The sequence below is a fragment of the Embleya sp. NBC_00896 genome (assembly GCF_045207785.1).
GTDB lineage: Bacteria > Actinomycetota > Actinomycetes > Streptomycetales > Streptomycetaceae > Embleya.
The window spans coordinates 688,499-746,040 of the sequence record NZ_CP108777.1 but is presented as its reverse complement, the minus strand read 5'-3'; the positions used below and the strand labels follow the sequence as shown (position 1 = coordinate 746,040).

Genomic DNA, 57,542 nt, shown 5'->3' with positions numbered 1-57,542 from the left:
CCCAGATCTGCGCCGCCTTCCTGGCCCCCGACACGCACCCGCTGACCAGCCGGGATCACGACCCCTGGCTGGAAAACGGAACCGGTGGGGCGTACTCCACCAGCGAGGAACAGGGCGTCCGCTGGTTCGAGGAGTTCCTCAAGGCACTCGCCGGCGCACTGCCGGTCGTCTACGCCGAGTTGCCCGCCGGGGATCCGGTCCGCGCCGGGCTGCCCGCCGTGGTGGCCGCGCTCCGGGCTCGACTCGACCACCCGGGACTGCTGTTGAACGCCGGTTACACTCCGCGCTTGCACGACCGCGTCGACCGCCTGCGCGCCCTGTTCGGCGAGCGGCCCTACGTCGGTCCGATCCCGCTCGCGGCGGCGAGCTTCGACGACGGCCTGACCATCGCCACCATCGGCGAGCCCACCGAGCGCGACCCGCGGCCGACCACGCGCCTGTACTTCCGCCCGGCCCACTACGGCGACGACGAGCGTTCGGCGCTGCTGCGCGAGGTCGCCTCCGGCTCCTCGGACGTCCGCGACGTCGTGGACATGCTGCGCGGCGACTGGTGTGCGCGGGTGGTGGACCGGGTCACCGGCGACGGGCTGCCGGCGGGCGGGTACGAGACCGACCCGACCCTGAGCGCGCCCGAGACCGTCGCGCGGGTGGAGAAGGCGCTCGGGGTGGATGCCGACGCCGCCGCGCTGTACCTGCAACTGCTCGCGCTGGAACGGCCGACCGACCGTCGGATCCGCCTCTGGAACGGCTGGAACGCCGCCCGCCACCGGCAGGCCGCGGCCGCGCTGGTGACGGCCGGTGCGGTGGTCGCGGACAAGCGGCCGCGCGCCGGTCGCGGGGTCTTCCTGCCGGGCGACTGGGCCAAGGCCCGCAAGCAGCTGTGGCCGATGGAGGTGTGGAAGGCGAACCTGCTCGGCGTGCGGTTGATCGGCCACGAGGTCTGGTCCACCCCGACCCGGCGGTCGACCCTGCCCGAACTGTTCGCCCACGCCTGGGACTTGGTCGAGCGGGGCGACGGACCGGGCTGATCGGAAGAAGGGTGGACCCGGCGCCCGGGCCGCTCGCGAACCGCCGAGCGGCCCGGGCGGGACCGTCACCGGTGCCGGTCACTGCGCCGACGGATGTCGAGGGTAGCGCAGTGGAACGAACCGCCCAGGCTCTGCACGTGCCGGAAGGGACAGCGGAGCGGCTGGTAGCCCAAGCGTTCGAGCAGCGCGCACATGTCCTCGTCGGCGGCTTCCACCAGCACGTGTTCCGGCCCGAGCACGAGCAGGTTCATGCTGATCCAGGGGCTGGTCATGTACAGCGGCGGCCGGGAGCGGCGCTTCGGCGCCGGGGCGGGCAGCAACTGCCAGTCGCGCAGGGGAGTGTGCCGCAGCGCCCGCGGGGTGAGACGGTCCGGGTTGTACAGGGCCAGACCTTCCCTGAGCGGGCACAGACTGGCGTCGATGTGCATCGCGTGCGGGTCGTCCGGTTCCAACAGCTGGACTCGATACCCGGGTCCGAGGCGCTCCCGCAGGTGCTCCACCCCGGAGCGGTTGGTCACGTGGCTGAGCTGGCCGACGACGATTCCCCCGCCCAGGCGCAGGAAGTCGGCGGCGTCCCACGCGGGCCGGGAGTCGTTGATCGCCCAGCCGTCGTGGGGGCCCGCCGCACCGTCCAACAGGCAGGCGCTGTCGCGGGAGACGCCCGAGGGCACCCAGGTCGCCCCGTCCTGCTCGTATGCGCGGATCAGTGGCAGATAGGCCGACAGCTCGTTGCGTCGGCTGCGCCAGGCCATGGGGGCTTCGACGATCCGATCGCCCACCACCAGGAATCCGTCCCGGGGCATCGCCGCGGTGTAGCCGCCGAGCCGCGACCAGTCCACGGCGTGCGGACGGTGGACGCATACGCCGCGACTCTCCAGCAGGGCGGCCAGCCCGTCGAGTTCCCGCTGGGCGTTGTCGACGATGTCGGCCGGGAACGGGTTCCCGGCGACGAACCGGTGCCAGTGCTCGCGGGGCATGGTGGCACGGATCATGCGTGCGTCCTCGGCCGGGAACATCGATCGGTGGGCGGTCCCGACCACGCATTCCTCCAGCGGATCCCACTCGTTGTCCGAGCCCACCCGGGTGGAGCGTCGAGTGGTCGGTTCGGCGGGCCGCGGGTCGTGACGCATTTCCTCATCGTGCCCGCGACCCCCGCTGCCGGCATCTCGTGCAGGGCCACGCGGATGGGCCGGTGCCGCGGACCGGATCCGGCGTGGCCGTGTGGGCGCGGCCGGGGTCAGTGCTTCTCGTCCCACGCACGCAGGCCCCATCGGAGGGAGTGCTCGGCACCGGGTTCGAGTTCCACCAGGCCGGTACGGCTCCGGAACGCGTCCGCCGGGCATGACATCGGCTCTACCGCGATGCCCTTGCGTCGAGCCGGTTCAGGGAGCGTGTCTCCCGTGTACGCCTGTACGAACTCCACTCCTTCGCCGAGCCACAGGTCGGTGCCGTGCGACCCCGAGGGGTGCGCGAGCCGCACCACGGCAAGGCCGGAGGAGTCCCGCTCCAGCTCGGCGAAGGCCGTGTCCAGGCGCTGTGTGCCGACGGCCCTCGGCGTGCGGAAGTCGAAAGGTGTGCCGGCCACCGGTTCGGCCGCGGCGGGCATGCCCAGGTCGTCGGCCGGAAGCCATTTCCGGGCCGGGAGGGCGAGCACCGCGTCGTCCACCAGGTCGGTGCCCACGGTGAGGTAGGGGTGCTGGCCGACACCGTAGGGCGCCGCGCCGGCCCCGAGGTTCCGGGCAACCACGGCCACCGCCAGCCCTGCTGCCCCGAGCGCGTACTCCACCCGGACGTGGAGGTGGAACGGGTAGCCCGGCTGCGGCCAGAGCGTGACCCCGAGAAGTACGCGATCCTCCCGCTGTTCCACGACCTGCCAGGACGTCCAGCGCAGCAGCCCATGGATGGCGTTGCCCTGTTCCGGCTCGGTCAGGGGGAGTCGGAGCTCTTCGCCGTTCCAGCGGTATCGTCCTCCGCCGATCCGGTTCGGCCACGGTACGAGGAGCTGGCCACGGCCTCCCACGATTGGCTCGTCGGCGGAGAAGCCGTCCAGCACCGGCCGTCCGCCGACCGAGTAGCCGCGCAGCGCACCGCCGAGCTCCACGACGACGGCGGTCTGCTCGCCCTTGCGCAGCACGATCTGCCGCCCTGTCGGACTCTCGGACACAATCGGCCTCCACATCGGGTTCCGGGTCCGGTGTACACGGCGCGAACGGCCCCGCACACCGGAACGGGCGCGGTACCGGCTAGGACCGGCCGGTCTGCCCGTCGGCGGGCGAGGCGGTGGGCGGGCCGGCGGGCGCCGGGGTGAGTCTGAGCGAGACGACGTAGGAGACCACGACCGCGACGATCACGAGCGGCATGACGGTAAGCCCCTCCGACCCCAGCAGCAGAGTGGCCAGCAGCACCGAGGTCATCGGGAGTTTCAGCATCGCCACGCACATGGCGCCGATACCCATCGCGAATCCGGACGTCACGTCCAGCCCGGGGAGATGGGACAGGGCGATCCCGCCCGCCGCGCCCACGAACATCGAGGGAAAGACGGCACCTCCGCGGAAGCCGCTCAGTGACACGCAGTACGCCACCGACTTGCAGAAGACGAGCAGCACAAGCGCGCCCACCGAGTATCCGGCGCTCTCGGCGAGCAGTGGGTCCAGCGCGTGCTGCCCCGAGTACAGCACCCCCGACGCGTCGTATCCCGACCCTTCGGCATACACGAGCGCGGACACTCCGACGATTACCCCCATGGCCACCGTGACCGGCACCCTCCGCCGCTCGACCCGCGCCTGCAGGTAGACGGCGCCCCGATGGATGCCCGTGCCGAGCAAGGCCGCCGCCGGCCCGATGACGAGGGCCCAGCCGAATGCCGCGAAATCCGGCACATCGGCCTGGGGTACGTCGCCAAGGGCCAGGGAGTACGTGCCCAGGCCGGTCCACGAGCCCAGACCGATGAAGACGAGCGAACCGATGCCGGCCGCCAGCAGGCCCGGCACCAGCACCATCCCGAGCATCGGCCCGCCGAGGCCCGACGCCTCCATCAGCAGGAACGCCCCCAGGAGCGGCGATCCCAGCAGCGCGCTGATGGCGGCGAAGCTCCCGGCGGCGCCCACGATGGCGCTCGCCTTCGGCTCGATGTCCCGCTTCACCAGCCGTGCGCCGAACACGGCGAGGCCGCCGCCGAGGGCGATGAGCGGCGCCTCGGGCCCGAGGACCACGCCGAGCCCGAGGGAAATCACCGCCGCGAGCGCGATACCGGGCAGTTCCATCGCGGACGGGGCGCCTGTCGCGGCGAGGCCCTCGGCCGGCTTGTGCCCGCCTTCCCCCGGCAAATGGCGAATGATCAGCGCGACCAGCAGACCCGCCGCGGCGAGCAGCGGCACCGGCCACCACGAGGGCGTGCCGTCGAAGCCCAGGGCCTTGGGCAGGTCGGTGTACGTCAGCGACTCGAGTCGGGAGACGAGGGCGAGGAATCCGAACGCCGCCGCCGAGATCGGGACCCCGAGAGCCGCCGTCAGCACCAAAAGCCCCACGTAGCCGCGGGCACGGACCGGCGCGAAGGGATCCGGTGGCACGGTTTCGGGCACTCCGGCAGGCGTGGCCGACACTCTCATCGTCTCCTCATCGGAACCCACCGCGAAGGCGTCGGTTCACAAGCCTTTGGGACGTGGTACCACGCGGCAGCGGCGGGCCGGGGCGCATCGCCCGCGGCGCTCCGGTGATTCCCGCACCGTCATCCACACGGCCCAATCCGACCGCGGCCGAGCCGCCACCGGGGGCTCCGGCCCGCGGGCGGCCCCGCGCGTCGTGGCTACGGCCGCCGGCCGGGTCGCCCGCGGCGCAGACCGACCCTCCGCCAGATCCTCCGCTGGCAGCGGAGCGTGGCGGTGCCCACCACGATCAGCACCACGATGTTGACCAGCAGCTGGACGAACGATCCCCGTGCCTCGCTCCAACTGGCGAACGCGACGGAGACACCGACGTCGGCGGCTGCCGGGATCGTGGTGACCGAGATGAACACGCCGAGCAGGGCGCTCGTCCTCGCCTCGGTGAGCGAGACGATGCCGACGATCCCGGCCAGTGTCGCGACGGCGACCGAGAAGAAATCGGGTGTGTCGATGAGGTTGGAAACCGGCCGCAGTCCCAGCCTGAACGCCCTCGACTCGAGGCTGAATCCGCGGATGAGGAGGCTGAAGAGCAGCGTGGCGACGATCGCCAGAACGAAGCCCACGGACAGCGCGCGCAGGCCCCGCCGGATTCTGGTCCGATCGTGTTGGTCGATACCCAGCGCGACGCTGACGATCGCCCCGTACTCGGGGCCGACGACCATGGCCGCGACGATCAGGATCTGCGAGTTGGTGACGATCCCGACCGAGCCGATCAGCCCCGCGACGACCAGATAGAGAAAGAAGCTCGGCGCGTACGTCCCCTCGGCGCGGATCCGTGCCTCGACCTGCTCCCAGACGGGCGTATGGGCCAGCGGCCCGAGATTCCGCGGTCCGGCGTCGACGGCCCGGCCCGAGAAGGCCATGTCCACCGGTTCGATGACGATGGAACCCCGGCGGTCGAGCCGCATCGCGCGAAGGCCGCGCAGGACGTCGTTCGCCGCCCCGGTGAGCACGTCGCACGCGATGGCGTCTCCGTCCGGGTTGCGCGCGGCGCCGGGCTGGACGATCAGGTTGAGGACGCACGGATCGCCGGCGAGCAGGGCGACGACCTCGCCGGTGAGGTCGGGCGGGCTCACGGCACGGACATGGATCATGTCCATCCTGAACCTCCGGGATTCCGGACGCCCGTCACCCTCTGTCCGGTCGCGGGCCGGACGCGCCGGAAACGGGTTCGTCGCGTGGTTCTCTCCAGCTAACGCAGAGGGCGTGCTGTTCGGCAATCGGGACCCTCGTGCCGCGCCCGGGCGGCTCCGAAAGGCAGGACCCCGGCGCCTGCCGGATAGTGAGTCGGGTAGGGACCTGTCTGAGATTGGAGGCTCATGGACCGCTACCCTCCCATCGCGGAACACGGCCTGATCGGCGATCTGCAGACCGCCGCGCTGGTTTCCTCACAGGGGGTCGTCGACTGGTTCGCGGCGCCCAGGTTCGACTCCCCCAGCATTTTCGCGGCCTTGCTCGACCACGATCGGGGCGGTTTCTTCCGACTGGGCCCGGACGCCTCGGCAGGCACCTGCAAGCAGCTGTACTACCCCGACACCGCGCTTTTGGTGACCAGGTTCATGTCCCCGGACGGCGTCGGCGAGGTGATCGACTGGATGCCGCCGAACAACAGCCGTACGCCCAGCGACCGGCACACCCTGATCCGCACCGCGCGCACGGTGCGCGGCACCGTGCGGTTCGACCTGGAATGCCGGCCGCGCTTCGACTACGGCCGGGCCGCCCACCGACTCGACCTGGCAGCCGACGGTGCCGTGTTCCGGGCCCCGGGCATCACCGCCTACCTCCAGAGCAGTTTTCCGCTGGAGCGGGACGGCGACGATCTGAGGGGTTCGATCACCTTGAGCGTCGGCCAGGAGGCGGCGGCCGTCTTCACCGTCTGCGACGCCGACGGCGAGGCTCCGCCGCCGCCCACGGTCACCGGGGTCACCGAGCAACTGTGGGACGCCGCCGACTTCTGGCAGCAATGGGTACACGGCTCCAACTACCGCGGCCGCTGGTCCGAAATGGTCAATCGCTCCGCCATCACCCTCAAGCTGCTCACCTACGCCCCCACCGGCGCACCGGTGGCCGCGGCCACGATGGGCCTGCCCGAACAGGTCGGCGGCGAGCGCAACTGGGACTACCGCTACACCTGGGTGCGTGACGGGTCGCTCTCCGTCCGGGCCCTGCTCGACCTCGGCTTCGTCGAGGAGGCGACGGACTTCACGCACTGGCTCGGTGCCCGGCTCCGGGAGGCGGCCGGGCGGGACGGGGAGCCGCTCCAGATCATGTACCGGGTCGATGGTGAGCCGCTGGTGACGGAAGAGATCCTCGACCACCTCGAGGGCTACCGCGGGTCCGCGCCGGTGCGGCTCGGCAACGCGGCTTCCGACCAGTTGCAGCTGGACATCTACGGCGAGGCCCTCTACGCCCTGTCGGAGGGACGCGAGATCGCCACCCAGGCCGGCTACCGCGGCTGGAAGGTCATGACTCGCACCCTCGACTGGCTGGCCGATTCCTGGGACCGGCCCGACGAGGGCATCTGGGAAACCCGCGGCGGACGCAAGGACTTCACCTACAGCCGGGTCATGTGCTGGGCGGCCTTCGACCGCGGCCTGCGCATGGCGACCCAGTTCAGCCGACCCGCCGACACCGTCCGCTGGACCGAGGCCCGCGACGCCATCCTCGAACAGGTCATGGCACGCGGCTGGAGCGAGTCCGCTCGGGCCTACGTCCAACACTACGGCGGGGACGCCATCCTGGACGCGTCGCTGCTGCTGATGCCCCGGGTCGGCTTCGTCGCGCCCAAGGATCCGTCCTGGCTCTCCACCCTGGACGCCATGGACCGCACGCTGGTCTCCGACAGCCTGGTCTACCGGTACGACCCGGCCGCCTCTCCGGACGGCCTGCGCGGCTCCGAGGGCACGTTCAGCCTGTGCACCTTCCTCTACGTGGACGCGCTCGCGCGGGCCGGACGCCTGCGCCCTGCCCGGTACACGTTCCAGAAGATGCTCACCTACGCCAACCACGTCGGCCTCTTCGCCGAGGAGGTGGGCCCCAGCGGCGAGCAACTGGGGAACTTCCCACAGGCGTTCACCCACCTGTCGCTGATCACCGCCGCCTGCACCCTGGACGAGGCCCTCGACCGCGCGCGCGGTCGAGGCGGCGCGAGGAACGATGCCCATGGGCACGCCGACCCGGCCTGACGGTCGACCGCACCGGAACCGGCATCCGATGCAGAGCCGGATCGAGTTCAGGGCCCTTTACGAACGCCTGCGCGCGCAGGCCGTCGACCCGAGCGGCGGGCGGGGCGCCCTGGCCGCCATCACCCCGGAGACGGTCCGCGCCGCCGCGACGGAGGTCCGCTCGGGTCGTACCGTCACGCTCGCCGCACCGGTGGAGACGCGGCCCGGACCCGACAATCCGCACCCGGCCGGCCACCGGTTGACCAGCCGGCCCGAGCCGGCCGCCGACGGCACCGGACTCCACTTCGCCACCGACCACTTCGGCATGCACGTGCACGGCGACGCCGACAGCCATCTCGACGCGCTCTGCCACGTCGTCTACGACGGCACCCTGCACGGCGGAGTCCCCGCGGCCACCCTCACCATCGACGGCGCCACGGCGCTCTCCGTCGACCTGGCCGGGAACGGGATCGTCGGCCGTGGCGTCCTGCTCGACATCCCGCGGCTGCGCGAGGTGCCCTGGCTCGAACCGGGCGACCACGTGAGCGCCGACGACCTCGTCGCCGCCGAGCACGCCCAACAGGTGCACGTGGGCCCGGGCGACCTGCTGTTCGTCCGGGTCGGCCACCGCCGCCGACGCACCGAGACCGGGCCGTGGGACGCCGCGCACAGCCGAGCCGGACTGCATCCGAACGCGATGGAGTTCCTGGCCGCGCGCCGGGTGGCGGCCCTGGGCGGCGACGGCAACAACGACACCGCCCCGAGCGTCACGGACGGCGTCGACTTCCCCGTGCACGTACTGGCCGTCCACGCCCTCGGGCTCCACCTCCTCGACTACCTGCAGTTCGAGGACCTGGTGCCCCTCTGCGAGCGGGAGCGCCGCTGGTCCTTCCTCTGCGTGGTCGCGCCACTTCGGCTTCCCGCGGCGACCGGCTCACCCGTCAATCCCATCGCGATCCTGTGACCGGCGGCCCGCCGGCGGACGCGTTCGCCCGACGACCCACGACCCACGACCCACGACCCAGAGGTGGCGACATGGCCGACAACGAGCACTACGACGTCATCATCATCGGCACCGGTGCCGGCGGCGGCACACTCGCCCACCGGCTCGCCTCCACCGGCAAACGCGTCCTGATCCTGGAACGCGGCGGCTACCTCCCCCGGGAACGGGACAACTGGGAATCGACCGCGGTCTTCGTCAAGGGGAAGTACCGCGCCCCGGAGTTCTGGTTCGACAAACACGGCGACCGATTCCCGCCCGAGGTCAACTACTACGTCGGCGGGAACACCAAGTTCTACGGCGCGGCGCTGTTCCGCCTGCGCCCCGAGGACTTCGGCGAACTGCGCCACCACGGCGGCCTCTCCCCCGCGTGGCCGATCCGCTACGAGGACATGGAGCCCTACTACACGCGGGCCGAGCACCTCTACCTCGTGCACGGCCGCCACGGGGAGGACCCCAGTGAGGGTCCGGCCAGTGCGCAGTACGCCTATCCACCGGTACAACACGAACCGCGGATCCAGCAGCTCAGCGACGACATGGAGAAACGCGGACTGCACCCGTTCCACCTGCCCATCGGCGTGAACCTCACACAGGACGAGCACGGGCGGGCCACCCACGAGAGTGTGTGCATCCGCTGCAACCGGGTGGACGGCTTTCCCTGCCTGGTGCGCGGCAAGGCGGACGCGCAGGTGATCTGCGTCGACCCCGCGCTGGAGTACCCCAACGTGCGGATGGAAACCGGCACCAACGTGCGGCGGCTGGAGACCGATCCGAGCGGGCGAAGCGTCACCACGGTGGTGGCCGAGTTGGAGGACGGGACGACCGCCCGGTTCCGTTCCGACATCGTCGTGGTCGCCTGTGGAGCGGTGAACTCCGCGGCGCTGCTGCTGCGTTCGGCGAACGAGCGGCATCCGGGCGGGTTGGCGAACAGCTCGGACGTGGTCGGTCGCCACTACATGCGGCACAACAACCTCGCGCTGATGGCGGTTTCGAAGGAACCGAACGACACCCTGTTCCAGAAGACCCTCGCCATGAACGACTGGTACCTGGGCGCGGACGACTGGGACTATCCGCTCGGCGGCATCCAGATGCTGGGCAAGTCGGACTCCGACCAGATCCGCGGCGAGGCACCGCGCTGGGCCGGGATGGCCTCGCCGAACATGCCCTTCGAGGTATTGGCCCACCACGCCGTGGACTTCTGGCTCTGCGGGGAGGACCTCCCGCAGCCCGAGAACCGCGTCACCCTGGACGACCAGGGCGGGATCCACCTCGCCCTGGACGAGAAGAACAACATCAAGGGACTGGAGCGCCTGCAGCACAAGCTCCAGGGCAACCTCGGACACCTGGGGATGCACCCGCACCACCTGCTCCCGCACAGCCTCTACCTGCACAAGGGGATGCCGATCGGCGCCACCGCGCACCAGGCGGGCACCGTCCGATTCGGCACCGATCCGCGGAGTTCGGCGCTCGACGTGAACTGCAAGGCCCACGACCTCGACAACCTGTACGTCGTGGACACGAGCTTCTTCCCGAGCATCGGCGCGGTCAATCCCTCGCTGACCGCCATCGCGAACGCCCTGCGGGTCGGCGACCACCTGGCGGAACGCCTGGGTTGAGCGCCCCGATCGAGGAACGCGAGACCGATCAGGATCAGGTCGAGAACCATCGTGGCCGGCGGCCGGCGGCCGTCGGCATCGGGCATACCGCGGGCCGCCCGGTTCGGTGCGGCGGAGCCGTCACTCCCCGACGTCCTCGTCGGTCAGCGGTTCCAGCACTCCGTGTGTGTCGAGGCGATACAGCACGACCAGCGCCGGACCGATCAGCACGGCGGCGATGAGCGCGACGAAGAGCATCCACCGCAGTGACGCGGTCGCTCCCGCTGCCTCTTGCACGGTCAGCGAGGTCGGCAGCAGATAGGGACGCTGAGCGAATCCCCAGGCGGCGACCACCAATGCCACCGAGGCCACCGAGGTGTACCGCGCCCATCCGGCGTTTCGGCGGGAGACCAGCCAGGCCGTGGCGACCACGGCAACCGCGGCGACGAGCACCAGCAGGAGCCCGATCCCGTGGGTGAGGCCGTGATGAACGTACGAGGCTTGCTCGTCGGTCACGGCCAGGCCGATCGCACCGATGACCACGAGGGCTCCGATGCTGATCCAGGCGCGCACCCGGAAGTAGCCGATCAGGTCGTGGGCGTCGAAGCGGCGCGCGTCCGCGGTGAGGAACACCGCGCCGAGAAACGCGGTGGCCGCGACGGTGAGCAGTCCGGCGACGATCGAGGTCGTACTGGCCCAGGCGTCGGCCGAAGCGGTGGTGCCCGGCTTGACCCGGCCGGAGGCGACGCCGCCCGCGGCGGCACCCAGAAAGAACGGGGTGAGCAGGGAGGAGACGGCGAACACGGCACCGTAGATCCGGCGTTCGGCCAGTCGCCGGGTGGGCTTGCGCAGCGCGAACCCGGCGCCGCGCAGGACCATGCCGACGGCGGCCAGCGCCAGCGGGAGCCACAGCGCGGTGAACACCGTCTGGAAGAACACCGGGAAGCCGGTCCACATGAGGATCAGGACGAAGATCAGCCAGACGTTGTTGACCTCCCACACCGGTGCCATCGCGTGGTCGATCAGCCGGCGCGGGGCCTTTCCGCGCTCCGCACCGCCGGCCAGCAGGTCCCAGAACCCCGCGCCGTAGTCGACACCACCGCCACAGACGTACGCGGCGACCACCAGCAGCAGGATCCAGGCGACGATGTCGGCGGTCACGACACGCTCCCGGGGTCTCGGCCGCTGCCCGGTTCGGCGAGCGGCGGCGGGGACTTCGGGCCGGTGGTGACGAGTTCCGCGCGTGGACCGTACGGGGTGTCGCTCTCGGGCCCGTCGGCCAACGCGCGTGCGGCCCCCGAGTCGGCGAGCCGCCAACGGCTGCGCATCTTGAGCAGTACGCCGAGGAACGCGCCGAAGACGAGGACGTAGACCACCGCGACGACGGCGAACACGGTCCACAGCGTGGCGGCCCGGGTCGGCGTCACCGCTTCGGAGACCCGCATGTTCTGGTAGACGATCCAGGGCTGTCGACCCACCTCGGTGGTGATCCAACCGCACTCCACGGTCAGCACACTGGCCGCACCCGCGACGGCGGCGCATCGGAAGAACCACCGTGACCGCGGCAGGTCACGGTGGCGCAACCAGCACCAGCCGTACCACAGCGCCAGCAGGATCAGCAGGCTGCCGATGGTCGCCATGATGTCGAAGGCCCAGTGCACGATCGTCGCCTGGGTCGGGGTGGGGCGGTCGGAGGCCGGCACGGCGGTCAGCCCGGTCACCTTGGTGTCGGGGCTGAAGCCGGCCAGGATGGAGTCGAGTTGGGGGATCTTGAGGCCCCCCTTGACACTTCCGTCCGATTGCAGACGGCCGAACAAGTACTCGGGTACGTGGGTGTCGGTGTCCCAGACGAGTTCCGCGGCGGCGAACTTGATGGGCTGCTTGTGGAAGATCGAACGGGTGATGGAGTCGCCGAGCATGAACTGTACGGGGGTGAGGACGGCGGCGATCGTGAACGGCACCCGGAACCCGAGCCGGTGGTAGCGGTCGCGGCGACCGCGCAGCCAGCCGACCGCGTAGACGCCGGCCACGACGTAGCCGGCGGTCAGGAACATCGCGACCACGAAATGCCAGTACTGGGGTCCGAGCATCGGCGTGAAGATCGCCGATCGGACATCGACGTTCACGGGCTTGCCGGCCGAGTCGAGGGTGAAGCCCGCCGGGGTGTTCATCCAGGCGTTGGCGGCGATGATCCCGAACGCGCCGAGCAGCGCCGTCAGCGGCAGCGGGACGCCGAGCCAGAAGTGCGTCCACGGCTTCAGCCGCCGCCAGCCGTACAGGTAGATCGCGATCAGGATCGCCTCGAGGAAGAAGGCCCATGCCTCCACACCGAATCCGATGCCGAAAACGTCGCCCCACCGGCCCATCATGCCCGGCCACAGCAGCCCGAACTCGAATGACAGGACCGTGCCGGTGACGATGCCGACCGCGAACTGGACGGCCATGACGGCGGACCAGCGCCGGGCCAGCAGCATGGCCACCGGGTCGTTCTTGCGCAGGCCCCGATGGTGCATCACCAGCGTGATCAAAGGCAGTGCCACACCCAACGGCACCAGGGTGATGTGGGTGCCCAGGGTGAAGGCCATCAACTCCCTTGCGGGAAGCATCTGTTCCGGTGCTTCGGCCAGCATCTGTGTCGCGAGGTTCATGCGGGCCTCGATGGCTCGTGCCGGGGCACCCCGGGGTCCCCCGACGGACCGGAGGGCTGGACGGGCGGCGGGTCGGGCGCGATGAACGCGCGTTCGCGGCGGGATCCGGTGGTGAAGACCACCGCCCAACTGAGCAGTGCCCCGATCCGGCTGCGGAAGCCGGTGAGGAACACGATGTGGATGAACAGCCAGATCAGCCAGCCGATCAGCCCGGACGCGTGGAACCGGCCCATCTTGACGACCGCTTTGCCGCGGCAGATGTACGCGGCGCTGCCGAGGTCCAGGTATCGGAACGGACGCGCCTTGCCGGTCCGTCCCTCGACGGCGTGGCGGATCCGGCGGCCGGCGTACGCGCCGCTCTGCATCGCGACCTCGGCCAGACCGGGCAGCTTCTCCAGGCTCATCAGGTCGCCGACCACCCGGATCTCCGGATGACCCGCGATCGTGAGGTCGGGCTCGACCCGGATGCGTCCCGCCCGGTCCTGCTCCGCTCCGGTCGCCCTGGCCAGCGCCGTCGCCAGCGGCGGTGCCTCGACCCCGGCCGTCCACAGCACCGTGCGAGCGTCCACCCGCTCCAGGCCGCCGTCCTTGCGGCGGACGATCAGGCCCCGGTCGTCCACGTGGGTGACGATCGACCCCAGGCGCACCTCCACGCCCAGATCGTCCAGGGTGCGCGCGGCCCGACGGGACAGGACGGGGCCGAAGGCGGCGAGTACCGCGTCCGACGCGTCGAAGAGCAGCACCCGGGCTCGACTCGGGTCGATGGTGGAGAACTCCCGATTGAGCGTGTGACCGGCGATCTCACGAATCTGGCCGGCCAGCTCGACCCCGGTCGGGCCGGCCCCCACCAGGGCGAAGGTGAGCCATTGCGCGCGCTCGTGTTCGTCGTCGCTTGCCTCCGCCGTCTCGAACGCGCGGTAGAGCTTGCTCCGCACGTTCAACGCGTCTTCCAGCGTCTTCATGCCCGGGGCGTGGGCCGCGAACTCGTCGTGCCCGAAGTACGACTGGCGCACGCCGATCCCCACGATCAGGTCGTCGTAGGGGAGGGCGAGGGCGCCGCCGTCCGGCCGCTCGGCGTGCACGACCCGCCGGGTGACGTCCACGTCGGTCGCCGTGGCTTCCACGCAACGTACCTGGTCGTGCCGGCGCAGGACGGCACGCAGCGGCTGCGCGATCTGGCCCTCGGACAGGATGCCCGAGGCGCACTGGTACAGCAGCGGCTGGAACAGGTGGTGCGCGCAGCGGTCGACCAGGGTCACCGCGACCGGGGCGCTGCGCAGGGCCCGTACGGCGAACAGTCCGGCGAAGCCGCCGCCGAGGATCACCACCCGGCGTGGGGTCACGTGGTCGTCCACGACGCCGTCACCCCCCGGTGGCGAAGCCGGGGAAGAGCGTCATGCCGCCGTCGACGTAGATCGTGGCGCCGACGACGTAGTCCATCAGGTCGGAAACCAGGGCGGTCACCGCGTCGGCGATGTCCGCCGGATCGCCGACCCGGCGGTAGGGGATCAGCTTGAGGAGATCGGCCTCCGCCTCGGCGGTGTCCCACGCGCTGCGGTTGATCGGGGTGCGGATCGCGCCCGGGGCGATCGCGTTGACCCGGATCCCGTGCGGGGCGAGTTCCTGCGCGAGGGTCTGCATCAGCATCAGGACGCCGCCCTTCGAGGCGGCGTAGTTCACATGGCCCGACCACGGGATGATCTGGTGCACCGAGCTCATGCAGACGATCTTTCCCGCCGAGCGGGAGATCTCCGGGACGACGCCGCGGCGCAGGAACTCCTTGGCCGCCTCCCGGGCGCACAGGAACTGGCCGGTGAGGTTGACGTCCAGGACCTTCCGCCACTGGGCGAGCGACATCTCGGTGAAGGCGGCGTCCCGCTGGAGCCCGGCGTTGGCCACCATGATGTCGATCGTGCCGAACTCCTCGACCATGCGCGCGACCATCGCGACGACCTGGTCCTCCTGCGAGACGTCCGCCTCGTGCGCGTACGCCCGCACGCCGAAGGACTCGATCTCGCGGACCACCTCCTCGGCATCCTCCCGGCCGACGACGTAGTTCACGACCACGTCGGCGCCCGCCTGCCCCAGTCCGATCGCGGTCGCCTTGCCGATGCCGGAGTTCGCCCCCGTCACCAGCGCTTTCTGCCCTCTGAGAATGGGCGGCAACACCGGCCGCCCGGGCCCGTCCACACCTGTGGTCATCGCGTTCTCCCATCGTCGCGGGCAAGGCGCTACCGAAGCATCACCCTCTCCGGCGGCGCCCTGTCCGGCGCCGAGCGACGCGCATCGCCCACCCGATCGGAACAGCCGTGTCCCTCCGACGGCGCAAGACCCCGGCCTCGCGCGGCGCAAGGACCGACGCGGGCAGGTCCGGCCCGCGTGCCGCTTCCTCGGCTCGTTCCGCCGTTCACGGTGACGGCTTTTGGACGAAGTCGCCGGCCCTCGATGGCTCGAACCGCTGTCGCCGTCGGGGCCGTTCGTCGAAGCGGGACGAACTCCTTGGCCGGAAAGGGAGTTCCTCCCCGGGCAGGCAGTCCGTAGAGTGCGGGACGTCCTCACACCGGGGACGCCGAATACCTGCGGTGGCCCTTTCCGGACGCCGCGACTCGTTCCGGTCACCGGTGTGGTGGCCCGCAACATCTCCGACGGCAGGGGAAGTCCGGTGTGATTCCGGCGCTGACCCGCAACGGTGGTCCGTCCCTCCCGACGGCGAGCCCGAATGCCTGTCGTCGGAGCGTCTCGTCTCCATTCCCCGTCGTGGTCTGCGGGGCGGAGCCCTCGCGCCCCCGCGCCGGGACCGTGCCGCCCTCGGGCCGCGACCCCTCGGACGGCGGATCCGCCGGGCCTGCCGCGCCGTGGGCCCGGAAAGGCACCACCGTGACGCTCACCCGACCCGGACGCCGGATAGCCGCGCTGTTCGGCGGACTGGCCCTGGCCGCCGCGACCGCCCTGATCCCGGCCGCCGCCGTGGCCGCCCCCACCACGACCGGTTCGACGCCGGCGACGAACGCATCCGTTCTCGCCGGCCAACGCACCCAGGCGGCGGCCGGTTGGCTGGCCCGGCAACTCGTCGACGGCGAACGCTTCGAGGTCACCTTCGACGGTGTGACCTACCCCGACCACGGCCTGACCATCGACGCGATCCTGGCCTTCGCCGCAGCGGGCGTGGCCGACCACAACGGAGCCAAGGCCACCGCGTGGCTCGCGCGGCCCGAGATCCTGTCCGGCTACATCGGCGACGGCACCACCAACGCCTACGCCGGGGCCACCGCGAAGACCCTCCTCGCCGCCGAGGTACGCCGGGTGGACCCCAACACCTTCGGTGGCGTGGATCTCCCGGCCCGGCTGCGCTCCCTGCAACAGCCCTCCGGCCGGTTCACCGACACGTCCCCCTGGGGCGACTACAGCAACGCCTTCAGCCAGTCCCTCGCGCTCTTGGCGCTGGACCGCACCCCCGCCGGCGCACCCGCCGCCGCGGTGAGCTTCCTCGCCGGCGCCCACTGCGCCGACGGCGGGTTCCCGCTCGACTTCGGCCTGCCCACCTGCACCAGCGACGCGGACTCGACGGCCATGAGCGTCCAGGCGCTCGCGGCCACCGGCCGACCCCAGGAGGCGGCGGCCGGCGTGCAATGGCTGGTCGCCCACCAGCTCGCGGACGGCGGATTCGGCACACCGGGCGCGACCACGTCGAACGCGAACAGCACCGGCCTGGCCGGCCAGGCCCTGCTCTCCTCGTGGCGTCTGCTCCCCGGTCTGACCGCACGGCACTTCCTGACCGAGCGCCAGGTCGGCTGCTCGGCCACGTCGGCCACCCGAGGCGCGATCGCCTACGACGCCGGCGGGTTCGACCCGTCCACCGCCACTCGGGCCACGGCCCAGGCAGTCCTGGGCCTGGCCGGCACCGGCTTCGCCGACCTGACCGCCCAGGGCGCCCGCCCCGACGCCCCGACGCCGCACTGCCCCGATTCCGCGACCTGACGCGACAGGGCGGGCACCGGCCGTCGGTCCGATGACCGGGACGCCGACGCGTCATGCGTGCGCTTCGGAGTGCCCGGCCCCTCGGCCGGGCACTTCGGACCGATCGCGTAAGGCCGGCGCGCCCGCAGCCGGGACCGGGAGGCGAGTGGTCCCCAGGCTCAGCGTCTGTTCGGTGAACCCGACTACCTCCTGCGCGTCGCCACCGCCGACCTGGCCGCCTTCCAGCAGCTCTACGACCAGCGGCCGGCCACCCTGCCGGGCGTCCAGCGCCTGACCTCCACCATGGTCATGAAGCACGTCGTCGACGATCGCCCACTACCCGAGTAGCGAGTCTCCGGTGTGCCGGTGGCGTGCCCGCTCGCGTGTCCGGGTCACATGTGACGGGTGTCCGGGGCGGCGGCTTCGAGTTCGGTGATGCTGCCCGACATGATCGTCCGCACGTTGTCGGTGATGTGCTCCGCGGGCCAGTCCCACCAGGCCACCGCCAGCAGTCGGGCGACGTCCCGGTCGTTGTAGCGGGTGCGGATGGGACGGGCGGGGTTGCCGCCGACGACCCCGTAGTCGGGCACGTCTGTGGTGACCACGGCGCCGGAGCCGATGATCGCGCCGTGTCCGATCCGTACGCCGGGCATCACCTTGGTGTCGTAGCCGAACCAGACGTCGTTGCCGACGACGGTGTCACCACGACTCGGCAGGCCGGTGAGCAGGTCGAAATGCTCGGCCCACGAGCCGCCCATGGTCGGAAAAGGGAAGGTCGAGGGGCCGTCCATGCGGTGGTTGGCGCCGTTCATGATGAACCGTACGCCCGTGCCCAGTGCGCAGAATTTGCCGATGACCAGCTTCTCCGGCCCGTAGTGGTAGAGCACGTTGCGCGTCTCGAACGCGGTCGGGTCGTCCGGATCGTCGTAGTAGGAGTACTCCCCGACCTCGATCAACGGGGACTTCACCAGCGGCCTGAGCAGCACCACCCGCGGCTGACCGGGCATCGGATGGACCACCGTCGGGTCGGCGGGCACAGGCATGGCGAGCTGCTCCTTGGGTTGAACACGCGAGCTCACCAGTATCGCTCGCCTGCGGTGAGGTCGCGCAGTTGGCCGGTGGTGGGCAGTTCGCCGTGCGAGTTCGAGGCGTCGACGACGCCGCCGGCCGGTCCCTTGCGGATGTCGGTGGCGGGGACAAGCCGCCCCGGGTTCCGCCCCCTTCGGTCCGGGGCGGTCGGGGCGGCTCTACCGGGCTCTACCGGCTCACGGGTGTTATGGGCGCGTGGGTGCCACGCGTGGCGGCGGGTTGGTGGTCGAGGTCTTGTCCTTGGAGAACGACCAGCCCTCGAAGCTGCCCAGCGGGGGCTTGCGGTTGGTGGCACCCCACGAGCTGTATGTCCAGGTGCCGTTGTTCGGCGCGTGCCAGTAGGACCAATACGCGGAAGCCGGCGGGGTGTTGACGCACGGCTCGGTGTCCGTGCCGGGCTTGCCCTCGATCCGGCAGATGAACGCCTCGCCCCACCGGCTCGTGCCCTGGATCTGGAACCCGGCGTTCTTGAGGGCGGCGAGACCGGTGGCCTGATCGCCCGGTGCGCAGCGCACGAGCGTCGTGCCGCCGAGTTCCTGGAAGTCGACGACCACGGTCACGCCGTTGGCGTTCGGGCATACGCCGGCGGAGCCCTTGGTGGTGTCCACCGCGTACGCGGCCGGTGCCGACACCGCGATCTGCGCCGTGGCGGGCAGCAGCAGGAGGGCAAGTGCCCCGACAAGCCGACCTGTTCGAGCCTTGTTCCCACGAAACCTCACGTGGCTTCCCTTCGTGCGACGGATGCCGACGCGGGCGGCGAAACAAACCGGTGCCGACCGGGTCGGGCGAGGGGTTCCTCCCGGGACCACCGAGTCCCGGCATCCCGCCGACGAGGGATCGCCGGACGTGAAAATCCGGGCTTCAGCGTGCAGTCCACGACAGCTGGAGCCTTCAAGTCGTACGAGCCCAGGCATTCCGACTCGCGGCGGCCTGTCGGCCACCGCCTACGGTTGCGGGTCAGCGCCGGATTTCGACCGGCTTCCCCTGGGCTCCGAACTATGCGGTTGTCGCCTACTCCGAGAGGGAGTGGCCTGCGGAGCGTACGAGATGCCCCACCCGTCGTACAACGGCTCGCACGAGCGATCCGCGGTGCCCTTCGTCACGCCATGAGAACTCGAAGCGCCGTGGTCCTCGCGCGGTGTGTCGAAGGGCTATCGCTTGGCGTAGTCGCCGAAGCCGGCCCAGTCGAGGACCACGCACGGTTCGTCGCCGACGACCCACGCGTCGTGTCCGGCCGGGCAGACCATGAGGTCTCCGGGGCCGAACTCCATTTCCTCACCGTCGTCCATGACGATGTGCATGCGTCCCGAGAGCGTCAAGCCGACGTGGGACGCCTGACAACTGTCGGTCCCGGCGATCGGCTTCACGTGCTTCGACCAGCGCCAGCCCGGGTTGAACGTGCCCCGACCCACGGGAATGGCATCGAGGGCGACGAGATCGACCTTGCCCATGTCCGCTTCGAACGGGCGGGTCTCCTCGGGGGACGCGAAATTCTTACGGACGAGACCGGACATGGTCTCCTCCTTCGGTCGGGAGACGTCGATCGCGGCCGGGTGTCGGACGATCGGCCGCCGACATCTCGAAAATGAGGTACCGAATCCCCGCTGTCTTCACGCTACGTCCCTCCGGTGGACCAGGCGACCTCGCCGAAACCCGACCGGCCCGAGACAGCCCCCGGCCCGTGCCGGAGTTTGGTGCGTGGGGACTTCACCGCCGGCGTCGGCTGCCCGACCCTGGACGGCCTGGGCGCGGTCGGCGGCGGCGCGCACGCCGACCACATGCACCGCCGTAGACAAGTGCGCACCGAGGCAGCGCCGTAGCCGCCTCGGTAGCGGCCGCCGGTCGGCTGCGCGCACGTGCGGGACGACGCTCAGCCCGGGTTGGGGTTCGAGGTGTCCGCGGAGCCGGCGGGTGTCATCGGTGCGGCGGTCGCGCGGTGGGTGTGTCGGTTCTTCACGTGGTGCGGATGGGACGGCATCGGTTGCCGCGCGTAGGTCGGGGTCTCCCCGGTCCAGGTGGTCTTGCGGTCGGTGGCCGGTCGGGTCTCCGGGGGAGTGGTCGCGTGTTCGAGGAAGCGCAGGAGTTCCACCGGGAAGGGCAGCACGACGGTCGAGTTCTTCTCGGCCGCGACCTCGACGATGGTCTGGAGCAGCCGCAGTTGCAGCGCGGCGGGGCTGGTCGCCATCACGTTCGCCGCGGACGCGAGCTTGCGTGACGCCTGGAACTCGCCGTCGGCCGTGATGATCCGCGACCGCCGCTCGCGCTCGGCCTCGGCCTGCCGCGACATCGAACGCTTCATGGACTCCGGCAACGCCACGTCCTTGATCTCCACGCGGTCGATCTCCACGCCCCAACCCACCGCGGGGGAGTCGATCATGATGGCCAGACCCTGATTGAGCGCCTCACGGTTGGACAGCAGGTCGTCCAGTTCGCTCTTGCCGATGATCGACCGCAGCGAGGTCTGGGCGACCTGTGCCACCGCGAAGTTGTAGTCCTGCACCACGACCGTCGCCTTGACCGGGTCGTGCACCCGGAAGTACACGACGGCGTCGACGCGCACGGTGACGTTGTCGCGGGTGATGCCGTCCTGGGCGGGAATCGGCATCGTCACGATCTGGGTGTTGACCTTCCGCAGGCGGTCCACGATCGGCACGATCCGGGTCAGGCCGGCCTCGCGGATCGGCTCCTGCACGCGGCCGAGGCGAAAAACCACGCCACGCTCGTACTGACGGATCACGCGCAGGCCGCTCGCGGCGAGCAGCGCGGCAAGGGCGGCGATACCGCCGAGGACGATGATGATGATCACGAGCGCCACGGTCATGGCCCACTCCGGTGCTGAAGCGACTGCCCCGAGCACGCGGGCGCCCCCGAGCGCCCTGGTGATTCCACTGTAACTCCGGCCGGCACGCCTTCGGCGAAGGTCTGCGACCGGCCACCCGCGGCGCCGGATCGGCGCAGGTCACGACCCGTTTGGGGGGCCGCCGGCCGCCTCCTGGGCGGGTGGTGGGCCGGTGGCCCCCGCGTCCCGTCGCCACAGTGCGCTCGGCCACCACATGCGATGTAGGAGATCGAGGATGAGGGCGGTGACGACGACCGAACGGACCACCAGGGTGTCGAGCAGGACACCCAGCGCCACCGCGAAGCCGATCTCGGCGAAGCCGACGATCGGCAGGGTGGCCAGGGCCGCGAAGGTGCCGGCGAGGACCAGACCCGCCGAGGTGATCACGCCGCCGGTCGCGGCGAGGCCGGTCAGGGCACCGGTCCGGGTGTCGCTGCGGATGGTCTCCTCGCGTACCCGGGTGGTCAGGAAGATGTTGTAGTCGATGCCCAGGGCGACCAGGAAGACGAACACGAGCAGCGGGAACGAGGTGTCCTCGGCTGGGAAGTCGAACACGTGGCGGAACACCAGCGCGCTGATGCCGAGTGCCGCGGTGAAGGACAGCACCACCGTGGCGATCAGGATCACCGGTGCGACCAGGGCCCGCAGGAGCAGTGCCAGCACGATCAGCACGACCACGAGGATGACTGGGATCAGCAGTTTCTGGTCTCGGACCGACGCGCGGTTGGTGTCGAGTTGGGCCGCCGTGCCGCCGCCCACGAGAGCGTCGGCCTCCGGCACCGCGTGGACCGCGGCGCGGGTGGCGTCGACCGTGTCCTGGGCGGCGGTGCTGTCGGCGGCGTCGGTCAGGGTCGCCTCCAGATACGACCGCCCGTCGATTTCCGCGGCTGCCCCCGGCGGCACGCCGATGCTGGCGGGCACCACTCCGGGCACGGCCGCCAACGACGTGCGGACCGCGTCCAGCGACGCAGTGTCGGCGATCACCTGGAGCGGTTGTCCGGTACCCGCCGGGAAGTAGCGGGCCTGGACCTCCTGGCCGACCACCGAGTCGGGCTTGTCGGTGAAGCTCTCGGCGGTGGTCAGGCCCTCGGCGTTCAGCGCGATCAGACCGAAGGAGAAGGCGGCCAGGATCGCGGCGGTGGTGATCCACACGGCACGAGGCCGGCGGGCGATGCGCTGCCCCATGCGGGCCCACAAGCCGTTCTCGGTCGGCTCGGGCGAGCCCAGATGCGGGATGGCGGGCCAGAAGATCCACCGTCCGGTGATGAGCAGCATCGCCGGGAAGAGCGTCAGCATCGCGAGCAGGGCCACCGCCACGCCGATCGCGGCGACCGGCCCGAGGCCGCTGGTGGAGTTCATCTCGGCGGCGAGCAGGCAGAGCATGCTGATGATCACGGTCGAGGCACTGGCGATCACCGCGGGTCCGGCTCGGTGCAGGGCGAGCGCCATCGCCTCGTGCCGGTCCTCGTGGCGGCGCAGTTCCTCCCGGTAGCGGGCGACGAGCAGGAGCGCGTAGTCGGTACCGGCACCGAACACCAGGACGGTCAGGATGCCCGCACTCTGCGCGTTGACCACCAGGGACGCGTGTCGAGCAAGCAGGTAGATCACCGCCTGGGCGGCGAAGAGAGCGCCGACCACGCAGATGACCGGGACCAGGAGCAGCGTCGGACTGCGGTAGGTGAACAGCAGGATCACCACGACCACGGCGAGGGCGGCGAACAGCAGGGTTCCGTCGATGCCCTCGAACGCGTCGCTGCTGTCGGCGGCGACCCCGCCGGGTCCGGTGATGTGTGATGCCAGGCCGGTGTCGGGGTTGCTGTCCAGGATCGCGCGGATCTCGTCCACGGCCTTGCTGATGGTGTTCCAGCCGTTGTCGCCGTAGGTGATCGGCACCATGATCAGGGCGGCGCGCGGGTCGACCGGCCGGTCGGGGATGGGGCCCTGTACCTGGGCGCCGACGATCCCGTGCGAGGTCAGCGCGCGCATTTGCGCGGCGTCGGCGGCGATCGTCTCGTTGTCGGCCGGGGTCAGACCCGACTCGCGCGCGAACACCACGACGGCCGTGACGTTTTGCGGCAGGAACTCCTCCGACTCGTCGACGACCTTGGTCGACTCGGCGTCGCCCGGCAACCAGGCGGAGGCGTCGTTCTTCTGCGCGTCCGCCAGCTTGCTCGCCGCGGGCGCCGCCGCGACCAGTACCACGATCCACAGCACGAGAATGATCCACTTGGCGCGCCGGCCGCAGACCAGTCGTGCGGCTCGCCCCGCTCCGCCCATCGCCGGACACCTCCACCGCTCGCAACGTGACGTGGTGCCCCCGAGGCATTCCCCTCAGGATGGCATCGGGGACCGGATCGCGCGTCCGCTGAGACGGGCCCGGGCGTCCGTTCGAGGATCGGGCCCGATCCGGCGGCCTTGAGGGAGGGTTGGCAAGGGCGGGGGCCGTCCCCGGCGTGGTGGACCGGGCGCCGGGCGGGTGGCCGATCGATCCCGGGTGCGCGACCGTGGGAGTCATGAGCGACAAGGCGCACGGCCGCTTCGACCTCGTGGTCGAGGCGTATCGCCCGGGTGAGTCGTACCGGCTGGTGATGCTCGTCGACGGCACCTACCGACAATTGCACAGCCGCCGCGAACTGGACGCCCTCGCGGCCCACCTCGGCCTCGACCTCACCGACCGCGACCAGGTGGCCTGGGAGGGCGGCGACGAATGGCCCGCGGCCGAGGATGGGTGACCCGGGCGTCCGCGCTGCTCCGGGCGGCGCGAGGTAAACGACCCGGGCCCGGTTCGAACCCGAGGTCGAGTCTCGGTGTCCGGGCGTCCGCCTCGGGCCCGTTCGCCACCATCGCCTGGTGACGTCCCGATGCCGTTCCGATGCCGTCCTGATGCCGTGCTGCAAACGATCCGGGACCTGCCCGACAGGTGCTGACCGAGACGTGCCGAAGGCACGCGTCGGCGGCGTGCGAGATCACCCGCCCGCTTGTCGTCGCGGACGAACGGGTGGCGTGGATGTTGTCGAGTACGACCGATACTTCGTCGCCGCTTCGGACCACGATGAGACTTCGCGGTGGGTCGCCGGGGCCCGGACGGGAGTGGGGTCGCCAGGGGTTGACCTGATCCCCGCCGGAATCCGTCTGCTCAAGCAGGGCCTGCCGCACCGGCTCTCGACCGCATTCCGACGCCGATCAGGGAGAAGACCATGCCCAGCACGCTGATCATCCGAGGCGGGACCGTCTACGACGGTACCGGCGCCCCCGGCATTCGGGCCGACGTGGCGGTCGACGGCGATCGGATCCTGGGCATCGGGTCGATTCCGGACAACGAGAACGCGCTGGTCCTGGACGCGACCGGATGCGCGGTCGCGCCCGGATTCGTGAACATCCTGAGTCACGCCTACATCTCGCTGCAACAGGACCCGCGCGGACTGTCCGACCTCTACCAGGGCGTCACCACCGAGATCTTCGGCGAGGGCTTCTCGATGGGGCCGGTTGCCGGCCGCGGGCTCGAGACCGTGTCCTTGGACGTGCAGCCGGACGGGACGCGACACGGTTTCCCGCGGCTCGGGCAATTCCTGGACCACCTGTCCGGCACCGGCGTCGGACAGAACGTCGCCAGCTTCGTCGGCTCGCACAACATGCGCATGCTCGGCGCCGGGTACGACAACCGGCCGCTGACCGCGGCCGAACTGGACGCGGCCCGCGCGCTGCTCGACGAGGAGCTCGCCGACGGAGCGCTCGGCCTGGGTTCGGCGCTCATCTATCCCCCGGAGAGCTACTCCTCGACCGAGGAACTGATCGCGCTCTCCCGTGTGGTGGCCCGGCACGACGCGCTGTACATCGCGCACATCCGCAGCGAGGGGGATCGTCTCCTCGAAGGCATCGAGGAGATCCTGCGGATCGGGCGGGAGGCGTCCGCCCGGGTGGAGGTCTACCACCTCAAGGCCGTCGGCCGGGGCAACCGGCCCAAGCTACAGGCGGCCATCGACCTCATCGACCAAGCCCGGGACACCGGGCTGCCGGCGACCGCGAACATCTATCCGTACGAGGCGGGTTCGACCTTCCTCGCGGCCGCCATCCCGCCGCCGTTCCACGTCGGCGGCAACGATCGCCTCGTCGAGCGGCTGCGCGACAAGGCCGCGCGCGAGGAGATCAAGGCGGCCATCCGCGCGCCACAGGACGAGTGGGAGAACCTGCTCGTCATCGCGGGCGGCCCGGACCAGGTCCTCCTCCTGGACAACGCCCTGCCGGGTTCGGCCACCGCCGGGCTCACCCTCTCCCGAGCAGCCGCCGACCACGGCACCGAGGACCCGCTCGACCTGCTCATGGACCTGGTCGCGGCCAAACCCGACCTCATGGCCGCGTACTTCATCAGCCACGAGGACAACGTCCGCAAGGCATTGCGTCGCCCGTGGGTGTCGATCGGCTCGGACTCCGAATCCGTCCCCGCCGAACCGCCGTTCACCGACATCCCGGTCCACCCGCGCTCGTACGGCACCTTCGCCCGCATCCTGGGCCGCTACGTCCGCGAGGAGGGCATCCTCACCCTCGAGGACGCCGTACGCCGCATGACCTCCCTGCCGGCCGGCACCCTCCGGCTGACCGATCGCGGCCGGCTGGCGCCCGGTGCGTACGCCGACATCGCCGTCTTCGACCCGGCCACCATCATCGACCACGCCACCTACGAGCAGCCGCACCAGTACGCGACCGGCATGCGCCACGTCGTCGTCAACGGCACCCCGGCCCTGCGCGACCATGTTCCCACCGGCGCGCTCGCCGGACGCGCCCTGCGCCGCGGCTGACGACGATCGGCTACGGGACGGCCGCCGGTACGGCAGGGGCGTCAGCCGGGAACGCGGACGAGAGGTAGGACCACCTCGTCGACGACCTGTTCGACGAACACGTCGTCCAGGCCGTCCCGGGCCGTGAGGTTCTGGTAGATGAGGACGGCGATGCCGACGCGGGCGATCAACGGAGTCGCGGCCCCCGGTCGGACCTCGCCGCGGGCTTCCCCGGCCTGGAGGACTTCGAGCATCATGCGTCGGGCCGGAACGGAAATGCGTTCGCGGATCAGCTCGTGGGCGTGGTCGCTCTCCTGCTTGGCCAGTTGGAGTGCGGTGTCGGCGGTCACCGCGCAGGCGCTGAACATGAAACGCAGGACCGAGAGCAGGTCGCTGCGCAGGTCGCCGACGATCTCGACGTCGTCGGCGGCGGGCAGCCGGTCCCGGAGGGCGTCGAGGAGAAGGGCCTGCTTGTCGGGCCAGCGGCGGTAGACCGGCGCAGCCCGCGCCGCGCCCCGGGCTCGTGCTGGCCGTCATCACCGGATGCATGCTGCTGATCGGCATCGACGTCACGGTGGTCAACCTCGCGCTGCCCCGGATGGGCGACGCGCTCGACATGTCGCGTACGTCCGCGTCGTGGGTGCTCAACGCGTACACGCTGACCTTCGGCGGCTTCCTGCTCCTCGCCGGACGGCTCGGCGACGTGTTCGGACGCAAACGCACGTTCGTCGCCGGCGCGGCGCTGTTCACGCTCGCCTCCCTGCTCGCCGGGTGTGCGCCCTGGGCGTGGTGGCTGATCGCGGCGCGCGTCCTGCAGGGCCTGGGCGGCGCGCTCGCCGGACCGAGCACGATGGCGCTGATCGTCAGTACGTTCGAGGGTCAGGCTCGCGCGCGGGCCATCTCCTGGTACTCCGCCGTCCTCGGTGGCGGCGCGTCCGTCGGGCTGGTGCTCGGTGGCGTCCTCACCGATCTCACCTCGTGGCGCTGGGTGTTCCTGGTCAACGTGCCCCTCGGCGCGCTGCTGATCGTGCTCGCGTCGCGGCTGATCACCGAGCCCGCGCGCGTCCAGGCGGACCGGCCGCAACGGTTCGACGTGGCGGGCGCGCTGACCGCGACGGCCGGTATGGGTTCGTTGGTGTACGCGTTCATCCGCGCGGCCTCGGACGGATGGCGTGACGCGTAGACCGTCGGCTCGCTGGCCGCCGCCGCCCTGCTGTCGGCCGCGTTCGTCCTCATCGAGAATCGCACCGCCGAACCTCTCACCCCGCTGCGCCTGGCCACGCGCGGCACCCTCGCCCGGGTGCTGCCCGCGGTTACGCTGGTGGCCGCCGCGATGTTCAGCGTGCTCTTCCTGTTGGCGCAGTACTTTCAGGAAGTGCGCGGCTTCAGCCCGGTCGAGGCGGGGCTCGCCTTCCTTCCCTTGATGGCCACGCAGTTCACCGTCGCGCGCCTGTCCCCGTCGCTGGTACGCCGGTTCGGCTCCGCGTGGCCCTCGGCGGTCGGCGTGGCGCTGGTGGCCGTGGGCTTGGCGTGGCTCGGTCGGCTCGGTCGACACGACGCGTACGCCGCCGGCGTGCTCGGGCCGCTCCTGCTGATCGGGGCCGGCATCGGTGTGTCGATGCCGACGATGAACACCTATGGCATGTCGGGCATCGACCCCCGAGAGTCCGGCGCCGCCTCCGGCCTCGTGCAGACCATGCAGTGGATCGGCGGCACGCTCGGACTCGCGGTCTGGGTCACGGTGTTCGGCGCCGCGACCCGCGACCCGTCGCCGGGTGAATCCCCCGAGCACCTGTTGACCCACGGCATCGCAACGGCGTTCGCTGCGGCGGCGGCATGCGCGGCGGTCGCGTTCGTCGCCTCCCTGGCAGTGTTCCGGCGGCGGCCCTGATGCTCGGCGCGGAGCGCATCACGGCACCGCGACGGGCAGATCCGCGAGGAGATCGGCTTCGCCCTGGGGCTGAGGCTCGGGGTCGCTCGTGGGTGCGGGCTCCTGCGGGGACTTCGGGTCCACCGGTGTCTCCATGGATGCCTCGGATTGCCGGGTCGGCTCCGGGCGTGGGGTCTCCTTCGGCTCGCTCATTCGGACGGGTCCACGGGATCGGTCTCGGCGAGCAGTCGGGCGAACGCGCCTTCGGGGTCCAATTCCTGCCGGATGCGTTCACTGTGCGCCTGGACGGGTCGCACGATCGCGTCCGTCCGCACGGTCACCTCCGAGCGGGCCTGCTCGTACGCCCGCATGAGCGTCGCGGCCAGTTCGGCGGGCGCCATGTCCCGATAGCGCGCGATCGGGAAGCGCAGCTCGACGATCGCGCCCCGGGCGTCCAGGGTGATCGCCACACCGCGGTCCCTCGTGGTCGTGGTGTGCCGCAGGGCTCGCAACTGGGCCTGGATTCGGGCCGCTTGGAGCCGCATCTCGGCCAACTCCGTCGCGGCCTCGCGCAACCGGTCGTCCACCGAAGTCAACAGCGTTCGCGCCGTGGGTCGAGGAGTCATGTTCTGGTTCACCCTTCTACTTCCGTCCGACGACCGGTGGTGGCGCGTCCGGGTCGGTACCCCAGACGTCCGAATCCGTCCATCCCGTCCCCGACCACGCCGTTGAGGTGCGCGGTGCGGGCGAGTCCCGGGGTCGTGCCATGCGCTCGAACCTACGTCCCGCCGGCGGGCCGGCGAATGGCCTTCACGGCGCTCTGACGCGCGAGCCGCCTTTGCCTACACGCCTCTGACGCCGGATGCGGTCGAGGCGGTCGTGGCCGGCCGTCGAGCGGCCGAACACCGGGTTGGCGTCAAGGGCGCGTACGGGTTGGGGGTCAACGCGTATGCGAGGCGTAGGGGCGCCCGTCGCCGGTCGTCGGCATACCTAGCGTCGAGGGCATGCGGGGGAACAGCGTTGCGAACAGCGGTGGTTCGGGTCCGAGATCGAGCATGTGGCGGTCGGTGGTCGGTCGGCGATCGAGGTCCGATGCGCCGGGCGGGACGGTGCGTCCGTCTCGGCGCGGGGCTCGCCTGTCCACGCCGCAGTCGCTTCGGCTGCTCGTGGCGGGCGTGGTCGTGCTGCTCGTCGCCTACGTCGGCGTGTTGCTCTCGGCGATCTCCGCCGCGGACGACGGGCTGCGCGTGGTGGGGCGTACGGCAGGGCCTCAGGTGGTGTCCGCGAACGCGTTGCACGGGGCGCTTGCCGGGATGGACGCCGAGTTGGCGAACACGGTGCTGGTGGGTGACGAGCCGGGGCTGGGCTTCAGCCGGGAGCAGGCACTGGCGAGCTTCGCGGCGAATCGCAAGGCACTCGGCCAAGCCATCGAGGAGACCGGAGCCGGCATCGACGGCGACGACGCGCGGCGCGCCCTCGCCGACCTCATCGAGCAGGTCGGCCGGTACGACAACCTGGCGGGCCAGGTGACCCTGTTGGATCACCAGTCGGACGGGCGCGCCCTCACCGACGTCTCGCCCGCGCTCGCGCTGCTGCGCCAGGCGAGCGACCTCATGCGGGGCACGCTGTTGCCCGAGGCCGATCGGCTGTCGGCGGGCAACGCCCAGGCCGTCGAGGTGACTTACACGGACACCTACGGCGACGCGCGGGGCCTGGGTCTGTGGTCCCTCCTGCCCGGGGTGGCGCTGGTGGTCGTCCTGGTGGGCGGGCAGATGTTCGTGGCCCGCCGGACCCGCAGGGTGTTCAACCCCTGGATGCTGACGGCGACGGCCGTTGTGGCGGTGCTGGTGTGCGCGGGGACCGGTACGACGCTGTCGGCGGCGGAGAACTTGCGCGTGGCGAAGAAGGACGCGTTCGACTCGGTCCTCGCGCTCACCCGCGCGACGGCGATCGCGAAGGACGCCAACGGCGACGAGAGCCGCTTCCTGGCCGACCGGGCGCGCGCGGCCGACGCGGAACGGGCCTTCGCGGCGAAGTCGCAGCAACTGGCCACCTTCGACGGCGTGGACCTCGATCGATACGCCGAGGCGCTGCGTGTGAGCGTCACCGGTCTTCCGGGCTTCGCGAAGGGCGCGGAGCCGCCCTTCGGTGGGCAGTTCGGCCGGGAGTTCCGCAACATCACCTTTGCCGGCGAGCGGGCCGCGGCCGAGGAGGCACTGCGCTGGTACGCCCGATACCAGCTCTACGACCGGCAGATGCGGGCGATGGTCGCGCGCGGTGACATCCGAGGCGCCATCGACTTCACCACCGGCTATGGAGAGAACGACTCCAACTGGTCGTTCCACCATTTCATCGAGGCGCTGGACGCGGTGACGCTGATCAACCGCACGCACATGGACTCCGCGACGGACGCGGGCCTCGACGGCCTGGCCGGCCGGGGCCCGGCAGCCGGGGTCCTGGCCCTGGTCGTGGCCGTGTTGGTGTGGGCGGGTGTCCGGCCCCGGTTGGCGGAGTACCGCACGGGCGAGCAGTCCACACGTCGGCTGTTCCGCCGAGACGGCCGATCCGCCGACTCCGGTCCTGCCGGTGGGGCGGGTGCGCCGAAAACCCCGCGTCACGGCGCGATCGTCGCGCGGCCTCCGCGACCCGCACTCCCTCCGCCCGGACCACCTGCGGCGGTCGGAAGCGGTGCGATTCCCGCGCCGCACTGACCCGGGCCGGGCAGGAACGCGGCGGGCTCAGCGCGTGGCTTGCTCGAAGGCCGTGCCGACCTGGTCGGCGAGGGTCACCGCGACCAGTCGGGCCTGGAGCGAGGCGATGGCGCCGGGTACGGATCATCCGGCGCGGATCCAGTTTGCGCAGCGCGTCGGGCAGCGCGCCGATCAGTTGTGCCGCATCGAACGCCCCGGCTGCCACCCGCCGATCGTCGTCCCCCGGCGCATCCGGGCGTACGGAGCGTACGGGCTCGGGTGCGTGGGTGGTGGTGGACATGGGTGGCAGCCTTTCGAGGGGGTTGGGAGGATTCTGACGGTGCCCTGATCCGCGCGGCTTCTCGATGGGCCGTGACCCGGCTGCCTACACGCCGCCGGTCGCGAGGGGTTTGGCGATGCGGGCGTACACCCGGTGGGTGTAGCCGAACACGAAGACCAGGCACGGGATGACCAGCGCGATCAGCCAGGCGCCCTCGGTGAACTTGGCGGCCGTGACCACGATGGCGGCCATCGCGGTGAGCAGCGCACCGAAGGCGTTGAGGGCGAGCTTGCCGCGCCAGCCGCCCGGTCGTAGCAGCCACCAGTGCTTGACCATGCCGACCTGGGAGAGCGTGAAGCCGACGAAGACGCCGATGGCGAACAACGGCACCAGGACGTTCATGTCGCCGCCGGAGGCGATCAGCAGGATCGCCGAGGTCACGCCGAGCAGCGCGACACTGGCCCGGTACACGTGGCGGCGGTTGTGGACGCCGAAGACGTGCGGGAGGAAGTCGTCCTTGGCGAGGAGGTCGGCCAGGACCGGCATCCCGCCGAAGGAGGTGTTCGCCGCGAGCGCGAGCAGGAGCACGGTCGCGAACTGGACGACGTAGAAGGCGACGCCGTGGCCGAGCGAGGCGTTGGTGACCTGGGCCAGGACGGTGACGCCGTCGGCCGGTTTCACCGAGTACTTCTGGATGAGCCCGGCGATGCCGATGAGCATGACGCCGAGCAGCACGCCCAGGGCGATCTCGGCGCGTTGGGCGCGGCGGGCGCGAGGAGCCTTGAAGGACGGGACGGCGTTGGCGATGGCCTCGACGCCGGTCAGCGCCGCACAGCCGTTCGCGAAGGCCTTGAGCAGCAGCAGGATGCCCACCGTGTGCAGCGCGCCGCTGTCGACGGGCGGCGCGAGCGGTGCGGCGGCGGGGCCGGTGCGCACGAGTCCGACCACCACGACGGTGAGGATGGCCAGTACGTACACGACAGTGGGGACGATGAACATCTTCGCGCTGTAGGCGATGCCGCCGAGGTTCACCGCGGTGATCAGCGCGAGGACGCCCAGGCACAGCCAGATCGTGTACGGGTGCAGCTCCGGCACGGCCGAGGTCAGTGCGGCCACGCCGGCCGCGACCGAGACCGCGACGTTGAGGACGTAGTCGACGACCAGGGAGGCGGCGGCGACCAGGGACGCACGGCGGCCGAGGTGCTTTTTGGAGACGCCATAGGCGCCGCCGCCCTCGGGGAACGCGGCTATCACGTGGCGGTAGGACATCGTCAGGACCAGCAGCAGGCCCGCGATGACCAGGGTGACGGGAAGCGTGAAGCCGAGCCCGGCGCCGCCCGCGAGGGCCAGGACCAGGACGATCGCCTCGGGGCCGTACGCGACCGACGCCATCGCGTCGAGCGAGAGTGCTGCCAGCCCCCCGACGACCGTGAGCCGATGCCGGTCGCCGTCCCCGGGCTCGGAGCCGACCTCGCGATTCTCGCGGGATCGGCGGGACATCAGGGACACGTTCACGGGTACCTCCGGCTGACTGGGTCGAACGAGTCCAGCGTCCGCCCGCAGCGACCCTCGGGATCCGCCCCTGACGTGATCTTGGCGCCGCCGGGACCCGCGTGTACGCGTTCCTGCCGGGCTACACGGCTGGTGCCGTGACGGGCACTAGACCTCCAGAACGCCTGCCGACCGGTTTCCGTCGATGCCGAACGAGGCCAGGAGCACGCGCGTGCCCGACTCGGGGGCGCGCTCCAGGACGTCCTTGAGGCCGATCACCAGTCCGGCGGAGCCGAGGTGGTGGGATGCGGCGCCCAGGTCGGTGATCTGATCGCGGCGCAGGTGGAAGTGTCGGCGAAACCGCCGGTTCATGTCATGGTCCGACGTGTGCAGTACGACGTGGTCGATCGTTTCCCACGGCGTGCGCGCCGCCCGCAACGCCTTGCAGACGAGTGCGCACACGCTCGCCGGGGGTCGGTCCTCGGTGTCGCGATGGTGCCCGGGATGCGACATCAGCCAGGAGGGCCGTTCCATGAGCGCGGTCGCGAAGAACTGCGGGGGCGGGGCTTCGGGGGCCGGTCGTCGAGGCTTTGGGATGCGGGCGCGGGCAGGCGTGAAGGGGCCTGGAGCGTGGGTCACGATCGACTTCAGCCGGTTGTGCGGCCAGTCGCGTTCGGCCAGCACCGCGGCGGCGGTACCCGCGAGGCGCGGGCGGCCTCGGTCCGCCATGGGCGGGTACCAGGGTTCGGGCACGAGCAGAAGCCCGTGGTGGGCCGTGCGATCCTCGCGGAGTGCGCGGGCCAGGGCGCCCAGGAGGGGAAGGGCGTCGGCTGCGCCCGGAGCGGGGGCGTGGGCGTGGGCGCGGTCCACGCCGACGTGGTTCAAGGCTCGGCGTCCGAACAACGCGGCGGGTTCGCCCTCGGAGTCGGACCACGCGGCACCGACGAACAGGTGTGATCCCGTGAGGTCGACGGCGGTCATGGCCGCTCGGTCCAGGGCGTCGCGCATGGCGGCCTCGGACGAGGCCAGGGTGGTCCCGACGGGGGCGGAAAGGGTGGGTCGCGGCTGCGATCCTCGGCGCGGGGTCGAGCTGCCCACGGCTCGGATGCCGATGCCGGAGATCCTCATGGTCGTTCCCTTCGATCCGCGAATGCCTCTGGTGAGGAAGCTAGATCGGGGTGGAGCGCCCGGGAGGGGTCTTCACGGCGTCTTGATGGTGCACTGACGCAGCGTTGGCGCCGCGCGGTGTGGCGGGCCGGCGAACCGCCCGCCACACCGCGGTGGAGGTTCAACCGCCGGGACGGCCAACCGGGTTGGCGTCGCGTTCGTGGGCGTTCACGCCTGTCCGGTCAGGTGGGCGCCGAGCTTCCACAGGCGTCCCATCGTGCGGCTCTCGCCGACCTTGGGGCCCGGTTCGGTGGCGGCGAGGCGGTCGTAGTAGGCCCCGGGTTCGATCTCGGTGGCGGCCGAGCACAGGTGCGTAACGGCCGCGGCGCCCTCGGACGCGGGCCGGCCGACGGTGCCGTAGTAGGGCAGTAGCCGGGTGGAAATCACCCCCGGGTGCACGCTCACCGATGTGGCCGCGCTGCGGCCGTACTCCGCGAACGCGCGCGCGAAGATCGTGAGCGCGAGCTTGGACTGCGCGTACGCGGCTACCCGTGAATAGCCGCGCGAGCGGGTGGGGTCCGTCCAGTTGATGCTGCCGGTGCGGTGCAGCGCCGACGACACGTTGACCACGCGCGGCGCCGAGGCCGCGGCGAACGCCGGTTCGAGCATCCGGGTCAACAGGAAGTGCGCGAGGAAGTTGACCTGGAAGGACAGTTCGTTGCCCTCGTCGGTCAGCATCCGGCCCGGAGGCCCCACGACGGCCGCGTTGTTGACCAGCAGGTCGAGCCGCGGGTGCCTGGTGATCACCTCGTGGGCCATGTCGGCGACGTCGTCGAGGTGGGTGAAGTCGGCGACCACCGTGGTCAGGCGCGAGGGGTCGGCGCCGTCTCGCGTGAGCTGCCGCACGGCCTGTTCGGCCCGATCGCCGTTGCGCGCGTGCACGATCACCGACATGCCGGCGATCGCGAGCAGGCGGGCGGTCTGGTAGCCGATGCCGGAGGACGCGCCGGTGACCAGGACCGTCCGGGGTCCGGCGAGTTTCGGTGACGAGGCCGGGATTGCGGCGGTTGGGGTGAAGGTGGGCATGGTTCGTCCAAGGGTGTGTGGCGGTCGGGCATGTCGCCTCGACCGCAGGGGTGAATCGGGTTGGTGGGCGCGTCGACGGGCCGCGCCGGGGCTGTGCCCGTGCAGTCGCTTCGCCTCGCCGCGGGGTGTGACACGGCGGGCCTCGCCGTCCCGGGGAGACCGGCGCGTGTGTCGGGTCAGACGTTCCGGAGACTGTGCCCCGGACAAGGGGGCTCGTCCTCGTGGCGCAGACCGACCCGGCTCGAGAGCGCGGGCACGCACGATCGTTGCCACGCGTCCACGTCGAGACACCCTCGCTCGTGGCACGCGCCGATCGTGGATGCCGCGGCTTCACTCACACCACGATCAGATCGCCGATACCGCGTCGGAGGCAAGGGTGAACGCTGCTCCCTCACGAGACTTTGACACCGATCGCGGCACCGCGTCCGCGACACGGCGGCACCTATCTTGCGACGCAAGATAGGTGTCGCTATCTTGTGACGCATGACAGCGGATGGTGGCTCCGATGCCCGCCGCACCCAGTTGTTGAGGGGGGTGCTCGATGTGTGCCTGCTCGCGCTCATCGCGGAACGGCCCCGGTACGGCTACGAGTTCGTCGAGTCGTTGACCGAGCGGGGGCTCAGCCTGGTCAGCGAGGGCAGCATCTATCCGGTGCTGACCCGCCTCGCGAAATCCGGCCTGGTCGAGACCTACCACGTCCCTTCCGCCGCGGGCCCCGCTCGCAAGTACTACCGGATCACCCCCACCGGGGCCGCGGCCCTGGACGAGGGCCGGACCGCCTGGACGGGCTTCGCCGACGCGGTGCACCTCGTCCTGAACGACACCCGACCGAACCCGGCCGCGCGCCGTTCCCACCAGGAATGAGGACTCACTTCATGGCCACGGAAGAGGCGACGCTCACCCTCGAGCGGGCGATGAGCATATGCAGGGCCAACTGGGACCTGTACGGGATCTCCACCCGCGCCCGCGCGGACATGGAGGCGGAACTGCGCGAGCACCTGCGCGAGGCGGTGGCCCGCGGCCGCAGCGTCGAGGCCGTCGTGGGCACGGACCCCGCCGCCTTCGCCATGGACTGGGCGCGCGCCCGCGCGTCACGCCCCGAGCGGTGGACCCGGATGGCGACCAACATGGGCGCGTTCGCGGGCCTGATCCTGCTGTTCCGGCACCTGGTACTGCGGTCCACCGAGGTGCCGGTCACTGCGGGGCACCTCGCGCTGACGGGCCTGATCCTCATCCTGTTGTGGACGGCCGAATCACGGCGGGGCGCACTGGGCTTCTGGCGCTTCCAACTACTGTGCGCCGCCTTCGTGATCCCGCCGGCGATCGCGATCGGGATGCTGGTCGAGGGCACCCTGTTCCAAGTGCCGCTGTGGGCGTCGGTAGGCGCCCTGCTGCCGACACTCGTTTGGTCGGCGTGGGAGAAGCGGGGCAGGCACGGCGCCTCGGCGGGCGCGCAGAGCTGACGGCCCAGCCGGCAGAAGGGCACTGGAGGGCAGCGGCCTACTGGGACGCGCTGCCCACGCCTGTGAAAGCAGAAAAAATATGCTGGTAATATTCTTTCATGACGCAACACGAAGACGCCGACGCACGTCGGACCCAGATCGCCGTGGCGCTGGTGAGTACGGTCGCCGAGCGAGGCCTGGGGCGGGCCACGCTCGCGGACGTGGCCCGGACCGCCGGAGTGTCGGTGGGGCTGGTGCAGCGCTACTTCCGCTCCAAGGACGAACTGCTGAGATTCGGCGTCGAGTACGTCTATCAGCGAGCCGAGGAACGCGTGCGGCAGGTGCCGATCACGCCCCCCGTCCGGACAATCGTGGTGCGACTGATGGAGACCTTCCTGCCTCTGGACCCCGAACGACGGCAGGAACTCAAGGTCTGGCTCGCCTTCATCCAGGCATCGCTCACCGACCCGGAGATGGCCGCGACCCATCGGGCCGCGACGGCGCGGATGGTCGACGGCGTCGGTGAGGCGCTCCAGGCCGGCCAACGCGCCGGGGAGCTGGCGGGCGAGCTCGATGTCGCGGCGGAGGCGGCGGCCCTGGTGGCGTTCATGGACGGGCTGTGCCTGCACCACGCGGCCACCGGTACGGGTTTCGACGCCACGAGCATGCGGACCGCGCTGGAGACCTACGTCGACCGGCTGTTCGGCATAGGGCCGGTCGGATGACGATCACGCTCGCGTCGACGCTGGCGGGGCTCGCGCTGGTGGACAGCCCCAGCTTCGGCACCCTGCTCGTTCCGATCTGGCTGATGCTGACGCCCGGCCGGCTCCACCCAGGCCGGATCGCCGGCTACCTCGTCACCGTGGCGGCTTTCTACTTCTGCGTCGGGGTGGTGCTGGTCCTGGGCGCCGACACCGCGCTGGACGCCGCCCGCCGGGTGCTCGCGGACATCCCCTCGATTCCCCTGCGGGTCGGGCAGCTCGTCCTCGGGATCCTCGTCATCGCCTTGAGCTATCGACTGGAGGCCCGGGCCCGACGCCAGGGCGATACGCCGGGCAGGATGCGGCGTTGGCGGGCCCGGGCGATGTCGGGCAGCGGCAGCTTCGGCGGACTCATGAGCCTGGCCCTGGTGGCCGCGGCCCTGGAGGTCGCCACGATGCTGCCCTACCTGGCCGCGGTCGGCCTGATCGCCGACGCCGACCTGGCCCCGCACCTCACCGGCGCGGCCCTGGCCGGCTACTGCGTCGTGATGACGGTCCCGGCCATCGTGCTGGCCATCGCCCGAATCGCCGCGCATGACAAGGCCGAACCACTACTGTGCCGGATCAACGACTGGGTGACCCGCAACAGCGCGAGGGCACTGGGCTGGACCGTCGGCGGAATCGGCATCGGCATGGTGCTCAACGCGATCGTCTCGTTGCTCGTCGACCGCTCGTGACCCACGCTCGGCGGTCGGAGACCCACTGCCGCGAGACGTCGTAGACGGCCGGCAGTGCGCGGGTCTGCGGGCAGCCCGCGACGTGCCGGTCAAGCTGAACGTGGCGGGCGACCGGTATCCCGGCCCCGAGCTCGCGCACCAGGCCGCCCCGAAAGGTCGGTCGGGCGGGCAGCGCGTCGCGCGGGACCTCGAAGCGGGCCAGGAGGGGGTACTCGTCGAAGCACTCGTCGTGCGCCTTGCCGAGGTCGAGATCGAGGGCGAGCGCGTTCCGTCCGCGTACAGCCGCGCAGACCTGGGCTCGGCGCAGGGGGCGCCCATCGCGATGGTCACCATGGCATTGCGCGCGAAGTCGACGTCGGGGCCTTGGGCGGCGGAGCGGCTGTCCATGAGGTGGGCGCGGATCACGTCGTCCTCGTGCGGGGGGAGCGGGCGACGTAGAGGCCGCGCACCAACGAGGGTCCGCCGCCCACGGAGAGGGCGCGCACGTCGATCCGGGTGCCGAGTTACGGGGTCAAAAAACACGTGCAACACCGGCATTGCGCCGAAGTTGGCTGTCACCGCGCGTCCTCACGACTCGCGCGGAGTGCCACAAAGATTGAGAAGGTCCGTCATCATGTGCTCGAACAAGGGAAGGTAATCGTCGAATGACGAGGCCAAGTGCCCATAGACGGCCATGCAGAGCAATCCGTAGATCTGCCGCCAGCACGTGATCATCACCATGGCGACACCATCCGGATAGTCGTGCTGCATCAAGCGGCCGTAGGCAGCCACCTGCGATCGGAGCCGCGGTTCCAGTTCTGCTTCCGACGAACATGGCAGGATTCCCCGGTGCCACAACTGCATGAAGGTTTGCCCGAATAGACCGCCCAACTCCCGGATCAGCACTTGGTCGACGTGATAACCGGAGGCGACCAGTCTCGCGGAGCCGGCGCCCATGAGGAGATCGAACTCACCAGGGTTCGAGACCGACCACTCGAGCACCGCACGGGTGGCCGCGTAGAGCCGGCCACCGAGATCCTCTGCGTCCACCTCGCCCGCCGCCGCCGAGACGGTCGCCACGAGGTCACGCGTGACCACTTCGTAGACGGCGAACGTGAGGCCCGCTTTCCCTTCGAAGTAGCGATACAGCGCCGGTGGAGTGACTCCAACGTCCCGGGCCACCGCCGACAAGCTGAGGGCCTCCACTCCTTGTGAGGCGATGGTTCTGCGCGCCGTCGCGAGCACCTCGCGTTCCAACTCCACACGCAAGCGCTCGCGACGTGACGCGGGCCGACCGTCGTCTTCCTGAGGGAAGGTTCGCATCATCACCTCTCATGACTTCGAACCGGGCAACTCAGCACCGGTACCGCATAGTTGGTGACGCTTGCGTTGCGGTGATGCCATGCTATGTGGTTAATACTCTTCACTCGGTTGACGGGTGTCGCGCACCGCCCTTGGCCGGCGCAGGAACAACTCGGCGTCGGCCTCATGTCATGACCGGTAATGCAGGTGGGCGGAGTTTTCCGCCAGACGAACGGAGTTGTGATGACGACGGATACGAGCGGACACGGCTCCGGCACGCCTGGCGGCCCCCCGGCCACCCCGCCGACGACCCCGGGGACACCCGCACCGGCCGACCCGCACGCCGGCGCCCGCATCGCTGCCCGCGCCACCGTCATCGGCGCGGTCATCACCGGACTGAGCGCTGTACTGGTCTGGGGTCTGGGTGTGGCGTTCACCGGAGATGAGAAGAAGAATGAGGGGGACGCGAAGCCGCCCACTGCAATCACCTCCTCGGCGACACCTGTCAGGCCGGTGATCGAGCCGTCATCCCGGAGCCTGCCGACGTCACCGTCCGAAAGTCCTGACGGCCCCGCGAAGCCTTACCCGGGTGAGCCGATGACGATGAAGTTGTTGGTGCCAGGCTGCTCCATCCGAACGGAGATCGACTTCGACAAGACACCTCTGACCCGGCGGTTCGATACCAACGACGTAGCCGTGGACCCGGGACCGGAAGAAGGCGTGGACATGATCTGGGAGGATTGCTCACCCACCTCATTGCTGACGCGCCCCGGTGCTCGCGCTGGGGTACTCCCGAAGGGCACCAAGGCTACGAAGGCAACATGCCTTGACGCGGCCAACGGCGGCGGTCTGGAAGAAGCCATCATCGGTTTCGGAGCGGCGGAATTGGGCGTCGTCAAGGGGAACACGATCTGTGCCCTGTCCGACAAGGGCCGTCTGATGGCCATGGAAATCGTCAACATCATCGAGGAGCCGAGTTCCATCGAGATGAAGGTTCGCACGATCGTCTGAGCTCATGGCTTCGTAGTGCGCGCCGGAGGATGTTCGGTTGAGCCAACGCCGTGCCACTGTGAAGTGGGCTGGGTGGCGGACGACGTAACCGTCTGCGACGTCGTGGCCGACTTGGGCCAAGAAGCCGTTTGGTTCCGAGCTTGATCGTTGTGTTCTCGTTGTTCCGGGCGCGGAGTGGCTTACGACCTTGGGAGCGCCGGCACAGCATGCGGCAGCTGGTGGCGCAGGTACACCAGCGTGACCGGGAGCCGGTCGGTGAACACCAACCGCTGCTTGGGACCGGTATTGCTGTACGGCTGGGACACCCCGGCCACGGTGCTCAACCGCGCGGTCGAATGAGGCATGGCGGACGGCCCGGAGGCGATCTTGAAGCGGCTCGACGGGCTCGTCCGTAGACCCCGTACATGGGGAGATCCTTGTGGCCGCTGTCACACAGTCTTCGAGTCAGGCCAACACGGTCGGCGAAGCCCGATTACGCGGTCGGGCTCTCGCCCGCGACGGCGCGGCGGACGGCTTCGCGCAGGAGTTCGCGTGAGGTGGCTTCCTGGCCTCGCCGCTCGGCCTTGTATCGCTCGGCTCCGGTGGGTCGGCGGGCGGCGGTACCGTCACCGGGGTCGAGCACGGGCAGGCCGAAGTCCTTCTCGATGCGGCGACACTCGGCTTGGGCCTTGAAGGCGTCGTTGTGGTGATTCGGTCGTTTGCCGTCCTGGCGGACGAACGTGACGACGAGGATGAGCCTCGGACGCCGCGTGCTGGGCCGTCCAGGGGGCTCGGCGGCATGGCGGCCGCGTCGCACACCGTCACGAAGCGGGGCGAATGTACTGTGCTCGCATGCTCACGTCCGGGCAGCAGGAAGCCACGCGCGCGCGTCCGCAGGTGGGGCTTGCCCGATGGGGGCCCTTCCTGTTCATCGCCGCGACCGCCTTCATCGATGTGGTCACCCCCAAGGACGCGCACTTCGACCGGCTCCTGCCGGTCGCCCCGGCACTGGCCGCCGCGACGTGGAGTGTGCGGGGCACGATCGGGATCGGACTGCTGTCCTGCCTGGTCGAGTTCCTGCTCGGGTTCGAGCGGGGGCCGGCGATCCAGGCGCCGACGGCGTCCGCGATGATCGTGATCGCGATCGCGACGGCGGCCGCCGCGTACGTGAGCCATGTGCGGCAGGGGCACGAGCGCGACCTGTCCGACGTGCGCGCCGTGGCCGAGACCGCGCAGCGGATGGTGCTGCGCCCGCTTCCGACCCGACTGGGCGACGTGGATCTCCGGGGGCTGTACCTCGCCGCCGCCGCCCAGGCGCGGATCGGCGGGGACTTCTACGACGCCATCCGCACCCCGTTCGGCGTTCGGGTGATCCTCGGCGACGTCCAGGGCAAGGGACTTCCGGCCGTCGAGGTCGCGGCGGTTCTCCTCGGTGCCTTCCGGGAGTTCGCGCACGAGGTCCCCGACCTGCCCGCGCTCGCCGGTCGGCTCGAATTGAGCATGGCCCGCTACAGCGATCAGCCCTTCGCGTCGGACGCCGCCGAACGCTTCGCCACCGCCGTGCTGGTGGAGATCCCCGACGGCGGGCAGGTCGCCCGTCTCCTCAACCGCGGCCACCCTCCGCCCCTGCTGCTGTCCCGGGGAGGGGTACGCGTCGTGGAGCCCACGGCACCCTTGCTTCCGGTGAACCTGACGCTCCTGGTCGAGGGCGATCCGCACGTGGACACCATCGCGTTCGGGCCCGGCGACCGCATCGTGCTCTACACCGACGGCGTCACCGAAACGCGGGACGAGGCGGGCGAGTTCTATCCGTTGGGGGACCGGGCGACCCGGTGGGCCGACGACCCGCCCCGCGTCCTCCTGGACGGACTCCGCGCCGACCTCGCCGACTTCGGCGCGGGCCCGCGCGACGACGACGTCGCCGTCCTGGTGCTGCGGCGCCGCGACGCCGACGGGCGCGATGACGGCACGGATGACGGTCGGGTCGGTCGGGTCGGTCGGGCTCAGTCCGGCCGGTCGGGTGGGTAGAACTGGCGGGCCCAGCGCCGGTAGTGCGTGATCGCCTCGTCGCCCCGGGTCAGTCGGGGGCGCGGTTCGTAGCGCTTGTGGTTCCAGATGGGCAGGTCCTCCCGGCCGACCCGGACCACGACGCCCAGCATCGCCTGGGCCAGGACCCGGGTCAGCGGCCCGCGCAGGGCCGGCTCGACGACCCGGCGCGGCGCGAACAGCCGCCTGAACGGCTCCGAAAGGTCCGTTTCCTTCTTCAACCGCCCCGCCAACACTGTGAGTTCCGACGCTACGATTACGTTACGCTACGTGTGGTATGCATTAAGTGATGGACAAGCTGTCGCTCGGCTGTGTCGCGGCGCCCCCGAACATCGAGGAGACGCACGCGTGGACCACGAGCGCAACGAACACCACGGACGCGACGAGCATCACGACGGCCGGCGCGAGGTGGAGGTCCTGGTCATCGGGGCCGGTCTGTCCGGAGTGGGCGCCGCGATCACGTTGCGGAAGGCCGGCCTGGGCGACGTCGTGGTCCTGGAGAAGTCCGAGCGGCTCGGCGGAACCTGGCGCGACAGCGTGTACCCCGGCTGCGGTTGCGACGTGCCGTCCATGCTGTACGAGTACTCCTTCGCACCGCACGACTGGAGCAGGAGCTTCGCCGGCCGGCAGGAGATCCTGGAGTACCTCGAATCCACCGCCGCCGCCCACGGGTTGGACGAGGTGATCCGCTACGGCGTGGAGGTGCTGAGCGGCCGGTGGGACGCGCACGCGCACCGATGGCGGCTGGACACGAGCGCGGGCGCCTACGTCGCCCGGTCCCTCGTCGTGGCCACCGGCCCCTGGCACACGCCCCGCTACCCGGACATCGCCGGTCTCGCCGACTTCCCCGGAACCGTGTTCCACTCCGCCCGCTGGAACCGAGCGGTCGACCTGACCTGGCGCCGGGTGGCCGTGATCGGGACCGGGGCCTCGACCGTACAGTTCCTGCCCGAGATCCAGTCGCGAGCGGCCCGCGTCGAGGTTTTCCAGCGCACTGCCCCCTGGGTGCTGCCCAAACCCGACCACGCGCTCCCTCCCGCCGTGCGGCGGTTCCTGCACCGCCCCCTGGCCCACGGGGTGTTGCGCGGCGTGCAGCACTGGACGCAGGAGGCCATCGGCCTCGCCCTCCGCCACCCCTGGATACTGCCTCCGCTGGAGGCGGCAGCCCGCCGGCACATGCGCGGCTCGATCACCGACCCGGTGCTGCGCGAGGCGGTCACACCCGACTACCGGCTGGGCGGCCGCCGCCTGCTGACCTCGGACGCCTACTATCGCGCCCTGACCCGCCCCAACGTCCGGCTGCACCCCACCGCCGTGACCGAGGTGCGCGGTGACGACGTGATCGGCGCCGACGGCACTCGCGCGCGGGCCGACACCATCATCCTCGCCAGCGGCTACCACATCGGCGATCTCGCCATCGCCCGGAACCTGCACGGCGCTCACGGCGAAACGCTGCACCAGACCTGGCAGCACGGTCGACGCGCCTACCTGGGCACCAGCGTCGGCGGCTACCCCAACCTCTTCCTGCTCCTGGGGCCGAACGTGCTCAGCGGTACCAGCGCCGTCCCCACCGTCCTGGAAGCGCAACTGCGCTACATCGTCGGCGCCCTCACCCGGCTGCGCCACGGCGGACACACCGCCCTGGACGTGCTGCCCGAGGTCCAACGCGCCCACAACGCGGCGGTACAGGAGGCCCTGCGCACCACCGTGTACGCCACGGCGGGCGCCCGGACGGGCTACTACTTCAGCCCGCCGGGCCTGAACACCTTCTGCTGGCCCTGGTCGACCCGCCGACTCCTCAAGCGCCTGCACACCTTCGACCCGGCCGCATACGCCTGGCACACGACGGGCCGGTCCGACGTCCGCCTCCCGGCCCAGGGCGACGCGCATGTGGTGCTTCGGGACCGAACGGCGGCGGGACACCGGTCACCTGACCACTGACCTCCGCCACGCGGTGGCGGGTGGTCGAACGGTGGCGAGGTGGGACCGTTCGGCAGCAGGTGGGCGCGGCCGGCGCCGACGCCTGGAAGGCACCCGCGCCGACCTCGCCGCGCCCGAACACGGCCACCGCACGATCGCGGCCGTCGCCCGATCGAGGGGCTTCACCAACCCGCCTTGTTCTCCCGCCGCTTCCGACGGACCCACGCGTGCGCCCTCGCCAATGGCGCGGGCGCGCCCGCTCCGGAGCGACCGCGAAGTGAGCCCGGGGCCGGCGGCAAGGACGACGTCGGCCGCCGCGAACTCGGTGTGACGCACCCCCGCGTGGACTCGTCCGCGGCCCGAACATTCGTCGGGAACTTTGTCGCTCGAACGGACGACTGCTTGGTCGGACACCGCGACCGGGTGTCATCCACCAGGCGAAGGAACGATCACGGATGTGCGGAATCACCGGCTGGGTGTCCTTCCGGCACGACGCACGAGCGGGACGCCCGGTCATCGAGGCGATGACCGCGACCCTGGCCCGGCGCGGCCCCGACGCGGGCGGCGTGTGGCTGGACGCGCACGCGGCCCTGGGGCATCGGCGACTGGCGGTGCTCGACGTGGCCGGCGGCGCCCAACCCATGACGGATCGGCACGACGACCCCCAGGTGGTGCTGAGCTACAGCGGCGAGGTGTACAACCACCACGAGTTGCGTGCCGAACTCCGGCGCGTGGGGCACGAGTTCCGCACCCGCAGCGACACCGAGGTGGTGCTGCGCGCCTACCGCGAATGGGGCGAGGACTGCGTCTACCGCCTGGAAGGCATGTACGCGTTCGCGATTTGGGACCCGCCCGGACCTCACCGGAGTCGGCCCCGACCTCGCCGGCCCCCGCCCGGAGCGGCCCCGAATCCCGCACCTGAAAGGCACACGCACGTGACCCAGGCCGAACACAGCGCGAACACCCCGGAGCCCGTCGAGCTGTACGGGCGCGAGTACAAGCGTGACCCGTACCCCCTCTACGCCAAGCTCCGCGCCGACGGCCCCATCCATCGGGTGCGCTTCCCCAGCGGCGTCGGCGCCTGGCTGGTCACGGGCTACGAGGCGGCCCACGCCACGCTCAACGACCCGCGCCTGGGCAAGAACCACGACCTCGGCAACGACGACTGGCGCGAACTCGCGTCGATCATGCCCGAACCGCAGCACGCACAACTCCAGGTCCACCTGCTCCACCAGGACCCGCCCAAGCACACCGCCATGCGCCGGCTGATCACCGACGCCTTCGCACCGCGCCGCGTCGCCGCGCTGCGACCGCGCATCCAGGAGATCGCCGACACCCTGGTCGACGCCATGCCGGCGACCGGCGGCGCGGACCTGGTCGCCTGCTTCGCCGCGCGCTTCCCGTTCCGCGTCCTGGCCGAAGTCATCGGCCTGCCTCCGGAGTTGGCCGCCCGGTTTCGGCGCGAGTGGTGCAAGGTCGTCCAGCCCGTCGGCCCCAGGGACCCCGGGCGTCCCGCCTACGAGGCCCGGTTGCGCGACCTCCAGCGCTACATCGCCGACGTCGTCGCCGACCGGCGCGAACACCCGGACGACGACGGCCTGCTCGGCCGGCTCGTCGCCGCCCATACCGCGGGCGAACTCACCCACCAGGAGCTGGATTCGATGATCTTCCAGCTCCTGGTGGCCGGACAGGAACCGGTCACCAACCAGATCTCCACCGCGCTGATGACCCTCCTGCGCCATCCCGCGCACCTGGACCGCCTGCGCGAGGACCCCGCACTGCTGCCCGCCGCCGTGGAGGAACTCATGCGCTACGACAGCGCCTTCGAGCTCACCACGTGGCGCTTCCTCGGCACCGACGACGACCTGCACGGCACCACCGTGCCCGCAGGCGACTCCGTGATCGTCTCGCTGTGCGCGGCCAACCGCGACCCCGAACGCTTCCCCGACGCCGACACCCTCGACTTCGACCGCAGCCCCAACCCGCACCTCGCCTTCGGCCACGGCATCCACTTCTGCCCCGCCGCCACGCTGGCCCGCGTCGAACTCCAAGTCGCCCTCGGTACCCTCCTGGCGCGCCTGCCCGCGCTCGCCCCGGCCGTACCCACCGAAGACGTCGCGTGGATCCCCGCCGTCCTCGCCCGCGGCGTCGACGCCCTGCCGGTCACGTACACCGAACGCGCCTGACCCGTCCGGCACCTCGCACGCACCCACCCACACGACAGCGCCCGGCCCCGCGCCGAGGCGCCCTGCCGCGCTGCCCACGTCGACTGCCGCGCGGCCCACGTTGAGGAGCCGACCCCATGCACGCCCCCCGCGACCGCACCACCCGGGCGCGAGTCGAGACGTCCGCGGTCTGCACCGCGATCCTGAACCTCCTGCTGCCGCACCGCCGCGCGGCCGAACCCGATCCCGGGACGGGCACCGGCACCGGCACCGAGTCGGCCACCGACTTCCCCGAACAGCTAGACCGGATCGCCGACTTCGTCGACAACGCCGAACCCGTCCTGTTCACCCTCCCCGCCTTCCCGTGCAAATCGCCCAACCCCGCCAAGGTCCTGGGCCGTCTGCCCGACGAGGGCGAGCGCCTCAGCCTGGCCTTCCTCGACCGGTTGTGCGCCTCCATCGAGCGGATCCACCCACCCGGCGCGAGGATGCTGATCTGCTCCGACGGGCACGTCTTCGCCGATCTCATCGGCGTCCCCGACCCGCACATCGACGCCTACACCGACGAACTGCGCGCGATCATCGCCCGCGACACACTGCACCGCCTCGACGTCTTCGACCTGCGCGACGTCCTCGGCGAACGCGACCACGACGACAAGCGCGCCTGGCTGCACGAGCGCCACGCGCCGACCGTCGCCCAGCTGCGTGCCCAAGTACGCACCGACCAGGACACGTTGCGGCTGTACCGGGGGATCACCCGCTTCCTCTTCGAGGACGCCGTCGACTTCCCCGGCACCCGCTCGGCGCTCCAGCGCGACTGCCGCACCCGCGCCTACGGCGTCATCCAACGCAGCCGCGCCTGGAGCGACCTCGTCGCCGAGTACCACCCCCGCTCGGTACGCCTGTCCATCCACCCGCAACGGCGCGGCGCCGACAAGTTCGGCATCCGACTCCTGGACTCGCCCGACGCGTGGACCACCCCCTGGCACTCCACCGTCCTGCGCCGGCCCGACGGCCGTGCCCGCCTGGTCCGCCGCGCCGAGGCCGAGCGCCTGGGCGTACTCGTCCACCGAGACGGGCGACCCAGCCACTTCCGCGAGGAAGACGCCTGAGCGGCCGAGTCGAGCCGCGCCGAGCCTCGTCGGATCGGGGCGGGACGGGCGAGACCGGCGACAACCCCGCCCGGTCGGGGTCGGACGGCGAGGGCGGACCCGGCGCCGCGGTCAGCCGGCGCGGCGGGAGCGGGCCAGAGCCAGCCCACCGAGGACCATTCCGATCAGCCCCACCACCAGGGCCACGAAGGCCCCGCCCAGTCCGTTGCCGGTGCCGATACCGCCGTCGGAGGTGGCCACAACCAGCCCACCGAGGGCCATGGCGATCAGCCCCGCCGCCAGCGCCACGATGGCCCCGTTTCGCCCGGAGCCAGTGCCGGCGCGGAAGCCGGTGCCGGAGCCGGTGCGGACGCGACCGGTGGAGCGGGCCAGAGCCAGCCCACCGATGACCACGCCGGTCAGCCCCAGCAGTGCGGCGACGATGGCCCCGAGTCGCCCGGCGCTCAGGTCGGTGACACCGGCGGCCGACTGCTGGACCGAGACGTGCGCGGCCGCCGGTGCGGCAAGCACAGATCGGACTGACATGAGGTGCTCCTTCTTCTCATCCGACTGGACGTCGCCGATCATGTCGACCGGACCCACCGCCGGGCGTCCAGCGGACGCAGGCAATTCGCGCTGCCGCCGATGCCGTGTCCGGCTACCGCGGACGCCGCAGGAGCCGCATAGGTACCGCGTGTGCGGTAGCCGGCCGATCATCCGCGGGCGGGAGTCGCCCGCAGGCGACATCCGGCTAGGGTGCGCGCATGAGCACAGGACGGTTCGGCGTCGGGGCCGATCTCAGAGACTGGGCGATCGCCGCCGGCGTGGCGGCGACGCTGCTGGTCACCGGGCTGTCCGGGCAGCACTCCGCAACGAACCTCGACCTGCTTGGCTACGCGCTGCTGACGGCCGGCGGCCTGGCGCTGACCGCGCGCCGCCGCGCTCCGGTTCCGGTCCTGACCGTCACCGGGCTGTGCGCGGTGGGTTACCAGGCGGCCGGTTTCGACGTGCCTGCCGTCGCGTACCTGTTCGCCGTGTACGCAGCCGTACGGGCGGGACACCGCACCATCACGGTGGCGGCGAGCGTGACCATGCTGGCAGCTCTCCCGCTCGCGGCCCTGGCCTCGGGCCTGCACGACACGGGCGAGGCGTTCGCGCAGGCCCGAGGGGCCCTTGAGTTGGCCTGGCTGATCGCCGCCGGCGCCGCGGGCGAAGCGCTGCGGCAGGCCGAGCGGCGGGCGGACGAGGCCGAGCGCACCCGGGAGGAGACCGCGCTGCGCCGCGCCGACGAGCAGCGGCTGCACATCGCGCGGGAGCTGCACGATTCGCTCACCCACCAGATCTCGGTGATCAAGGTGCAGTCCGAAGTCGCCGTCCACCTGGCTCGCAAGCGTGGTGAACAGGTGCCGGAGGCCCTGCTGGTGATCCGGGAGGCCGGTCGTGAGGCGACCCGGGAACTGCGGGCGACCCTGGAGGCGCTGCGCGACGACGGCACGACCCCGCCGCGTGGGTTGGACCACGTCCCGGAACTGGTGGAACGGGCCCGCACGACCGGCCTGGACGCGAGTTTGACGATCGAAGGACAGCGACACGACGTGCCGGCCGCGGTGGGCCGGACCGTCTACCGAATCGTTCAGGAGTCGCTCACCAACATCGCCCGTCACGCGGACGCCGCCACGGCGTCGGTCCGGATCGACTGTCGTCCCGACGCCCTCGCGATACGCATCGACGACGACGGCAAAGCCGCGCCGGACACCGCCTCGACGCCCGGCGTCGGGCTGATCGGGATGCGCGAACGCGTCACCGCCCTCGGCGGCCGGTTGCGCGCCGAACCGCGCGGCGAGGGCGGCTTCACCGTCCAGGCCGAACTCCCCGTGGACCGAACGTCGTGATCCGTGTCCTGCTGGTCGACGACCAGCCGCTCCTGCGCAGTGGATTCCGCGCGCTCCTCGACCTCGAAGACGACATCGAGGTGGTGGCCGAGGCCGCCGACGGGAAGGAGGGTGTGGCCCTCGCCAGGGAACATCTGCCCGACGTCGCACTCATCGACATCCAGATGCCGGTCGTCGACGGCATCGAGGCGACCCGGCGCATCGCCGCCGACCCGACCCTGGCCCGGGTGCACGTCGTCATCCTGACCAACTACGGCCTGGACGAATACGTCTTCGACGCGCTGCGCGCCGGCGCTGCCGGATTCCTCGTCAAGGACGTCGTGCCGGAAGACTTCCTGCACGCCGTACGCGTTGCCGCGCGGGGCGACGCGCTGCTCTCACCGTCGATCACCCGCAAGCTGATCGACCGGTACGTTGCCCAACCGCTCCCCTCGGGCGCCGCCGCGGGGCTGAAGGAGCTCACCAACCGCGAACGCGAGGCCGTGGTCCTGGTCGCGCAGGGCCTGTCCAACGACCGGATCGCCGACCACATGGTGATCAGCCCACTGACCGCGAAGACCCACATCAACCGGGCCATGGCCAAGCTCCAGGCCCGTGACCGCGCCCAACTCGTGATCCTCGCCTACGAATCCGGCTTGGTGACCCCACGCAACTCCTGACATCCACGGTCCGGGTGCGGGAAACACCTCTGCCGGCCGTCCGCCATTCACTCGACTTCCGGCACCCGCGGTCGCGGCGGCGGCGCGGGTGTCCGGTGGTCGAAAGCGATCAGGAGATCGCCGGTGAGCGGGTGATCGAGGACGGCGGCGCGGACGCCGAACACCTCGGCGAGCAGGTCGGGGGTGAGCACCTCGCGGGGTGTGCCGGACGCGCGTACCTCGCCGTCGTGCAGCACGTGCAGCCGATCGCAGACCGAGGCCGCGGCGTTGAGGTCGTGCAGGGCGACCAGCGTCGTGCGGTCCTGGGCGCGCAGCAATGCCAGGAGTTCGATCTGGTGTCGCACGTCGAGGTGGTTGGTCGGCTCGTCCAGGACCAGGACATCGGGCTCCTGCGCCAACGCCCGTGCCAGCAGCACCCGTTGACGCTCACCGCCGGAGAGAGTGGAGAACCGGCGGCCCTGGTGCGCTTCCACGCCGGCCTGGACCAGGGCGACGACGACCGCCTCGCGGTCCGCGACGCTGTCGCCGGCGAACGCCCTTTGGTGGGGGGTGCGTCCCATCGCGACGACCTCGCGCACGGTGAAGTCGAAGTCGCTGCCGCGCTCCTGGGGCAGCGCGGCGACGTGTCGCGCCGCGGCCGCGGGGGTCATCGCCCGTAGGTCCCGCTCGGCCAACAGCACGCGCCCGGCCTGCGGCTTCAGGTGCCGGTAGACGGCGCGCAGCAGGGTGGACTTGCCGCTGCCGTTGGGGCCGACGAGGCCGGTGATCTCGCCGGCCCCCGCGACCAGATGGACACCGGCCAGAATGCTGCGGCCGGACAGGGTGACGTGCAGGTCCTCGACGGCGATTCGCATCCGATTTCTTCCATCCTCATCGGGTTTCCAGACGTCGATCCAGCAGGAACAGCAGCACCGGGGCGCCGATGACGGCGGTGACCACACCGATCGGCAACTCCTGGGTGCTCACGGCGGTCCGGGCCAACGTGTCGACCGCCACCAGCAGCACCGCGCCGAACAACGCCGACACCGGAAGCAGCCTGCGGTGATCGCCACCGACCACCATGCGGCAGACGTGCGGGACCATCAGGCCGACGAAGCCGATCGCCCCCGACACCGCCACCAGGACCCCGGTGAGCACACTGGTGACGGCGAACAGTTCACGCCGCAGCCGGGCCACGTCCACACCCAGGCCGGCCGCCGTCTCGTCGCCCATCAGCAGCGCGTTGAGCGCACGCGCGCGGGCCTGCAACACCAGCAGCCCCGACGCGACCGCGGCGGTGGGCAGGGCCAGTTGCTCCCACTGGGCGCCGCTGAGGCTGCCCATCAGCCAGAACAGCACCCCACGCGTCTGCTGTTCGTCACCCGCCTGCAATACCAGGAAGCTGGTGAAGCCGGACAGGAACTGGCCCACCCCGATCCCCGCCAGGACCAGCCGGAGCGGGGAGAAGCCGCCGCCGCGCCGGGCCATCGCCCACACCAACGCGAACGCCGCGAGCGCTCCGGCGAAGGCCGCCGCGGACAGCCCGAGTCCGAGCACGCCGCCGGTGCCCACCCCCAGCACCATGACCGCGATCGCGCCGAGCGACGCGCCGGAGGAGATGCCGAGCAGGTGCGGATCGGCGAGCGGGTTGCGCACCAGCGCCTGCACGGCCGTGCCGACGATGCCCAGGCCGGCGCCGACCACGGCGGCCAACAGCGCGCGTGGTGCCCGGAGTTGCCACACGATCAGGTCGCGTGTGCCGGGCTCCGGCGGCTTGCCGGTGAGGCGCCGGCCGACCACGGACCACACCTCGCCGACGGGGATGTCCACCGACCCCAGGGACACGGCCGCGGTCAGCGCGGCGACCAGGAGCACGCCCAGCACGACGGCCGTCCAGGCGGTGCGCGCCGGGTGCACGCCGTCGGTGGCGTCGGTGCCGTTCGGGGTGCCCGGCGCGGCCGACGTCGTGCCGGCCTCGGGCGCGGGGCGGCGCGTCTTGCGCGCGGATACGGGAGGCACGCGGGCCTACTGCGCGGCCTGGGCGGGCTTGACCAGGTCTGGGTGGATCGTGCTCGCGATCTGCTGGACGGTGTCGGCGTTGCGCACCCCGGCGATGGTGGTCCGCTCGGAGCCGATCCGCACGAACCTGCCGCCCTTGACCGCGTTCAGGCCTTTCGTGGCGTCGAATCCGCGCAGGAATCGCTCGGCCTCGTCGTACGCCTTGGCGTTCGCCTCCGCGCTGCCCTTGTCGCGCACGCCGAGCTGGATCCAGTCCGGGTTCCTGGCGACCACGTCCTCCCACGCGACGGGCTTGTAGTCGCCGTCGCAGTCGGCGAACACGTTGCGCGCGCCGGCCAGGGTGATCACCGCGTTGGCGACCTGCTTGCCGCACACCGCGATCGGCTGCTTGGTGCCGGCGTCGAAGTCGAAGAAGAAGTACGTCGGCCGCCGATCCTGCGGCACCCCGGCGAGCGCGGTCCGGACCGCGCCGAGCTTCTGCTCCATGCCCGCGACCAGTTCGTCGGCCTTGGCGGACGTCCCCGTCACCGCGCCGAGCCCCTTGATGTCGGCCTCGACCTCGGCCAGGTCCTGCTGCGGCCCCGGGCGTTTGGCCGCGCAGGCCGTCGACTTGAGGTAGATGTGCTTGATGCCGGCGGCCGAGAACTCCTTCTCGGACGGCCCCGAGCCCATCGCGCCCATGCCGCCCATGTCGGCGAAGGTGTCGATGTACAGGTCGGCGCCCGAGCCGAGCAGCCGCTCCTTGGGGATCACCATGTCCCCGAGGACTTCGACCCGCTCGGCCCGGGCGGCGAACTGTTCGGGCATCGTGCCCTTGCCCGGCGGGAATCCGGTGCCGACGACGCGATCCCCGGCGCCGAGCCAGAACAGCATCTCCAGGCTGGACGCGTTGCTGGTGACGATCTTCCTCGGCGCCTGGGTGAACGTGGTCTCCGCCCCGGCGCAGTCGGTCACCTTCACCGGGAAGCCCGAAGTCCCCGCCGGCGCGGCACCGGACGCCGCGGTGCCCCCGCCGAGCGTGGCGCCGGACGAACTCTTCGCGTCGTCGCCGCCCCCGCACGCCGTCGCGAACAAAGTCACCGCAGCGGCGACGCCGCACACCACGCGAGAACGCATGGAACCCTCCAAGGACATACCGGATCCACGGCCCGCGAAGGCGGACTCGGATCAGGTAGTCGGGTGCGGCACCGGGAAAGTTCCCGGTCGGCGCGAGCGGGGCGGCCCTCGATCGCGCACGTCGGCGTCACGGCTCCCGGACGATCACGTCCGGGAGGTCTTGCGCGGTTTGGTCACGGCGGAGAAGTTGCCGCAATCGAGTGGACGTGGCTCGCCCGCTGATTGCGCGCGACTCGATCGGGGGATGAATCAACCTGCTGCACAGGCGACTTCTCCGAATGGGAGGGCGAGTGACCGGCGAGCCGAACCTGATTCCCGCCCCACGCCGACTGGAGCCGACCGGGGGCTCGGGGCCGATCGGCGACACGGTGGTGTGCCGCGTCGACCCGCTGCTCGGCCCGGAGGCGTATCGGCTCACCGTGGCGGCCGACCGGGTCGAGATCGTCGGTGGCGACGACGCGGGCGTGTTCTGGGGGCGCCAGACGTTGCGGCAACTGAGCGGCCCGGATGCCTTCCGCCGCGCGCCCCTGAGCCGGGAGCCGGCCGTCGTCCCGTACCTGACCGTCGAGGACGCGCCGCGTTTCGCGTGGCGCGGCTTGATGCTCGATGTCGCACGGCACTTCCTGGCCAAGGACGACGTGCTGCGCTACGTGGACGTGCTGGCCGCGCACAAGCTGAACGTGCTGCACCTGCATCTCACCGACGACCAGGGGTGGCGCGTCGAGATCAAGCGGTATCCGCGGCTGACCGAGGTGGGTGCGTGGCGGCCCCGGACCCGGCTGGGGTGGGGAGAGCCGGAGCTCTGGGACGAGCGTCCGCACGGCGGCTTCTACACCCAGGACGACCTGCGGGAGATCGTCGCCTACGCGGCCGAGCGGCATATCCGGGTCGTCCCCGAGATCGACCTGCCCGGGCATTCGCAAGCGGCCGTCGCGGCGTATCCGGAACTGGGCAACGCCGACGCGGTGGACACCGGCGCGCCGGGGGTGAAGACCGATTGGGGCATCAGCCCCCATGTGTTGGCGCCCACGGACGCGGTGGTGGAGTTCTACGAGGGCGTGTTCACCGAGATCCTGGAGGTGTTTCCAGGCCGGTTCGTGCACATCGGCGGCGACGAGTGCGTCAAGGACCAATGGCGCGAGTCACCCACCGCCCAGGCCCGCATCGCCGAACTGGGAGTCGGGGACGAGGATGGGCTCCAGTCCTGGATGATCCGCCACTTCGACCGCTGGCTGGCCGCACGGGGGCGCCGCCTCATCGGCTGGGACGAGATCCTGCAGGGTGGCCTGGCCCCGGGCGCCGCGGTGATGTGCTGGCGCTGGTACACCGGCGGTGTCGCCGCCGCCGAAGCCGGACACGACGTCGTGATGTGCCCTCAACAGGAGGTCTACCTCGACCACGTCCAGTCGGAGGACGCCGGTGAGCCGGTTCCCTTCGGATGGGTGCACACACTGGAGGACGTCTACCGGTTCGAGCCCGTACCGCCACGGCTGAGCGGCACCCCCCACGCGGCCCATGTGATCGGGACCCAGGCCAACCTGTGGAGTGAAGTCACCGAGAACCGCGCCCGCGTGGACTATCAGGTGTTCCCCCGCCTCGCGGCCTTCGCCGAGGTCGCGTGGTCCACGCTGCCGCACCCGGACAAGCGCGACTTCGGCGACTTCGATCGGCGGATGCACGAAGCGCACTACGCCCGCCTCGACGCACTGGACATCGCCTACCGGCCGCCGACCGGCCCGCACCCCTGGCAGCAACGCCCCGGCATCCCCGGGCGGATGCACCACAAGCCCCGCCGGACGTGGTACATGGCGTGAGAGCGTCCGGCCCATCACCCGTACCACTCCTGCGGATAGGCATCGGCATCGACGTGCGGCCGGCGACGACGAGCGCGCCGCTGCCGGCCCCGATGAGCCGCAGCGCCTCCGAACGCTCCCGCTGGTAGGGTCGCGAGCCGCCAAGGGACCTAGCGTGCGGGGAGTCGTATGAGTACTCAAGGCCAACCGAAGTGGGCCTGGTGGGTGGTCGGGATCCTCATCCCGGTAATCGGCATCGTGGTGACGATCTGGGCGGCCAACCGATCGTCCGATTCGGACGACGGCTCCGGCGGCGCCGCGGCTGTGGGCACCCCCCGGCCGCCTGCCGCCACAGGGCCGGGGACGACCGGACCCGCCCCCGCGTCACCGCCGCTGTCGCGGACGCCCGACGCACCGGCCAAGGTGCCGGCGGACCCCGTCGAGATCACCCTCAAGCCCGGGGCGAACTACCTCGATCTGGACACCGCGCCCCCCATGGCGATGCCATCCGCCAAGAGCGCCGACCTCGTGGTGCTCTTCGCCGTCGGCACCCCCGGACTCGTCACGGAAGGCTCCACGCCAACCCTGGCCGTCCTGCCCGCCGAAGGCCCCGACCCCACGGCGGCGGAATGCGCCGAAGCGGTCGACAAGCGCGGCACCTACCAGACCGGGGACCTCACCCGCGGAGCACGTTTCTGCACGGAGTCCGACGAAGGCCACCTGGCCTATCTCCGGGTCGTCAGCGGCGTGGCCATCGAGGCGCCCGTCCGCTTTCAGGTCACCGTGTGGAAATGACGTGCTCCCTGCCTCGCGGGGCGGGATTCCCTCTTGCGCGGCGACTGAGCGAGTTCGGTGGGTGTCGCGACGGGGCGACGGTCAACCGAGAACCGGTGAACCATTCCGGCCACGGCACTAGCATGAGTGGCGACGTCAGCGGTCTTCCGCTGTGCATCGGCAACGCTAGGGGAGTTTGCGCATGGCGCCTCTCGGTCGGCTGGGTCTGGGCCCGCAGCAGCGTCTGAAGCGGGCGACGAACCGGCTGGAGACGGCCTTCGCCGCCGCGCCTTCGACCGGGAAGCAACTGGAGCGGGCCGCCCGCGACTACGGCGTCGCGCTGCGCCTGGCTCTCGACCTGGAACCGCCGCTGGCGGCCCGCTTGTTCCGCGACTACGACGCCCGCATACCTCCGGAGCACTACCCGTCGGCCTTCGGCCCCAAGGACGCCGGATGGCTGACCGGTCCGGCGACGCGGGACGACCGGCACGTGCAGAGCATCGTGTTCGAGCTGGCGGTCCGGCTGCGGCTCCGGGAGGTCCGGGACCAGGCGCGCGACCGCCTGGCCGATCTGCTCGGCCGTGAGGGGGTCGCCGATCGGCTCGTCGCCCACCTCCGGCGCTGCAAGGATCTCGGGCTGCTCGAGGCGGACACGGTGGCCCGGGCGATGCGGGGACACCTGGCGACCGTACCGTTGAGCCGGGATACCCAGCTGTGGTCCGGGTTCTTCGACCAGTTGTCCGAGGCGCTGCTGCCGGAACTCTGCGAGGTGCACTGCTTTCTCGGGCGCGGGGCGGACGCGGTCCGGCTCGCCGATACCAACGCGCTGCGCCGGCAGGCCCTGGACTGCTGCGCGCGCTCGCCCCGGCTCGCCGATGTGCGGGCCGGACTGGGGCTGGCCCATGGCCTGGGGAACACCGAGGCGGTGCGGAAGCTGGAGGAACACGCCGGCGACCTGCTCTTCGACGAGGGCGAGTACGCGGAGGCGCTGACGTGTTTCGAGGCGGCCGCGCGGCCGGACCGGGCCGGTGAGTGCCACGAGCGGCTCGGCCGGTTCTTCGAGGCGCTGGCCCACTGCCCCGCGGACCGGGCCGAGCGCCTCCTGCGGCTGGTCGGGCTGTGCCGGCCCGAGGTCGACGCGCTGGTCGAGCGGAGGGAGTTCACCGAGGCGGCCCGGAAGGCGAAGGAACTGGCCGACCACCTGGACCGGGCGGCGTCGGCGTCGGACGAGTCGGTCGCGCTGCGGGCCGCCGTCACCGCGGAGGGCAGGCAGCACTTCCGTGCGCTGCTCGCCCGCGCCGAGGTTCTCCCGGAGCAGCAGGCCGTCCTGGCCTCGTGGAGCCGGTTCGAGGAGGAGTCGGGCGAGCCGGCCGAGGCCGCTCGGCGCGCCGCGGAAGGCGGCGACCGCTATCGGGCCCACCGCCTCTACCGCGCTGCCGGGCGCTTCGGGGAGGCCGACCTCGTACTGAAGGACGACGACACGCCCGAGGGCCGCAAGGCCCGCGCCGAGGCACGCAAGTCCGGCGGCGACCTGCTCGGGGCCGCGCGGCTGTACGCGGACGCCGGGGAGCCGGAGGCGGCTGTCGAACTGTTCATCCGGGCAGGGGAGTTCGGCATGGCCGCCGACGGCCTGCTGCGATGGCACGGCGACGCGGCCCTGGAGGATCCACGACTGGCCGACTGCCTACGTCGCTCCGGCCGGGTCGAGGAACTGGTCCGACTGTGCCTCGAAGCGGTGTCGGCCGGCAGCCGACGGACCGCGCTCGTCGAGCAGTTGCGCGGTCTCCGACACCATCCCGCGTTGGCGCCCGCCCTGGCCCCCGAGATCGAGCGCGCCCTGGAAACCCTCGACGGCGCGGTGCGACGGCGCTTCGAGGAGCGGGCGCAGGCGTGGGTGGCGCAGGCCCGGGCCGAGATCGACCGGCGGTACGCCGGGATCTGGGGGCTCGACCTGGGCACGTCCACCTGCGCCGCCGCCATCTACGACACCGAGACCCGGCAATCCGTGCTGTGCCCCTGGAAGGGCCGATCGCACTTCGCCTCGACGCTGAGCCTGGACCGGCAGGGGAACGAACTGGTCGGCCTGGCCGACGACGAGATCCTCGCCGACTGGGTGGTCGGCCACATCGGCGCCTCGAAGCGCGCGATGGGCACGCGGACGGTCTATCGGATCCGCGGCCGCTCCTACCGGCCGCAGGAGGTGGCGGCCCGCCTGATTCGGCACGCCCGCGGGCTCGTGGAGGGGATGCTCGCCACCCGTGTGCGCGAACGGGTCGGCGAGTTGGCCCAGGCCGAGCTGGGCAAGGTGCACGACGACTGGCTGTCCTGGGCGGAGCGCCATCACGACCTGCGGCCGGCCCGGCCGAAGGCCGTCCTGACCATTCCCGCCTACTTCCTCAACAACCAGAAGCACGCCACCCGCGACGCCTGCCGGATCGCCGGCGTGGAGGCGGTACGGCTGATCCACGAGCCGACCGCCGCCTGTATCACCGCCGCACGCGAGCGGCGCCTGACCGGCCGTGTGGGCGTCGTCGACCTCGGCGCCGGCACCCTGGACGCCAGCGCCGTCGAGGTGTCGGGCAACGTCCACGACGTGCAGCAGGTGCTGGGGGACACGCACTACGGCGGCAAGGACTTCGACGCCAACATCAGCCGC

General features: G+C 71.2%; 49 protein-coding genes, 4 pseudogenes and 2 riboswitches (2 of these 55 running past the window's edge). Of the genes and pseudogenes, 27 read left to right on the top strand and 26 right to left on the bottom strand.

Features of this window, described 5'->3' with window-relative positions; translation table 11 throughout:
* Window positions 1-1,028 carry the 3' portion of a hypothetical protein gene (locus OG928_RS36600; RefSeq protein WP_331766302.1) on the top strand. The gene continues 412 nt to the left of window position 1, outside the view, so only the last 1,028 of its 1,440 coding nucleotides appear in the window; the start codon falls outside the window, past its left edge; it ends in the stop codon at window positions 1,026-1,028.
* 65 nt (window positions 1,029-1,093) lie between these two features.
* Here OG928_RS36600 and OG928_RS36595 read toward each other — a convergent pair whose 3' ends face one another.
* The 4 genes from OG928_RS36595 to OG928_RS36580 all read right to left on the bottom strand — a co-directional run bounded on the left by OG928_RS36595 (window position 1,094) and on the right by OG928_RS36580 (window position 5,790).
* Window positions 1,094-2,158, bottom strand: coding sequence for an amidinotransferase (locus OG928_RS36595; RefSeq protein WP_331766301.1), 1,065 nt, complete (start codon window positions 2,156-2,158; stop codon window positions 1,094-1,096).
* A 107-nt stretch (window positions 2,159-2,265) separates the two neighbouring features.
* Entirely contained in the window at window positions 2,266-3,192 is a 927-nt protein-coding gene (locus OG928_RS36590) for an aldose 1-epimerase family protein (protein ID WP_331766300.1), read from the bottom strand.
* 79 nt (window positions 3,193-3,271) lie between these two features.
* On the bottom strand, window positions 3,272-4,636 hold the full coding sequence (locus tag OG928_RS36585) for a chloride channel protein (RefSeq protein WP_331766299.1): 1,365 nt from the start codon (window positions 4,634-4,636) through the stop codon (window positions 3,272-3,274).
* Window positions 4,637-4,833: 197 nt separating this feature from the next.
* Window positions 4,834-5,790, bottom strand: a complete 957-nt coding sequence (locus tag OG928_RS36580; RefSeq protein WP_331766298.1) for a DUF389 domain-containing protein — start codon at window positions 5,788-5,790, stop codon at window positions 4,834-4,836.
* Between the two features lie 219 nt (window positions 5,791-6,009).
* On the opposite strand from OG928_RS36580, the gene OG928_RS36575 reads away from it, so the two are divergent.
* From OG928_RS36575 to OG928_RS36565, 3 genes are all read left to right on the top strand, one after another.
* Entirely contained in the window at window positions 6,010-7,875 is a 1,866-nt protein-coding gene (locus OG928_RS36575) for a glycoside hydrolase family 15 protein (RefSeq protein ID WP_331766297.1), read from the top strand.
* The gene (locus OG928_RS36570; RefSeq protein WP_406291546.1) at window positions 7,853-8,818 is read left to right on the top strand and encodes a cyclase family protein; all 966 of its coding nucleotides are present in this window, start codon (window positions 7,853-7,855) and stop codon (window positions 8,816-8,818) included. Before OG928_RS36575 ends, OG928_RS36570 begins: the two co-directional genes overlap by 23 nt.
* A gap of 71 nt (window positions 8,819-8,889) precedes the next feature.
* On the top strand, window positions 8,890-10,470 hold the full coding sequence (locus tag OG928_RS36565) for a GMC family oxidoreductase (RefSeq protein WP_331766296.1): 1,581 nt from the start codon (window positions 8,890-8,892) through the stop codon (window positions 10,468-10,470).
* Between the two features lie 120 nt (window positions 10,471-10,590).
* Here OG928_RS36565 and OG928_RS36560 read toward each other — a convergent pair whose 3' ends face one another.
* The 4 genes from OG928_RS36560 to OG928_RS36545 are packed head-to-tail and all read right to left on the bottom strand — an operon-like array spanning window position 10,591 to window position 15,299.
* Window positions 10,591-11,610: a cytochrome d ubiquinol oxidase subunit II gene (locus OG928_RS36560; RefSeq protein ID WP_331766295.1), complete on the bottom strand. Its 1,020-nt coding sequence runs from the start codon at window positions 11,608-11,610 to the stop codon at window positions 10,591-10,593.
* Window positions 11,607-13,097: a cytochrome ubiquinol oxidase subunit I gene (locus OG928_RS36555; RefSeq protein WP_331766294.1), complete on the bottom strand. Its 1,491-nt coding sequence runs from the start codon at window positions 13,095-13,097 to the stop codon at window positions 11,607-11,609. The genes OG928_RS36560 and OG928_RS36555 overlap by 4 nt, the downstream gene beginning before the upstream one ends.
* Window positions 13,094-14,452, bottom strand: a complete 1,359-nt coding sequence (locus OG928_RS36550) for an NAD(P)/FAD-dependent oxidoreductase (protein ID WP_331766293.1) — start codon at window positions 14,450-14,452, stop codon at window positions 13,094-13,096. Before OG928_RS36550 ends, OG928_RS36555 begins: the two co-directional genes overlap by 4 nt.
* Window positions 14,453-14,459: 7 nt before the next feature.
* Entirely contained in the window at window positions 14,460-15,299 is an 840-nt protein-coding gene (locus OG928_RS36545; RefSeq protein WP_331766292.1) for an SDR family oxidoreductase, read from the bottom strand.
* Window positions 15,300-15,707: 408 nt separating this feature from the next.
* Window positions 15,708-15,843: riboswitch (cobalamin riboswitch) on the top strand.
* A 131-nt stretch (window positions 15,844-15,974) separates the two neighbouring features.
* On the opposite strand from OG928_RS36545, the gene OG928_RS36540 reads away from it, so the two are divergent.
* Window positions 15,975-17,075, top strand: a complete 1,101-nt coding sequence (locus OG928_RS36540; protein WP_331766291.1) for a peptidase — start codon at window positions 15,975-15,977, stop codon at window positions 17,073-17,075.
* Between the two features lie 153 nt (window positions 17,076-17,228).
* Window positions 17,229-17,402: pseudogene (locus OG928_RS36535) on the top strand (Lrp/AsnC ligand binding domain-containing protein); the annotation flags it as partial.
* Window positions 17,403-17,446: 44 nt separating this feature from the next.
* Here OG928_RS36535 and OG928_RS36530 read toward each other — a convergent pair.
* The 3 genes from OG928_RS36530 to OG928_RS36520 form a co-directional block, all read right to left on the bottom strand.
* A complete protein-coding gene (locus tag OG928_RS36530; protein WP_331766290.1) occupies window positions 17,447-18,097 on the bottom strand; it encodes a CatB-related O-acetyltransferase in 651 nt (216 codons plus the stop codon).
* 231 nt (window positions 18,098-18,328) lie between these two features.
* Window positions 18,329-18,862, bottom strand: coding sequence for a flagellar hook-length control protein FliK (locus tag OG928_RS36525; protein WP_406291545.1), 534 nt, complete (start codon window positions 18,860-18,862; stop codon window positions 18,329-18,331).
* Window positions 18,863-19,052: 190 nt separating this feature from the next.
* Window positions 19,053-19,127, bottom strand: a riboswitch (cobalamin riboswitch).
* A 167-nt stretch (window positions 19,128-19,294) separates the two neighbouring features.
* Complete coding sequence (locus OG928_RS36520; RefSeq protein ID WP_331766289.1) at window positions 19,295-19,657, bottom strand: cupin domain-containing protein; 363 nt, start codon at window positions 19,655-19,657, stop codon at window positions 19,295-19,297.
* A 180-nt stretch (window positions 19,658-19,837) separates the two neighbouring features.
* Here OG928_RS36520 and OG928_RS36515 point away from each other — a divergent pair, with 180 nt between their 5' ends.
* Window positions 19,838-19,963, top strand: a complete 126-nt coding sequence (locus OG928_RS36515) for a hypothetical protein (protein WP_331768356.1) — start codon at window positions 19,838-19,840, stop codon at window positions 19,961-19,963.
* Window positions 19,964-20,013: 50 nt separating this feature from the next.
* Here OG928_RS36515 and OG928_RS36510 read toward each other — a convergent pair whose 3' ends face one another.
* Window positions 20,014-20,964 carry a slipin family protein gene (locus OG928_RS36510; protein WP_331766288.1) on the bottom strand — a complete coding sequence of 317 codons (951 nt, stop codon included), beginning with the start codon at window positions 20,962-20,964 and terminating at the stop codon, window positions 20,014-20,016.
* Window positions 20,965-21,102: 138 nt separating this feature from the next.
* On the bottom strand, window positions 21,103-23,259 hold the full coding sequence (locus tag OG928_RS36505) for an MMPL family transporter (protein ID WP_331766287.1): 2,157 nt from the start codon (window positions 23,257-23,259) through the stop codon (window positions 21,103-21,105).
* 236 nt (window positions 23,260-23,495) lie between these two features.
* Between OG928_RS36505 and OG928_RS36500 the strand changes: the two genes are divergently transcribed.
* A complete protein-coding gene (locus OG928_RS36500; protein WP_331766286.1) occupies window positions 23,496-23,714 on the top strand; it encodes a hypothetical protein in 219 nt (72 codons plus the stop codon).
* A gap of 465 nt (window positions 23,715-24,179) precedes the next feature.
* On the top strand, window positions 24,180-25,778 hold the full coding sequence (locus OG928_RS36495) for an amidohydrolase family protein (RefSeq protein WP_331766285.1): 1,599 nt from the start codon (window positions 24,180-24,182) through the stop codon (window positions 25,776-25,778).
* A gap of 41 nt (window positions 25,779-25,819) precedes the next feature.
* Here OG928_RS36495 and OG928_RS36490 read toward each other — a convergent pair whose 3' ends face one another.
* On the bottom strand, window positions 25,820-26,158 hold the full coding sequence (locus OG928_RS36490) for a TetR-like C-terminal domain-containing protein (protein ID WP_331768241.1): 339 nt from the start codon (window positions 26,156-26,158) through the stop codon (window positions 25,820-25,822).
* Window positions 26,159-26,304: 146 nt separating this feature from the next.
* Between OG928_RS36490 and OG928_RS36485 the strand changes: the two genes are divergently transcribed.
* The gene (locus tag OG928_RS36485) at window positions 26,305-26,940 is read left to right on the top strand and encodes an MFS transporter (protein ID WP_406291544.1); all 636 of its coding nucleotides are present in this window, start codon (window positions 26,305-26,307) and stop codon (window positions 26,938-26,940) included.
* A gap of 12 nt (window positions 26,941-26,952) precedes the next feature.
* A complete protein-coding gene (locus tag OG928_RS36480; protein ID WP_331768240.1) occupies window positions 26,953-27,648 on the top strand; it encodes an MFS transporter in 696 nt (231 codons plus the stop codon).
* A gap of 18 nt (window positions 27,649-27,666) precedes the next feature.
* Here OG928_RS36480 and OG928_RS36475 read toward each other — a convergent pair whose 3' ends face one another.
* Both OG928_RS36475 and OG928_RS36470 read right to left on the bottom strand, forming a co-directional pair.
* Window positions 27,667-27,840: a hypothetical protein gene (locus tag OG928_RS36475; protein WP_331766283.1), complete on the bottom strand. Its 174-nt coding sequence runs from the start codon at window positions 27,838-27,840 to the stop codon at window positions 27,667-27,669.
* A complete protein-coding gene (locus OG928_RS36470; RefSeq protein ID WP_331766282.1) occupies window positions 27,837-28,253 on the bottom strand; it encodes a YbaB/EbfC family nucleoid-associated protein in 417 nt (138 codons plus the stop codon). Before OG928_RS36470 ends, OG928_RS36475 begins: the two co-directional genes overlap by 4 nt.
* A 483-nt stretch (window positions 28,254-28,736) precedes the next feature.
* On the opposite strand from OG928_RS36470, the gene OG928_RS36465 reads away from it, so the two are divergent.
* On the top strand, window positions 28,737-30,338 hold the full coding sequence (locus OG928_RS36465) for a hypothetical protein (RefSeq protein ID WP_331766281.1): 1,602 nt from the start codon (window positions 28,737-28,739) through the stop codon (window positions 30,336-30,338).
* A gap of 367 nt (window positions 30,339-30,705) precedes the next feature.
* Here the strand turns inward: OG928_RS36465 and OG928_RS36460 are convergent.
* From OG928_RS36460 to OG928_RS36450, 3 genes and pseudogenes are all read right to left on the bottom strand, one after another.
* Window positions 30,706-32,097, bottom strand: a pseudogene (locus OG928_RS36460) (APC family permease); the annotation flags it as partial.
* 159 nt (window positions 32,098-32,256) lie between these two features.
* A complete protein-coding gene (locus OG928_RS36455; RefSeq protein WP_331766280.1) occupies window positions 32,257-33,216 on the bottom strand; it encodes a hypothetical protein in 960 nt (319 codons plus the stop codon).
* Between the two features lie 207 nt (window positions 33,217-33,423).
* Window positions 33,424-34,281, bottom strand: a complete 858-nt coding sequence (locus OG928_RS36450; protein WP_331766279.1) for an SDR family NAD(P)-dependent oxidoreductase — start codon at window positions 34,279-34,281, stop codon at window positions 33,424-33,426.
* 483 nt (window positions 34,282-34,764) lie between these two features.
* Here OG928_RS36450 and OG928_RS36445 point away from each other — a divergent pair, with 483 nt between their 5' ends.
* The 4 genes from OG928_RS36445 to OG928_RS36430 all read left to right on the top strand — a co-directional run bounded on the left by OG928_RS36445 (window position 34,765) and on the right by OG928_RS36430 (window position 37,161).
* Entirely contained in the window at window positions 34,765-35,145 is a 381-nt protein-coding gene (locus OG928_RS36445; protein ID WP_406291543.1) for a PadR family transcriptional regulator, read from the top strand.
* Between the two features lie 11 nt (window positions 35,146-35,156).
* Window positions 35,157-35,744, top strand: coding sequence for a hypothetical protein (locus OG928_RS36440; RefSeq protein WP_331766277.1), 588 nt, complete (start codon window positions 35,157-35,159; stop codon window positions 35,742-35,744).
* A 98-nt stretch (window positions 35,745-35,842) separates the two neighbouring features.
* Window positions 35,843-36,448: a TetR/AcrR family transcriptional regulator gene (locus tag OG928_RS36435; RefSeq protein WP_331766276.1), complete on the top strand. Its 606-nt coding sequence runs from the start codon at window positions 35,843-35,845 to the stop codon at window positions 36,446-36,448.
* Complete coding sequence (locus tag OG928_RS36430; RefSeq protein WP_331766275.1) at window positions 36,445-37,161, top strand: GAP family protein; 717 nt, start codon at window positions 36,445-36,447, stop codon at window positions 37,159-37,161. The genes OG928_RS36435 and OG928_RS36430 overlap by 4 nt, the downstream gene beginning before the upstream one ends.
* A gap of 567 nt (window positions 37,162-37,728) precedes the next feature.
* Here OG928_RS36430 and OG928_RS36425 read toward each other — a convergent pair.
* Entirely contained in the window at window positions 37,729-38,466 is a 738-nt protein-coding gene (locus OG928_RS36425) for a helix-turn-helix domain-containing protein (protein ID WP_331766274.1), read from the bottom strand.
* A 219-nt stretch (window positions 38,467-38,685) separates the two neighbouring features.
* Here OG928_RS36425 and OG928_RS36420 point away from each other — a divergent pair, with 219 nt between their 5' ends.
* Window positions 38,686-39,453: a hypothetical protein gene (locus tag OG928_RS36420; protein WP_331766273.1), complete on the top strand. Its 768-nt coding sequence runs from the start codon at window positions 38,686-38,688 to the stop codon at window positions 39,451-39,453.
* Window positions 39,454-39,943: 490 nt separating this feature from the next.
* On the opposite strand, the pseudogene OG928_RS36415 reads toward OG928_RS36420, so the two are convergent.
* Window positions 39,944-40,183 (bottom strand): annotated as a pseudogene (locus OG928_RS36415) (mobilization protein); the annotation flags it as partial.
* Between the two features lie 101 nt (window positions 40,184-40,284).
* Here OG928_RS36415 and OG928_RS36410 point away from each other — a divergent pair.
* Window positions 40,285-41,460: a PP2C family protein-serine/threonine phosphatase gene (locus OG928_RS36410; protein WP_331766271.1), complete on the top strand. Its 1,176-nt coding sequence runs from the start codon at window positions 40,285-40,287 to the stop codon at window positions 41,458-41,460.
* On the opposite strand, the gene OG928_RS36405 is transcribed toward OG928_RS36410, so the two are convergent.
* On the bottom strand, window positions 41,436-41,699 hold the full coding sequence (locus OG928_RS36405) for a hypothetical protein (protein WP_331766270.1): 264 nt from the start codon (window positions 41,697-41,699) through the stop codon (window positions 41,436-41,438). The two genes, OG928_RS36410 and OG928_RS36405, sit on opposite strands and share 25 nt — an antisense overlap.
* A 127-nt stretch (window positions 41,700-41,826) precedes the next feature.
* On the opposite strand from OG928_RS36405, the gene OG928_RS36400 reads away from it, so the two are divergent.
* The 4 genes and pseudogenes from OG928_RS36400 to OG928_RS36385 all read left to right on the top strand — a co-directional run bounded on the left by OG928_RS36400 (window position 41,827) and on the right by OG928_RS36385 (window position 46,675).
* Window positions 41,827-43,419, top strand: coding sequence for an NAD(P)/FAD-dependent oxidoreductase (locus OG928_RS36400; RefSeq protein WP_331766269.1), 1,593 nt, complete (start codon window positions 41,827-41,829; stop codon window positions 43,417-43,419).
* Window positions 43,420-43,853: 434 nt separating this feature from the next.
* Window positions 43,854-44,237, top strand: a pseudogene (locus OG928_RS36395) (asparagine synthetase B); the annotation flags it as partial.
* Window positions 44,223-45,584 (top strand): cytochrome P450, encoded by a 1,362-nt coding sequence (locus OG928_RS36390; RefSeq protein ID WP_406292085.1) that lies wholly within the window; start codon window positions 44,223-44,225, stop codon window positions 45,582-45,584. The pseudogene OG928_RS36395 and the gene OG928_RS36390, both read left to right, overlap by 15 nt.
* A 116-nt stretch (window positions 45,585-45,700) precedes the next feature.
* Window positions 45,701-46,675 (top strand): isocyanide synthase family protein, encoded by a 975-nt coding sequence (locus OG928_RS36385; protein WP_331766268.1) that lies wholly within the window; start codon window positions 45,701-45,703, stop codon window positions 46,673-46,675.
* A gap of 111 nt (window positions 46,676-46,786) precedes the next feature.
* Here the strand turns inward: OG928_RS36385 and OG928_RS36380 are convergent, their stop codons facing one another.
* Window positions 46,787-47,200, bottom strand: a complete 414-nt coding sequence (locus OG928_RS36380) for a DUF6223 family protein (protein ID WP_331766267.1) — start codon at window positions 47,198-47,200, stop codon at window positions 46,787-46,789.
* A gap of 218 nt (window positions 47,201-47,418) precedes the next feature.
* Between OG928_RS36380 and OG928_RS36375 the strand changes: the two genes are divergently transcribed.
* Together OG928_RS36375 and OG928_RS36370 are read left to right on the top strand one after the other, a co-directional pair.
* Window positions 47,419-48,546: a histidine kinase gene (locus OG928_RS36375; protein ID WP_331766266.1), complete on the top strand. Its 1,128-nt coding sequence runs from the start codon at window positions 47,419-47,421 to the stop codon at window positions 48,544-48,546.
* Entirely contained in the window at window positions 48,543-49,205 is a 663-nt protein-coding gene (locus OG928_RS36370; protein WP_331766265.1) for a response regulator transcription factor, read from the top strand. The genes OG928_RS36375 and OG928_RS36370 overlap by 4 nt, the downstream gene beginning before the upstream one ends.
* Window positions 49,206-49,252: 47 nt before the next feature.
* Here the strand turns inward: OG928_RS36370 and OG928_RS36365 are convergent, their stop codons facing one another.
* From OG928_RS36365 to OG928_RS36355, 3 genes are all read right to left on the bottom strand, one after another.
* On the bottom strand, window positions 49,253-50,059 hold the full coding sequence (locus OG928_RS36365) for an ABC transporter ATP-binding protein (RefSeq protein ID WP_331766264.1): 807 nt from the start codon (window positions 50,057-50,059) through the stop codon (window positions 49,253-49,255).
* A 16-nt stretch (window positions 50,060-50,075) separates the two neighbouring features.
* The gene (locus OG928_RS36360) at window positions 50,076-51,101 is read right to left on the bottom strand and encodes an iron ABC transporter permease (protein WP_331768238.1); all 1,026 of its coding nucleotides are present in this window, start codon (window positions 51,099-51,101) and stop codon (window positions 50,076-50,078) included.
* Between the two features lie 108 nt (window positions 51,102-51,209).
* Window positions 51,210-52,319 (bottom strand): ABC transporter substrate-binding protein, encoded by a 1,110-nt coding sequence (locus tag OG928_RS36355; RefSeq protein WP_331766263.1) that lies wholly within the window; start codon window positions 52,317-52,319, stop codon window positions 51,210-51,212.
* A 290-nt stretch (window positions 52,320-52,609) separates the two neighbouring features.
* Between OG928_RS36355 and OG928_RS36350 the strand changes: the two genes are divergently transcribed.
* The 3 genes from OG928_RS36350 to OG928_RS36340 form a co-directional block, all read left to right on the top strand.
* Window positions 52,610-54,133 carry a beta-N-acetylhexosaminidase gene (locus OG928_RS36350; protein WP_406291542.1) on the top strand — a complete coding sequence of 508 codons (1,524 nt, stop codon included), beginning with the start codon at window positions 52,610-52,612 and terminating at the stop codon, window positions 54,131-54,133.
* Window positions 54,134-54,301: 168 nt separating this feature from the next.
* On the top strand, window positions 54,302-54,907 hold the full coding sequence (locus tag OG928_RS36345) for a hypothetical protein (protein ID WP_331766262.1): 606 nt from the start codon (window positions 54,302-54,304) through the stop codon (window positions 54,905-54,907).
* A gap of 181 nt (window positions 54,908-55,088) precedes the next feature.
* Window positions 55,089-57,542, top strand: partial view of an Hsp70 family protein gene (locus OG928_RS36340; RefSeq protein ID WP_331766261.1) — the 5' portion only. The gene runs 2,031 nt beyond the window's last position; 2,454 of the gene's 4,485 nt are visible here — the first part of the coding sequence; it begins with the start codon at window positions 55,089-55,091; its stop codon lies beyond the right edge, outside the window.

Coding starts and splice junctions, on each gene's coding strand:
- OG928_RS36580 (WP_331766298.1), bottom strand. CDS start 5,790: ATGGACATGATCCATGTCCGTGCCGTGAGCCCGCCCGACCTCACCGGC.
- OG928_RS36470 (WP_331766282.1), bottom strand. CDS start 28,253: ATGACTCCTCGACCCACGGCGCGAACGCTGTTGACTTCGGTGGACGAC.
- OG928_RS36375 (WP_331766266.1), top strand. CDS start 47,419: ATGAGCACAGGACGGTTCGGCGTCGGGGCCGATCTCAGAGACTGGGCG.
- OG928_RS36475 (WP_331766283.1), bottom strand. CDS start 27,840: ATGAGCGAGCCGAAGGAGACCCCACGCCCGGAGCCGACCCGGCAATCC.
- OG928_RS36575 (WP_331766297.1), top strand. CDS start 6,010: ATGGACCGCTACCCTCCCATCGCGGAACACGGCCTGATCGGCGATCTG.
- OG928_RS36585 (WP_331766299.1), bottom strand. CDS start 4,636: ATGAGAGTGTCGGCCACGCCTGCCGGAGTGCCCGAAACCGTGCCACCG.
- OG928_RS36520 (WP_331766289.1), bottom strand. CDS start 19,657: ATGTCCGGTCTCGTCCGTAAGAATTTCGCGTCCCCCGAGGAGACCCGC.
- OG928_RS36380 (WP_331766267.1), bottom strand. CDS start 47,200: ATGTCAGTCCGATCTGTGCTTGCCGCACCGGCGGCCGCGCACGTCTCG.
- OG928_RS36410 (WP_331766271.1), top strand. CDS start 40,285: ATGCTCACGTCCGGGCAGCAGGAAGCCACGCGCGCGCGTCCGCAGGTG.
- OG928_RS36355 (WP_331766263.1), bottom strand. CDS start 52,319: ATGCGTTCTCGCGTGGTGTGCGGCGTCGCCGCTGCGGTGACTTTGTTC.
- OG928_RS36555 (WP_331766294.1), bottom strand. CDS start 13,097: ATGAACCTCGCGACACAGATGCTGGCCGAAGCACCGGAACAGATGCTT.
- OG928_RS36445 (WP_406291543.1), top strand. CDS start 34,765: ATGACAGCGGATGGTGGCTCCGATGCCCGCCGCACCCAGTTGTTGAGG.
- OG928_RS36420 (WP_331766273.1), top strand. CDS start 38,686: ATGACGACGGATACGAGCGGACACGGCTCCGGCACGCCTGGCGGCCCC.
- OG928_RS36595 (WP_331766301.1), bottom strand. CDS start 2,158: ATGCGTCACGACCCGCGGCCCGCCGAACCGACCACTCGACGCTCCACC.
- OG928_RS36505 (WP_331766287.1), bottom strand. CDS start 23,259: ATGGGCGGAGCGGGGCGAGCCGCACGACTGGTCTGCGGCCGGCGCGCC.
- OG928_RS36530 (WP_331766290.1), bottom strand. CDS start 18,097: ATGCCTGTGCCCGCCGACCCGACGGTGGTCCATCCGATGCCCGGTCAG.
- OG928_RS36545 (WP_331766292.1), bottom strand. CDS start 15,299: ATGACCACAGGTGTGGACGGGCCCGGGCGGCCGGTGTTGCCGCCCATT.
- OG928_RS36570 (WP_406291546.1), top strand. CDS start 7,853: ATGGGCACGCCGACCCGGCCTGACGGTCGACCGCACCGGAACCGGCAT.
- OG928_RS36425 (WP_331766274.1), bottom strand. CDS start 38,466: ATGATGCGAACCTTCCCTCAGGAAGACGACGGTCGGCCCGCGTCACGT.
- OG928_RS36385 (WP_331766268.1), top strand. CDS start 45,701: ATGCACGCCCCCCGCGACCGCACCACCCGGGCGCGAGTCGAGACGTCC.
- OG928_RS36440 (WP_331766277.1), top strand. CDS start 35,157: ATGGCCACGGAAGAGGCGACGCTCACCCTCGAGCGGGCGATGAGCATA.
- OG928_RS36455 (WP_331766280.1), bottom strand. CDS start 33,216: ATGAGGATCTCCGGCATCGGCATCCGAGCCGTGGGCAGCTCGACCCCG.
- OG928_RS36365 (WP_331766264.1), bottom strand. CDS start 50,059: ATGCGAATCGCCGTCGAGGACCTGCACGTCACCCTGTCCGGCCGCAGC.
- OG928_RS36345 (WP_331766262.1), top strand. CDS start 54,302: ATGAGTACTCAAGGCCAACCGAAGTGGGCCTGGTGGGTGGTCGGGATC.
- OG928_RS36450 (WP_331766279.1), bottom strand. CDS start 34,281: ATGCCCACCTTCACCCCAACCGCCGCAATCCCGGCCTCGTCACCGAAA.
- OG928_RS36485 (WP_406291544.1), top strand. CDS start 26,305: ATGCTGCTGATCGGCATCGACGTCACGGTGGTCAACCTCGCGCTGCCC.
- OG928_RS36495 (WP_331766285.1), top strand. CDS start 24,180: ATGCCCAGCACGCTGATCATCCGAGGCGGGACCGTCTACGACGGTACC.
- OG928_RS36500 (WP_331766286.1), top strand. CDS start 23,496: ATGAGCGACAAGGCGCACGGCCGCTTCGACCTCGTGGTCGAGGCGTAT.
- OG928_RS36435 (WP_331766276.1), top strand. CDS start 35,843: ATGACGCAACACGAAGACGCCGACGCACGTCGGACCCAGATCGCCGTG.
- OG928_RS36510 (WP_331766288.1), bottom strand. CDS start 20,964: ATGACCGTGGCGCTCGTGATCATCATCATCGTCCTCGGCGGTATCGCC.
- OG928_RS36565 (WP_331766296.1), top strand. CDS start 8,890: ATGGCCGACAACGAGCACTACGACGTCATCATCATCGGCACCGGTGCC.
- OG928_RS36390 (WP_406292085.1), top strand. CDS start 44,223: ATGTACGCGTTCGCGATTTGGGACCCGCCCGGACCTCACCGGAGTCGG.
- OG928_RS36430 (WP_331766275.1), top strand. CDS start 36,445: ATGACGATCACGCTCGCGTCGACGCTGGCGGGGCTCGCGCTGGTGGAC.